The sequence below is a fragment of the Streptomyces sp. H39-S7 genome (genome assembly GCF_027158205.1).
In the GTDB taxonomy this organism is placed as follows: Bacteria; Actinomycetota; Actinomycetes; order Streptomycetales; family Streptomycetaceae; genus Actinacidiphila.
In genome coordinates this window covers 1-54,080 of sequence record NZ_JAPVLU010000048.1, presented here as the reverse complement: position 1 = coordinate 54,080, position 54,080 = coordinate 1, and the positions used below count along the sequence as shown (strand labels likewise).

Here is a 54,080-nt window from a genome sequence, read left to right as displayed (position 1 = left end):
GCCCTCCGCGCCCAAGACACCCACGCCGCCCACCGCCCCGGCCGTCTGAGGGCCGGGGCGGTCAGGCGGGCGCGCCGAACCAGTCCAGGCACACGACCAGCGCGTCGTCGTCGCCCTGGGAGGAGCCGCGGTGTGCGGTGAGCGCTTCCAGGATGGCCCGCGGCACATCGGCCGCGGGCAGGAGGCGGGTGGCCAGCAGCGCACGGGCCAGCGCACGCTTGCCGTACATCTCGCCGCCGGCGTCGGGGACCTCGTGCACCCCGTCGCTGACGAACAGCAGCCGGTCGCCCGGCAGCACGTGGGCCGACTCGGGAACGTACTCCGTGCCGTCGAACATGCCCAGCGGGAGCTGTGCGTCGAAGGGCAGCAGTCGTACCGCGCCGTCCCGCAGCAGGAACGCCGTCGGCGATCCCGCTTCGATGATCTCCACTCGGCCGGTGGCCAGCTCGAACCGCAGCAGCAGGCACTCCAGGTGCCGGCTGCCGCGGTACTGGCCGTAGACCGCCTGGTCGGCGAGTGCGGCCTGGTCGGCCAGGGACAGTCCGGCCCGCCGGGCGTTGCGCAGCGCGCCCACGCCCAGGCTGGTGAGCAGTGCCGCGTCGATGCCGTCACCCATCCCGTTGGTGATCGACAGGGTGAGCTCGCCGGGCGAGGCGGACCAGTCGAAGTTGTCCCCGAAGGTGTCGTACGCCGGTTCCAGCTGTGCACCGAGGGCGAACTCGGGCCGGGCGCAGGAGCGGGCGGGCAGCAGCTGCCACTGCATCTCCGCCGCGAGGGTGAGGCGGTTCAGCCGGCGCGCCTGGACGTACAGGTCGGTGTCGCGCTCGGCGACCACCACCTCGTGGGCGAGCAGCCCGGCGATCTCCAGCAGCTCCGCGGTGGCGTCCCGGCCCGGCGGCTGCGCGAAGGTGACGCTCAGCACGCCGAGCCGGTCACCGCGTGCGGTGACCGGCAGGTGCAGGACGGTGCCGCCGTTCCGCCGCTCGGCGTGCGGCTCCTGCGAGCCGAAGGCCCGGCCCGCGCCCGATCCGTGCACCGGCAGCGCGGGGGCGCCGTGCGGCGGGACCGTCATCGGCTGGAGGTATCCCAGGCTGTAGTCGGCCATCAGCAGTTCGGCGCCGAGGGCGTCGTGGCAGCGGGCCAGGATCGGGAGCAGCACGTCGAGCAGGGCCGGAGGGGTCGCGGCGCGCAGGGCGCGCTCGGAGTCCTGGAGAACGTTCATGGCTGGCCGGGCACGCCTTCGATCGGTGGGGCGGTACTCACCGGCGGGGGCCGGAAAGCTGACAGTCGGGGTCGGACAATGCGAAGGTGAAGGCTATGCACTCCTCCCGATCCGCATCCTCCCTCGAAGAGGCGGCCGGCGCCGCCTCGGAGATCACTGAACTGCTCGAGGTGTTGTGGGGCCGCGGACGGGACGATTCCGCGGCTCCGGTCTCCGCCTCGCAGCTGCGGGTGCTGTTCATACTCGCCGACAACGAGGGCATCAATCTCCGCAACCTGTCGGAAGCGCTGGGCTCGGCCCCGCCGTCCGTCAGCAGGCTCTGCGACCGGCTGCAGGCCGTCGGCTTCCTGGAACGCGATCCCAATCCGCACAGCCGGCGCGAGGTCCGGCTGCGGCTGAGCGGGCGCGGGGTGAAGTTCCTGGAGGAGCTGCGGGCCCGGCGCCGCGAGCAGCTGTCGCAGGTGCTGGCCACCATGCAGCCGGCCGCGCGGACGGCGCTGCTCAGCGGGTTGCGCGCCTTCGGGAACGCCGCCGCCTCGGAAGCGTCCCCGCTCTCCGCGCACCCGAGCGCCGCGCACATCGCGTAAGCGCCGGCCGCGGCGCGCGGGAGGGTCACCGCGGTCGGAAACCGATGACGCAGGTGTCGTCGTCGGTGTCGGAGTTGCTGTGGGTGAGCAGCCGGTCGAGGTCCTCCTCCAGATCGCCGGTGGGCGGCCCGGCGTCGCGCAGCAACTGCTCCAGGGACTGCTTGACGGTCCGGTCGCGGCGCTCCAGCAGCCCGTCGGTGTACAGCAGCAGGGTGTCGCCCGGCTCCAGGACGACCGTCTCCTCCGCGTACCGCGCCTCGGCGACGGCACCGAGCAGGATGCCGGAGGGCAGCGGCAGCACCGTGGACCGCGTGCCGCGGACCAGTACCGGCGGCGGGTGCCCGGCACGGGCCCAGCGGACCACCCGGGTCGCCGGGTCGTACAGCCCGCAGATCACGGTGGCGGTGACGTGTTCGGTGAGCCGGTGGGCGACGGTGTTGAGCCAGCCCAGCATCTGGCCGGGGCCCGCGCCGGTCACGGCCAGGCCGCGCAGGGCGTTGCGCAGCACGACCATGCCGGTGGCGGCGTCGATGCCGTGCCCCGCGATGTCACCGACCACCAGCAGGACATTCTTGTCGGGCAGCACGACGGCGTCGTACCAGTCGCCCCCGACCAGGTGCCCCTTCTCCGCCGGCCGGTAGCGGACCGCGACCTGCAGCCCCGACGCGTCGATGGGGGCGGGGGCCGCCGGCATGATGGCGCGCTGCAACTGCAGGGCGAGCAGGTCGCGTTCGTCGGCGCGCTGCTCGGAATCGGCGAGCCGGTCACGGGTGGCGGCCAGCGCGACCTCCGTCCAGTGCTGCGAGGACACGTCCTGGTAGGCGCCGTGCACGGTCATCGGGCCGCCCTCCGGGCCGGCCGCCGGCTCCGCGACCGCCCGGATGTACCGGACGACTCCGTCGGGCCGCAACAGGCGGAAGGCGGTCGAGGCGGCCCTGCGCCGGTGCAGCACCTCCCGCAGGAACCTTCCGATGACGTCGGCGTCGTCGGGGTGGGCATGGTGCCGCAGCCGTTCCAGCGGGATCGGCGCCGAGTCCGGCGGCAGCCCGTAGAGGTCGAACAGCTGGCTGTTCCAGATGACCTCGCCGATGGCCGGGGTCTCCTCGAAGCCGCCGATCAGGCCCAGGCGCTGGGTGTGCTCGACGAGGGCCGCCAGTCGCGTCACGTCGTTGTGGGTGCGCCAGCTCACCAGCAGGGCGTCGCCGCACCGGCCGATGCCCAGCGCGGCGGTCACCAGCGGCACCGTGCTCTCCTCGGCGGCCGGCAGGACCATCCGCTCGGTACGGAACGGCTCGCCCGTCGTGTGGACCCGCAGCGCCTGCTCATACAGGCCGCCCTCCGCGGCCGCGAGCGGAAAGGCCTCCAACAGCGACCGTCCGGCGATGTGGGCGCGCGGGCGGCCGGCCGAGTCCGCGCAGTGCTCGTTGGTGTACGTGATCCGGAAGTCGCAGACCCGGTCCTGGTCGTCCAGCAGGGGTCGCAGGATCAGGGCGCAGTCCAGAAGGCCTTCGGCGAGCCCGCCGAGCGGGCCGGCGCCGTCCGCGGGGGCCGGTTCGGGGCCTGCGGGTTCGGCGGAGCCGACCCCGTACAACGTGTGGGCGCACAGTTCGGCGAGGGCGGTGAGCTGACGGTGGACGGCGCGCGACAGCGGTGCGCCGTGTGCCGGCCAGCACACCTCCAGGACGCCGACCGTGCGGCCCGTCCGCCGGGCGGGGATCAGCGCCCGGGCGCCGTCATCGACCCCGGACAGGCCGATGGACACGGCCGACGGGGGCGGCGCGCCGTGCCACAGCGTCCGCCCCGACAGCAGCGCCTGCTGGGCCAGCGTTCCGACCCGTGGGGGCACGTACCGCCAGCGGACGGCCTCCGCGGCGGGGAATCCGGCGCTGCCTGCGAGGGTGAGCGACCCGTCCTGGTCTGCCTGCCACACCGCGACGGAGGTGGCGCCCAGCGGTTTCAGCGCGTGGACCAGCAGTGACTGCGCGACTGCCTGCGCGTCGGTGGCGCCGAGCGCTCCGGCCTCCGCCATCCGCAGCCGGACGGCCGCCGGAGGTGTGGTGCGATCGAAGCCCTCGCCCGGAGCCGGCACGGCTCGCGCCAACGAGTCGTGCGCCGCCTCGTTGACGATGTCGGCGGCCAGCTCGGCGGCCGGAACCCCGGCGCGGGCGGCCAGTTCCTCCAGGTGCCGGGCGGCCTCTGCCGGTCCGTCCACACCGCGGGCGACCAGGATGCCCTTCGCCACATCGAGCAGCCCCCGCGTGGCGGCGGCGCTCTCCCCCGCGTCCAGCTCGTGGCGCAGCCGCTCCACGACCGCCGCCAGCCGCTCCACACCGGGTCCGCCCGCGCCGGTGTCCGCGCGGGGTCCGCGGAGCGCCGGCCAGTCCGTGTCCGGGACCGGATCGGGAGCGGGATCGGGGGCGGGATCGTTCACAGGCGGCATCCTTCAGGTCGGAAGTACGGTCTGGGCCGGGCGGCTGTCGCCGGCTGTGGCGTCGTCGACCCGGTGGCGCGGGTGACGATCGGTGGGTGGCGGGGCGGCCTACCGCGGCCCGCGCCGGATACAGGAGACCAGGGGGTCGCGGTCCACCCGCGCACCCGCGTCCACCATGTCGCCCATGCCCGTCCTCATCCCGCCATCACGCCGTCGCCGCAGGCGAGCGGGTGCCCGGGGCACTTCCTTCTTCATTGCCACATGACAAATGTTGCCGTGCCTTCCGCAGGCTAGCCCAGCATCCCGCCTTCCCGCGCCTCACGCCAGGACTTCGGCGGCCGCCCGGAGAAGGCAGGGGTCGGCGGGGTGCAATCCTTTGGTGCGGCGCGGGCAGACTCCTCATCAAGCACAATGGGACGTTGGGGGCGGAAGCCGCGGTGTGGTCGCGGACGGGGCCGCTGTCGATGGAGGCGTAGTGAAGACGAACCTGATACCGCAGGAGAGGACGCGCAGCGGCGGCTTCGCCCATCCCGCGCTCCTCTACCGCGGCAGCGACGCCTACCTCGCCGGGACCGTGCCGTTCATCACCCAAGGCCTCGACCGGGGCGAGCCGGTCGCCGTCGCCGTCCCCGGCCCGAATCTGGCTCTGCTGGAGAAGGCGCTCGGCGACCGCGCCGGCGAGGTGCGGCTGCTCGACATGACGCTGGCCGGCCGCAATCCGGGCCGGATCATCCCTGGCGTGCTGCGGGCCTTCGCCGACGCGCACCCCGACCGACGGGCGCGGATCATCGGCGAGCCGATCTGGCACGGGCGCTCGGCCACCGAGTACCCGGCCTGCGTCCAGCACGAGGCACTGATCAACCTGGCCTTCGCGGGCCGCGACGCCACGATCCTGTGCCCCTACGACGTCGACCGGCTCAGCCCGGACGTCCTGGCCGATGCCGCTGCCACCCACCCCGTCCTCATCGACGAGACGGGCAGCCTCCCCAGCCCCGGCTACGACCCCGCGCACACCGTGGAGAAGTGGAACCTCCCGCTGCCCGAGGCCCCGGACGGCGCGCTGACACTGGCCTTCGACGACGCGACCCTGACCGAGCCCCGGCTCGCCGCGTCCCGCTACGCCGTCGGCGCCGGCCTGGAGCCGGGGCGGATCCCGGACGTGGAGCTGGCCGTCAACGAACTCGCGACCAACACCATCCTGCACGGCGGCGGCTCAGGCACCCTGCGGCTGTGGACCGAGGACGGTCACTTCGTGTGCGAGCTGCGCGACCGCGGACACCTCACGGATCCGCTCGTCGGCCGCGTTCCCGTCGTGCGCGCCACCCCCGGCGGTCGCGGGATGCTGCTCGTCAACCACCTCGCCGACCTGGTGCGTATGCACACGACGCCGGCGGGCACGACGCTGCGCGTGTACTTCGCCCTCACCGCGTAGAGCCGTACGGGCCCGTGGGCTGCCGTTGAGCCGGAAAACACCGGTGGGGCCGCTCCGTGAACGGCCCCACCGGTGATCTGCTCGCACTCCGCGCTTCCGGGCGCTGGGATCACTCCTGGATCAGCAACTGCCCGCGCAGCCGGGTCAGGGTCCGGTTGAGCAGTCGCGAGACGTGCATCTGCGAGATTCCCAGCTCCGCGCCGATCTCCGCCTGCGTCATCTCCGCGCCGAACCGCATGTTCAGGATGTGGCGGTCACGGGGAGCGAGCTGGGCCAGCAGTGGCTTGAGGGTCTGGAGGTTCTCCACGGATTCCAGCGCGGGGTCGAGGTCCCCGAGGCGGTCCGCCAGCACGCCCTCGCCACTGCCCTCGTCCTCGCCCGCGGGAATGTCGATGGACCCGGCGACGTAGCCGTTGCTGGCCAGCTGGCCCTCGATGACCTCGGCGGGGGTCAGGTCGAGCAGCGCCGCCAGCTCGTCGGTGGTGGGCGCGCGGTCCAGCCGGGTGGCCAGTTCCTCGGTGGCCTTGGCGAGCTCCAGGCGCAGTTCCTGCAGTCGGCGCGGTACGTGAACGGCCCAGCTGGTGTCCCGGAAGAAGCGCTTGATCTCGCCGGTGATGTACGGAATGGCGAACGTGGTGAACTCCACCTCGCGCGACAGGTCGAACCGGTCGATCGCCTTGATCAGGCCGATCGTCCCGACCTGCACGATGTCCTCGCGCGGCTCGGACCGGTTGCGGAACCGTCCGGCGGCGAAGTTCACCAGCGATATGTTCAGTTCGATGAGGGTGTTGCGGGCGTACTGGTACTCGCGCGTGCCCTCGTCAAGGGTCCGGAGCCGGTCGAAGAAGAGCTTCGACAGCTCCCGGGCGTCCTTGGGCGCGAGCTTTCCCGGGGACTCCACGCGCGGCAGTTCCGCGGGGTCCGCGTCAGTCTCCGGGAACCGCACCGCGGTCGGGGAAGTCATCGTCGCTACCGAGCCCGCCATGTCGCCCTCCTCAGGATGTCCACCTCGTCGAGGCGACGTATACCCGTGCTTCCGGGGCACACACGTGGCAGTTTCCGTGGATCCTCAGGCGCTCAGGACACCCGTGCCGAGCAGCGAGAACAGCAGGATTCCGATGATGACGCGGTAGATCACGAAGACCATGAAGGAGTGCTTGGCGACGAACTTCAGCAGCCAGGCGATCGAGGCGTAGGCGACCACGAACGACACCAGAGTGCCGACGACGAGGGAGATCACGTCGACGCCGCCGCCCGTGGCGTCCTTGAGCTCGTAGAGTCCGGCGCCGGTCAGGGCCGGGATGGACAGGAAGAACGAGAGCCGGGTCGCGGCCAGCCGGTCCAGGTCGCGGATCAGGCCGGTGGAGATCGTGGCCCCGGAGCGTGAGAAGCCGGGGAAGAGCAGCGCGAGGATCTGGGAGGAACCGACGATCATGGCGTCCTTGAGGGTGATCTCGTCCTCGCCGCGCTTGAACCTGGCCATCTGTTCGGCCACCCACATCACGACGCTGCCGCCGATGAGCGAGCCGGCCACCACCCACAGGGAGGCCAGCGGGCCGTCGATGAGCGGCTTGGCGAGGAGGCCGACGACGACGATCGGGATGGTGGCGTAGATGACCCACCAGGCGAACTTGTAGTCGTGGCTGTCGCGTTCGGCCTTGTTGGCGATGCCGCGTCCCCAGGCGCTCGCGAACCGCACGATGTCGCGGAAGAAGTAGACCAGGACCGCGGCGATGGCCCCGACCTGGATGACCGCCGTGAAGCCGACGACCGCCTTGTCGTCCACCGGGATGTTCATCAGCCCCTCGGTGATCTTGAGGTGGCCGGTGGAGGACACCGGGAGGAATTCGGTGACCCCTTCCACCACTCCGAGAATGGCGGCTTGGCCGACGCCGATGGCGCTCATTGGTCCCGTCCCTGAAATCGCGTCGAATGACCGGCTTGGCGGCGCCGTTGCCAGCGGGGGCCCGCACGGGCGCACCCAACGTCTACAAGATTGTAGACGCTGGGTGAGACTGTAGTGGACGGCCCGCCCAGCGGGCAGGCCGGGGCCAGCGTAACGAGACCGACGCGCCCGTGGGACGGGCATGCCCCCTACCCGGCGGCCCGTTCGGGGAGCAGCATCGACAGTGTGGCGGGATCAGCGGATCTGGCAGCCTGTGACGAATGCGGCCGTACCGATCGGACGGTCCGCGACCTCGGGCTGCGCGCGCCCCTGGCCCTGTGTGACGCCTGCTTCCACGCGTTGCTGGAAGTGCGGGTGAACCGTCAGCCGCTGCCGCTGTCGCGGATTCTGGACGATGTACGACGTCGCGCCACGGACACCGGGTAGCCGGCCACGGTGGGGCCGTCACAATGATGGCGTGACACAGAACAGCGCACGCCCATCAGTGACGGCCCGGCCGACGGCGCCCTGCCCCTGCGGACTGGACGCGTCCTACCGCGACTGCTGCGGCAGGCTCCACAGGGGCGAGGCCGCCGCGCCCACCGCGGAGCGGCTGATGCGCTCGCGCTTCAGCGCGTTCGCCGTCCGCGATGCCGCGTACCTGCTCAGGACGTGGCACTCCACCACCCGGCCGCCCGGCATCGCGTTCGAGCCGGGCCAGCGGTGGACCCGACTGGAGATCATCGGGACGGCGGACGGCAGCGCCTTCCACACCGAGGGCACGGTGGAGTTCCGCGCCCACTACTCCCTGCGCGGCCACACGGACTCGCAGCACGAGCTGAGCCGCTTCGTCCGCGAGGACGCCCTCTGGGTCTACCTGGGCGAAGCCGGGGGGTAGCCCACGGGGCAGCGCGGGACGCTCACGGCAGGAGGTCGCCGAGCAGCTCGGCGAACTCGTCCGGGGCGATCACCCGGATCCCGAGTTCCTCCGCCTTGGCCCGCTTGGAACCCGCCTTCTCCCCCGCGACCAGCAGGCTGGTCTTCTTCGACACGCTCGACGACGCCCTGCCGCCCGCGCTCTCGATCAGCTCGTTCATCGCCGTACGGGACAGCTCCGCCAGCGCACCGGTCATGCTGCCGGTGACCACGACCGTCAGATCCGCCAGCGGGCCCGCCGGAACGGCCGGCCGCGCTTCCGCCGTGCCCCCGTCGTCGCCGGGCATCCGCGCGGGCACACCGGGCTCGGCCATGTTCACCCCGGCAGCTGTCAACTTGTCGATAAGTGGAGCCAGTTCGGCGATCTGGGCGACGACGACCCTCGCCTTCTCGGCGCCGATACCGGCGACGCCCTCCAGGGCGGCGGCGTCCGCCGCGCGGATGGCCTCCATGGTGCCGAAGTGCCGGGCGATCCGCCGGGAGATGCTCCGGCCGGTGCCGAGCACGCCCAGCGCGCAGAACACCCGGTTCAGCGGCCGGTCCTTGGCGGCGGCGATCGTCGCCAGCAGCTTGTCAGCGCTCACCTCGCCCATCCGCTCCAGCGCCAGCAACTGCCCGCGGTCGAGGGTGAACACGTCGGCGAAGTCGGAGACCTGGCCGGACGCCACCAGCTGGGCGACGAGCTGCTGCCCCATCCCGTCGATGTCCAGGCAGTCACGTGCCACCGCGTAGCGGATCGAGGCGAGCTGCCCGCACTCCCGGCCGCGCACACAGCGCCAGCGCTCCTGCCCGGTGTCGATCTCGGAGGCGCAGCGGGGGCATTCCGTGGGGAAGTCGATCGCGGTCTCCTCCCCGGTGCGGAGTTGGACCACCGGCGCCTCGATGCGCGGGATGATGTCGCCGGCTTTGTAGACGGTGACCTGGTCACCGATGCGCAGGTCCCGGCGGGTGATGTCGGCCGGGTTGTGCAGCGTCGCGTAGGTCACGGTGCTGCCGTCGATCTCGACGGGTTCGAGCACGGCGCGGGGCGCGATCACGCCGGTCCTGCCGACGTTCCATTCCACGGCGAGCAGCCGCGTGACGCGCTCCACTGCGGGGAGCTTGTAGGCGATCGCCCACCGCGGGGCCCGGGAGCTGAAACCGGCCTTCTCCTGGTCCGCCGGGTCGTCCGCCTTGATCACCACTCCGTCGATGCCGAAGGGCAGCGCGGCGCGCAGCACGGCGATCTCCTCGACGCGGCTGCGGACCTCGTCGATCGAGGCACAGGTGCGCAGCCCCACCGGGGTGGCCGCGGTGGTCCGCACGCCCGCCGCGGCGACGATCTCCATGACCTGGCTGTGGGGCAGTGCCGCCAGTTCGGCCGAGCCGTCCTCCAGCGGCAGTCCCGAGTAGGCCCAGAACGTCATCTCGATGACGTACGGCCGCTCCTTCGCCCGCAGGGTGCCGGCCGCCCCGTTGCGGGGGTTGGCGAACGGGGTGGCACCGAACTCGGCGCGGGTGAGGTTGGCCTGCTCGAACTGCTCGGTGGTGAGCAGCACTTCCCCGCGGACCTCGAACGTCACCGGGGTGTCGAGTTCCTCCGGCAGCCCGGCGATCGTCCCGATGGCGTGGGACACGTCCTCGCCGTGGCTGCCGTCGCCACGGGTGACCAACTGCTCCAGCCGGCCCTTCCGGTAGCGCGCGGCCACGGCGACCCCGTCCAGCTTCGGTTCGACCGCGTAGCCGCTCGTCACCGGTCCGCCGAGCCGCTTGGCCAGCGACTCCGCCCAGGCCGAGAGCTCGGCGCCGTCGAAGACGTTGTCCAGCGACATCATCCGCGCCGAGTGCTCCACCTCGCCGGCCGGCACCGCGCCGCCCGCGACCTTTCCGGTCGGCGAGGCCGGTGCGATCTCGGTGGGGTGCTCGGCCTCGTAGGCCGCGATCGCCCGTGCCAACCGGTCGTACGTGGCATCGTCGAGGCGGGAGTCCCCACCGCTGTAGTAGGCGGCGGACGCCGCGGTGGCCTCGGTGACGGCCCGCGCGTACGACTCGGCGTCGGCCGGCTCGGCCGTGATGATCTCGGTCATGGGTACATCGTGCCGCTCACCACTGACAATGCGCCGGGCCGGCGTGGAAGGGTGGTCGCCATGAGCTCCGCGCACCCCGCCGAAGGGACGGAACCGGCCGACCGGGACGGCTCCGCCGCCCCGTCCGGCACCGTCGCCGGCCCTGAGGGCGGCGAGTCCGCCTGCTGGCTGGACCGCGTCTGCCCGCGGTGCGACGCGGTGGCCGACGGCCCTCCGCCCGCCCGCTGCCCGCGCTGCGGCGCCGAGCTGCGCGGCTGATCCCTACTGCGCGTCGCCCGCCGGGCTGACGGTGATGACGGCCGCCCTGCCCACGGACCGCAGGGTCGCGGCGTCGGTGTCCGTCCCCGACACGAGCACCGCGTCGAAGCGGGAGAGCCGGCTGTCCCCGGGACCGGCGACGACGGTGCGGCCGGGATCAGGATCGGGATCGGGATCGGGACCGGGATCGGGACCGACGGAGAACTCGACGTCGTCGGCCAGGGCGACGAGGAGTACGGACCTGTTCTCGGGGACCTTGGCCGTGTGCGTGCCGTCCACGACCCCGACCATGGCCGCCGCCCGACCGCGCCGGGTCATCACGTTGAGATTGACGACGGGCCCGCCCGTCAGCCGGCAGCCGGTGGCGACGTCCCCGGGGAACGCGAACGGGCGCAGTGGGCGGATCGGCGGGTGGGCGTCACCGTCGATCGTCAGCACCATGCCCGCGCCGTCGACCACGGTGATGATCCTGTCGACCCCCGGGAGGGCGGAGTACGGTCCGTCCCCCGCGACATCGGCGAGACTCACCCGCCAGCCGAAGTCGGCCAGGCCCGCGCCCGGTGGGTCCGCGGTGAGCTCACGCGTCACGCCGCCGCCGTTGCTCCATGACGTCGGCACCCGGTCATCGGCCCGAAGAATCCGCGCTTCCATACTGTCGATGGTCCGGCGCGGCGCCGGTCGCGTCAAATGGTCCGCCCCTCCGCATTCGGTCCATCCCGCGCATCCGACGCAACTACGGACAACCACCCCTACCTGCGATTTCCCTGAATGCAAACGGTGTTGGCGGGTAGGGGCGGCCCTCATGTGGCGTCACGCACCAGGTGGCGCACGTGATCGAAGGGACCATCCATGTCGCAGCGCAGCGCCTTCTCCCGCAGAGGCTTTCTGCTCGGTACCACCACCTTGACGGGCCTGGCGGTGGTACCGGGGCTGCTCACGGCGTGCAGCCGCACCGAGACCGGCACAGGAGCGCCGAAGGGCGAGGGCGACCTGCTGGCGAAGCTCAGGAAGCAGGGGTACGTACGGGTCGGGTTCGCCGGTGAGGCACCGTACGGGTTCAAGGACGGCACCGCGCTGGCCGGTGAGGCCCCGACGCTCCACCAGGAGATCTTCGCCGCGCTCGGGATCGCGGAGCTCCGCCCCACCCTCACGGACTTCGGCGCCCTCATCCCTGGCCTGGCGGCGGACCGCTTCGACGTGGTCAGCGCCGGGATGGCGATCACGCCGGAGCGGTGCGACAAGGTTGTCTTCTCGGAACCGGAGTTCGTCTCCCCCACCGCGCTGATGGTGCGCAAGGGCAATCCCAAGGGTCTGAGCGACCTGGCCTCGTGCGCCGCGAAGGATGCCACCGTCGGAGTGCTGACGGCGGCGGTCGAGGCCGGGTACGCCGCCGGAGCCGGTGTCGGGGACTCCAAGGTGAAGTCGCTGGCCAAGCAGCAGGACGGGCTCGACGCGCTGGTCGCCGGACGGATCGACGCCTTCGCCCTGACGGGGATCTCCCTGCGCTGGCTCGCGAAGACGAACAAGGGCGCGGACGTCGAGGTGCTCGAACCGTTCGTACCGGAGGTGAAGGGCAAGAAGCAGTACAGCCCCGGCGGAGCGGTCTTCCGTAAGAACGCCACCTCGCTGCGGGACGCCTTCAACGGCCAGTTGAAGAAGATCACCGGCGACCCCGATCACTACGTCGCGCTGCTCGGGAAGTACGGCTTCACGAAGCAGGAGGTACCGCCGGCCACCCTGCGGACAGCCGATCTGTGCAAGGCGTGATGGGCGAGCCCTATGAGCGATTTCCTCACGCAGTTCTCCCGGTCCCTGCCGAGCCTGTGGCAGGGTGTCCTCGTCACCCTCCAGGCCACCGTGCTCAGCGCGTCGCTGGCCCTCGTGCTCGCCTTCGTCCTCGGCTTCATGTCCCGTTCGCGGCACCTGCTCGTGCGCGGGCTGTCGCGGGTGGTCGTCGAATTCCTCCGCGGGACCTCGCTGTACGTCCAGCTGTTCTGGCTGTTCTTCGCGCTGCCGATCCTCGGCTTCAAACTTGAGCCGCTGGCCTGCGCCGTCCTGGCCTTCGGGTTCAACTACGGCGCGTACGGCTCCGAAGTGGTGCGCGGGGCGCTGAACGCCGTGCCCCGGGCGCAGTGGGAGGCGGCCGTAGCGCTCAACCTCAGCCCTCGGCAGCGGATGCGCCGGGTGATCCTGCCCCAGGCCTGGGTGCAGATGATCCCGCCGTTCAACAACCTGCTCATCCAACTGCTCAAGTGCACGCCGCTGCTGTCGTTGATCACCATCTCCGATCTGACGTTCCAGATGGACCAGTTGCGTTCGTCGACGGGGAACACCGCGGCCGCGTACGTGACGCTGCTGGTCATCTACTTCGTGCTCGCCTACGCGCTGACGCTGATGATGAACGCCCTGGAGGCGGTGGCCAAGGCCCGGCTGGGCCAGGGCGGCGGACTGCGGCACGTCCTCAAACCGCCGTCCACGGGGGTCACCACTCGTGACGGCAGCGCCGCAAGGGCGGGTGGTGTGTGATGTGGGACTGGCACACCGCCCGTGAGGGGCTGCCCGTGGTCCTGCACGGCTTCGGGATCACCCTGCTCGCCACGGTGCTCGGATCCGTCGTCGCGATGGTGCTCGGGCTGCTGATCGCCGTGCTCCGCCGCGCCCCGACCCGCTGGGTCACCGTTCCCGTCCGCGTCGTCGTGGAGTTCGTCCGCTCGACCCCGGTGATGATCCAGCTGTTCGCCGTCTGGGTGCTCGTTCCCGGCCTGGACCCGCTGACCCTCGGCATCGCCGTCCTCGGCGTCCACTACGCGATGTACACCTCCGAGGTGTACCGCGCCGGCATCGATGCCGTGCCCCCGGGGCAGTGGGAGGCGGCGGTCGCGCTGTCGCTGCCGCGCGGCCGGGTGTGGCGCGCGGTGATCCTGCCGCAGGCGGTCCGCAAGGTCGTTCCGGCCCTGGGCAACTACGTGCTCTCCATGTTCAAGGAGACGCCGTTCCTGTCGGTGATCACCGTGCAGGAGATGGTCCATGAGGCGAACGAGTACGGCAGCGTCCACTTCGCCTACCTGGAGGCGTTCACCCTCGCCGCCGCGATCTTCCTCGTCGCGAGCTACCCGACCTCGATGCTGATGAGAAGACTGGAGAAGCGCCTTGCTCAGTGACACCGGCCCCAAGGAAGACATCAACACCGGAACCGGCTCCGCGGTCGCGGACATGGTCCGCTTCGAGGGGGTGGTGAAGCGGTTCGGCGACCACACCGTCCTGGACCAGCTCGACTTCGGGCTGCGGCGGGGCGAGCGGGTGACGCTGATCGGGCCGAGCGGCTCCGGCAAGACCACCATCCTGCGGCTGCTCATGACCCTCGAACGCGTCACCGAAGGCACCATCCACGTCAACGGCGAGCCCTTCTCCCACATGCCGGGAGGCCGCGACAGACTGGTGCCGGCGAACGAGAGGTACCTGCGAGAACGCCGGCGCCGGATCGGCATGGTCTTCCAGCAGTTCAACCTCTTCCCCAACATGAAGGTGCTGGAGAACGTCACGGAGGCGCCGGTGCACGTCCTCGGTCTCAGCCGCGACGAGGCCGCGGAACGCGGCCGCGAGCTGCTGGACCTGGTGGGCCTCGCCGACAAGTGCGACGCCCATCCGACGCAGCTCTCCGGCGGGCAGCAGCAACGCGTCGCCATCGCCCGCGCGCTCGCCATGCGGCCCGACATCCTCCTGCTCGACGAGGTGACGTCCGCGCTCGACCCGGAGCTCGTGGCCGGTGTGCTCGACGTCCTGCGGGACATCGCCCTGAGCACCGACATCACCATGCTGTGCGTCACGCACGAGATGGGCTTCGCCCGCGACGTCTCCGACCGAGTGATGATGTTCGACCACGGCCACGTCCTCGAAGCCGGCCCGCCGGACCAGCTGTTCGAGTCCCCGGAGCACAGCCGCACCCGCGAGTTCCTCAGCGCGGTCCTCTGAGCAGCGCGGTCCTCCGAGCGGGCGTCCCCCGGGCGCCCGCCCGGAGGACCGGGTGCGCGCACGCCACCCCGCCCCGCCTCGGTTTCGGGGCGGGGTGGGACGTCGTGACGGCATCACGGCGTCTGACGGCGCCTGGGAGGCGAATGGCGCGAACGCCCGCTGAAGCGCCGCTTCTCGAGTCCGCGCAACGCCGGGCCGGGCATGCACGGACAGTGCCTTCACCGTGCTCCTTTCGCCTGCTCCACGGGAGGATCGGGACTGCCTCAGCTTCCCGCTTCCCGCCCCGCGCGTCACCGTGCGAACACCGTGCGCCGGAGCGCGGCGTTCGCACGGGGCGTGAAGCCGACGCCCACCGGCCGGGGCCTGCAGCACAATGGGCCGACGCATCACCGACGAGAGGACTCCCGTGACCCGTCCTTCGGCCGCCGACACCGACCGCACGCTCGCACCCGCGCTGGATTCGATGACCCTGCTCGCGGCCGCCGTGGTCGTCCACGATCCCGGGAAGCGGCGGGTTGTGCTGCTGCGGCGCGGTCCCGGGGCGAAGTACTGCCAGGGCAAGTGGGACCTTCCCATCGGCAAGAGCGAGCCGGGCGAGCCCGTCACGGACACGGCCGCGCGCGAACTGCGTGAGGAGACGGGCCTCGTGGTCGACCCGTCGGCGCTCCGCCTCGCCCATGTCATCCACGGTGCCTGGGGCGTCGAATCCCCCAACGGCTTCCTGACCGTCGTCTTCGCGGCTCACGACTGGTCGGGAGAGCCCGTCAACAACGAGCCGGAGAAGCACTCCGCCGTCCGCTGGTTCGACACCGGCGACCTCCCCGGGATGGTGCCCAGTACGGGCCACGCCCTGCGCTGCGTCCTCGACGACGGCCCGCGGATCTCGCTGCACGGCTGGCAGGAACGCACCCCCGTCCGATAGCCGTCCCGCTGCCACCCACACCCCGTGCGACCTGGTCCGTCACGAACGCCCGGGTGGACACGGGACCTGCGGACGGCAACCCGCGGATGGCCGGTTCACGATCTGCGCGGGTGAATTCGTTGCACCACGCGCAACACGCGTTGCGACAGACGACGGACTCTGCTCCCCTGGAGCACCGCACAGCAGCGGACCGGCAACGCAGTATCGGGAGGTGTGTCGCGTGGAGGACAACGCAGGCATGGGCAGGCGGGGCCTGCTCGGCGCCGCGGCGGCGGCAGCGGCCGCCACGGTGGGCCTGGGGTGCGCCCCCGAGGCGACCGCGCGGGCGGACCTGCCGGCGGGGACCGCGCGGAAGCCGTCCGCCGCCGGACCCAAGCCGCTCTATCTCGGCACGTACACCTCCGTGAGCGGGGGCGCCAAGGGCGTCGCGCTGGCGACGTACGAGCCCACGACCGGCGCGATCACGTCCACCGGAGTGGTGACCGGTGTCGGGGATCCGTCCTTCGTGGCCCTCGGCCTGTCCGCCGACACGCTGTACACGGTCAACGAGCGCTCGCCGGGCGCCGTGACCGCCATCGCCCTGCACGGCGGCAGCGGTGGCGCGCCGAAGGTCCTGGGGTCGCGGCCCACCGGTGGCGACGGACCCTGTCACCTGTCCGTGCACCCCGGCGGCCGCCACCTGCTCAGCGCGAACTACGACTCGGGCAGCGTCGCCGTGCACCCGATCGGCCAGGACGGGAAGCTGGGCGCGCGCACCGCTCTCGTACGGCACAGCAGCCCGCCGCCCGGACCCGGGCAGGACGGAGCGCACGCCCACGAGATCCTCACGAGCCCGGACGGCCGGTTCGTCCTCGCCGTCGACCTCGGCAACGACACCGTGTACACGTACAAGCTCAACGAGACGGCGGGCACCCTGCAGCAGGTCTCCTTCGCGACCCTGCGGCCCGGAGCGGGTCCGCGCTCGCTCACGTTCCACCCCGGCGGCACGTTCGCCTACGTGGCCAACGAGTTGGACAACACCGTCGTGGTCTGCGGCTACAACGCCACCACGGGGAAGCTGACCCCCGGCGCACCCCAGCCCACCGGGACCGGGAGTACCAAGAGCTATCCGGCGCAACTGCTGGTCTCCGCCGACGGAGCGTTCGCGTACCTCGCCAACCGCGGCCACAACAGCATCACCCGCTACGCCGTCGAGTCCGCCGGCGCGACACTGCGGCTGCTGGACACGGTGCCGGTGGGCGGCGACTTCCCCCGGCACATCGCCTTCGATCCGACGGGCCTGCTGCTCTTCGCCGCCAACCAGAAGTCGAACACCGTCACCGTCCTGAATGTCGACACCACCACCGGGAAACTGACGTCGGCCGGGCGGCCGTTCGCCGCGCCCGGCGTGGTGTGCGTACTGCCGTCGCCGTAGCGAAACCGGTCCTGTGGACCAGGCCCTCGACCCGGAAGCGCAGGACGCTTCCGGGTCGAACTTCTTGACATGTCCAGTCAGTACCGCTGTGATGTGGTTGCTTTCGTTCGACCCCGTTGAATTGTGCGCCATTTACCCCCATGGAGCCGCACATGCAGCCCGAACGTCACACCATCAGACAGCGTTTGGCGGCCCTGGCCGCCTCGTTGGCACTCGTCACCGGAGGTGGCGCACTCGCCGCCACGGCCGCCGTGACCGTGCAACTGGCCACGGCGGCACCCGCAGCGGCCGTCGACAACGGCCTTGCCCTGACCCCGCAGATGGGGTTCAACAACTGGAACTCGACCCACTGCCGGGCGGAGTTCAACGAGGCGATGGTCAAGGGGATCGCCGACATCTTCGTCTCGCAGGGCCTCAAGAGCGCCGGCTACAACTACGTCAACATCGACGACTGCTGGGCGCTGCCCAACCGTGACGCCTCGGGCAACCTCGTCCCCGACCCGGCGCGCTTCCCCAACGGGATCAAGTCCGTCGCCGACTACGTGCACTCCAAGGGTCTCAAGTTCGGCCTGTACTCCAGCGCCGGCACCAAGACCTGCGACACCCTCGGCTTCCCCGGCGGCCTCGGCCATGAGCAGCAGGACGCCAATCTGTGGGCGTCCTGGGGTGTCGACTACCTCAAGTACGACAACTGCAACAACACCGGGGCGGACGCCCAGACCCGGTACAAGGCGATGGGCAACGCCCTGAAGGCCACCGGCCGCCCGATCCTCTACAGCATCTGCGAATGGGGCTCCAACCAGCCCTGGAACTGGGCAGCGAACGTCGGCAACTCCTGGCGCACCACCGGAGACATCAGCGACAACTGGTCCAGCATGATCGGTATAGCCCACCAGAACCAGCCGCTCGCCCCGTATGCCAGGACCGGCGCGTGGAACGACCCGGACATGCTCGAGGTCGGCAACGGCGGGATGACGGACACCGAGTACCGCACCCACTTCAGCCTCTGGTCGCAGATGGCCGCGCCCCTGCTGATCGGCAGCGATCTCCGCAGCGCGAGCGCGGCGACGCTCGCCATCCTCAAGAACACCGACGTCATCGCCGTCGACCAGGACAGCCTCGGCAAGCAGGGCACCGTGGTGTCCAACTCCGGCGGAAAGGTCGTGATGACCAAGGCGCTGGCCGGCGGCGACCGGTCGGTGACCCTGACCAACGAGAGCGGCTCCGCGCAGACGATCTCGACGACCGCGGAGGCGGCCGGTATCGGCGGCGCGTCCTCGTACGCACTCAAGGACCTGTGGTCCAAGCAGACCAGCTCCACCACCGGCACGATCAGCGCCTCGGTCCCCGCGCACGGCACGGTGATGTTCCGGGTGACGCCCGGCAGCCCCGTCCCGCCACCGACCGGCATCAACCAGCTCAGCGATCTGCCCATGACATCGGCGACCAACGGCTGGGGCCCGGTCGAGCGCGACCGCAGCAACGGCGAACAGGCCGCCGGTGACGGACGCACCCTCACCATCAACGGCACCACCTACGCCAAGGGCCTGGGCACCCACGCCCCCAGCGAGATCAGCTACTACCTGGGCGGCAAGTGCCGTTCGGTCAACGTCGACGTGGGTGTGGACGACGAGGTGTCCAGTCCGGGCACGGTGATCTTCCAGCTCTACCGGGACGGCACCAAGGTCGCGGACAGCGGGGTGCGGACGGCCAACGACGGTCCCCAGCATCTGACCGCCGACCTGACCGGCGGAAACCAGTTGAAGCTGGTCGTCACCGACGGCGGCGACGGCATCAACTACGACCATGCCGACTGGGCCGACGCCAAGCTGGCCTGCGGCAGCGGCCCGGCGGCCGGCACCAGCGCGCTCAGCGACCTCAACTGGACCTCGGCGGTGAACGGCTGGGGCCCGGTCGAGCGCGACCGCAGCAACGGCGAACAGGCCGCCGGTGACGGACGCACCCTCACCGTCAACGGCACCACCTACGCCAAGGGCCTGGGCACCCACGCCGCCAGCACCGCCATCTACTACCTGGGCGGCACCTGCACGTCCCTGACGACGGATGCCGGCGTGGACGACGAGTCGGCGACCAACGGCTCGGTGGTCTTCCAGATCTACCGGGACGGCACCAAGGTCGCCGACAGCGGCCTGGTCACCGTCAGCGATGCGGCAAAGCATCTGACGGCCGACCTCACCGGCGGTCTGGAGCTGAAGCTCGTCGTCACCGACGGCGGGAACGGCAACACCTCCGACCACGCCGACTGGGCACTGCCCCGCCTCACCTGCGGCTGATCCCGGCACACCGTAGGGCCTGCCCGGCCGTCGGCGTGCGACCGGGCAGGCCCTACGATCTGCGCAACACGGTGATCGCGTCCCGCCGCCGGGCGGCGCCGGCGCCGAGGACAAGGGAGCGCACATGTCCAAGCAGCCCGCAGTGGGTACGCCGGCCCCCGACTTCACCCTGCCGGGGCTCGTCCTCGGCCAGGACAGCCAGGACAGCGCGGTCGCGGCGGCACGGGGCGACTACGCGCTCGCGAAGCAGCGCGGCAACCCGTTGCTCCTGGTCTTCTACCCCGGCGACGACACCACCGTGTGCACCAAGCAGCTGTGCTCCTACACCTCGGACCTGGACCGTTTCACCGGCCTGGGCGCCACCGTGTGGGGGATCAGCCCGCAGGACCTGGACAGCCACGAGTCCTTCGCCCGCAAGCACCGGCTCGGCTTCCCGCTGCTGGCCGACACCGAGCGCACCGTGGCCAAGGCCTACGGCATCGCCGTCCCCGGCCTCGGCCTGCGCCGCTCGGTCTTCCTGCTCGACGGTGAGGGCACCGTGCGCTGGAAGCACGTCGCGCTGGCCGGCCTCTCCTTCGTGTCCACCGACGTTCTGACGGAGCAGCTCGCCGCGGTGCAGGCCGGCTGAGCGCCGACCGGCTCGTCCCCCGAACGCCGGACAGGGCGCCGGACCGTACTCCATAATCGAACACGCTCCCGTGCAACCACCGGCTGCGTACAGGCGTCCACCCATCAACCGGTAGTTCGGCGGAATTCCCGCGCCGGAGCCCGTCCGATCCGACGAGGTGCGCCCGACGATGACCGACCCACGCGATGTCAGACGGTCAGAGCCCGAGTGGTCCCTTCCCGGCTATCGCGCGCTGCGCGTGCTGGGAGCGGGTGGCAGCGGCAAGGTGGTCCTGGCCGTCGACGAGCGCAGCGGCGCCGAGGTCGCGGTCAAGTACCTCAACGAGGAGAGCCGGGCCCGGCCCGGCCTCCTCAGCAGCTTCCGCTACGAGGCCCAGCTCCTGCAGCAACTGGACTCCCCGCACGTGGTGCGCGTCTACGACTACGTGGAGGCGCCCGAAGGCGCGGCGATCGTCATGGAGCTCATCGAGGGCGTGTCGCTGGGGGCGATGCTGCGGGCGAACGGCGCCGCCGTCCCCGAAGCGGCGCTCCTCGTCCTGAAGGGGTCGCTGCTCGGCCTGGCCGCCGCCCACGCGGCCGGGGTGGTGCACCGCGACTACAAACCCGGCAACGTGATGGTCTCCACCAGCGGCGTCTCCACCCTGGTGGACTTCGGCATCGCCGTCCGGCAGGGCGCCGACGCCCCGAGCGCCGGCACGCCTCCCTACATGGCACCCGAGCAGTGGCGCGGTGAGCCGGCGTCCCCCGCCACCGACGTCTACGCGGCGACCGCGACGTTCTTCGAGTGCCTCACCGGCGAGCGCCCGTACACCGGGGCGACCATGGCCGAGCTGGCGGTCCAGCACATCACGGCGCCGATCCCGGACCACCGCGCCCCCGAGGAACTGCGGGCGCTGATCGGGCACGGGCTCGCCAAGAACGCCGACGAACGTCCCGTGAGCGCCGCCGCCTTCCTCGTCGAACTCGAAGCGGCGGCCGGCATCGCGTACGGCCCGGACTGGGAGCGCCGCGGCCGCCGGGCGCTCATCGCCCTGGTCGCGCCGAGCGCGCCCGGCGACGCCGCGCCCCCGCCACCCGCCCCGCCCGCCCAGGGCGTCGGCGCGGGCCTGCCGCTGAGCCACGGCAGACGGCGGCTGCCGCGCGGGCGCGGAGCGGCCCTGGTGGCCGGCTCGGTCGCCCTGCTGGGCCTCGCCGCAGCCGGCACGGTCGTCGCCCTCGGCGGCCACGGCACCGCGCCGCACCGAACCGGCGGCCTGTCGGCCCCGCCCTCGGCCTCGTCGCCGTCCATCGACACCAGCGGGCCGGCCGGCACCACCACGCCACCGGGCGGCGCGACGGTCGGCCCGAGCCTCACCGCGAGCACGTCGGCGTCGACGTCCACGACGCCGACCCCGGCGGACAGCACGACCACCACCCTGACGACCCCGCCGACGACGCCGGTGACGACGACTCCGACTACGCCGCCGACGACGGTTCCGACGACGAAACCCACTACGTCGAAGCCGCCGCCAGCAGTGGTCACATCCGCCTCGGTCGACAAGTTCGGGGCATCCGGTGGGGCGGGCGCGTCGGCCTCCTTCACCATCGGCAAGGGCAGCACCGGCCCCTTCACCATCACGATCACCTGGTACGACGCGAACAGTGACGGCACGCCCATAGCGACGGACGGGCCCTCCGAGACGTTCACGTTCAGCGGGGAGTACACCTTCGACGGGCTCAACTGCGACCAGAAATGGGGTGTCCGGATCTCGACGAAGCCGGCTGCGAGCGGTCAGAGCACCGCCTACCTGTCCACCGCGGCCCGCGCCTGCGGTACGCAGGGCCGCTGAGCGCCCAGCTCAACCGTCACGCCACCGGATCCCGCGCGTCGTAGCGAGCGAAGCGCGGCTGCAGAGCCGCCAGAACGCCGACGACCGCGATGCACGCCAGGCCGCCGCCCACGATGGCGGTGGTCGGGGAGAAGAGGTCGGCGGCCGAGCCGGCGAGGAAGTCGCCCAGGCGGGGGCCGCCCGCGACGACGACGATGAAGACGCCCTGGAGGCGCCCGCGCATGTCGTCAGGGGCGGCCGCCTGGAGCATGGTGTTGCGGAAGACCATGGAGACGGTGTCGGCGCAGCCGGCCAGGGCGAGGAAGAACAGGCCGAGCCACAGGTTGCGGGTGAGGCCGAAGACCGCGACGGCCGCGCCCCAGCAGGCCACCGAGATCAGGACGGCGAGCCCCTGGCGGTGGATGCGGCCGAGCCAGCCGGAGAAGAGGCCGCCGAGCAGGGAGCCGACGGCGGGGGCGGCGATGAGGAGGCCGACGGTCTTGGCGTCGCCCGCGAACCAGATGACGGCGATGGCGGGGAAGAGCACCCGTGGTTGGGCGAGCACCATCGCGGCCATGTCGGTGAAGAAGGTCATCCGCAGATTGGGCCGGCCGGCCAGGAAGCGCAGTCCGTCCAGGACGGAGGCCCATCCGCGACGGGTGTCCGCCGTCTTCGAGGCGTCGCGTTCCGGGCTCATCGCGGGCAGTCGCCACATCGCGTAGAGAGAGGCGGAGAAGGTGACCACGTCGATCAGGTAGGCGGCCTGGTAGCCCCACAGGCCGACGAAGACGCCGCCGAGCATCGGGCCCGCCATGGTGCCCAGGCCGCCGGCGAGCGAGGCCAGGGCGTTGGCGGCCGGCAGTTGCTCGGGCGGGAGCAGGCGCGGGATCATCGACGAGCGGGCCGGGGAGTTCAGGGCGAAGCAGACGGACTGCAGGGCGACGATCGCGTACAGCAGCCAGACCTGCCGCAGGTCGAGCAGGGCGGCCGTGGCCAGCACGCCGGACAGGACGGTCGCGCCGCAGGCGCTCGCCAGGCCGAGTTGCCGGCGGTCCACGGCGTCGGCGATGGCGCCGCCGTAGAGCCCGAATATGACGAGCGGGATCAGGGAGCAGAGACCCACGACTCCGACCGAGAAGCTGGAACCGGTGATCGCGTAGACCTGCAGGGAGACCGCCATGGCGGTCATCTGCTGGCCGATCCAGGAGACCAGGTTCCCGAACCAGAGCCGGCGGAAGTGCGGGAACTGGCGCAGGGGGGTCAGGTCCGCGAGCACGCGACCGGTACGGCGGGGGGTCCGGGCGGGCGGCGGGGTGGCGGCCGTGCCGGATGCGGTCTCCTGGGATTCCAGGGGTTCCGCCGGTTCTTCGGATCGCTTGCTTCGGAGCACCCGGCACGGTAGCAACCGCTCCCCCGGCCCCCGCGCGGCGGGGTCGAATCCCCTCTGCGTGCGCCCGGGGCCCGCACAACCCTTGAGGTGCCCTTGAGTGGCGCGCATGTGTACTGGGGTTCTCTTAGGGGTGACCCAGGGAGGAAATCGGCTGGTGACAACCGGTCGGCGGGCTTACTCTGAGCGGAACGAACAGGATCACCGGGCACCTACCAGAGCCCGCAGAACCTGTCCGGAAAAGCGTCCACCCACCATGGCCGCTCTTTCGGCTCCGCACCAGGCGCCACCGCGTCCGCACTTGCTCGATACACATGCCCCACCGGGTGTCCGACGCCCGGTCGTAGGCCGCGTCGGCGCATCCGGTTCACTCGAAGGAAATGGAGTGCGCGGTGACACCCGAGAAGACCAAGCAGCGTAACCAGGCCACACCCGGACTGGGTGAGTGGCCTCCGCCGCTGAAGGAAGTGCGCAACCTCGATGTCTGGGCCCGGTCCGCGCCGATCAAGCTGGCGGGGTACGAGGACGACACAGCCGAGTCGCACATCCTGCGGAGCATCGACTAGATCGGCAGCGGCAGTCCGAAGGTGGCGTGGGAGCGGATCCCGCGCCACCTTCGCGTTGTGGCGTGAAGATGGCGCAAAGTGCACGGCCCGCCCGCCCGCGGCGGCCGCCCGGAAACAAAAGGAGCCCCGGCCAGGACGGGGGGACCGGGCCGGGGCAACTCAGGGGAAAGGTGTGGTTTCCCGCCACCCTTCCTACATAGTTTAACACTCAAGGAGTGATGTTCGACCGCATCGGGTTCCCCGATTCCGCGATGTGCGGTTCCTAGGCTCCGACGCCCGGCCAGAACGCTCGGGCGGTCGGGGCGTAGTCGAAGGGCTCGGAAGCGGGCGGGGCCGACTCGGGCGGGCGCACGGCCTCCAGCGCGCGCGGCCTGACCTGCAGGCCGCCGAGCGCCTCGCTCAGTTTGCGGGCGTCGACCGGCAGATCCCGCCGCCAGGCCATGGCCACGACCGGCGAGAACAGCGCCATACCGGCCGCCAGCGAGCTGTGCACGGAGAGCCGGACCAGCGTGCCGCCCCCGTGGGGTATCAAGTCGAAGCCGTACTCGGGGATCTGCGTGCCCAGCGGGTTCCACATGCGCTGGCCCCGGAACACGATGTGCCGGCAGGGCTCGTAGCCCGCGCACACCAGCCGGTGCTCGCGGTGCCGTCCCGGATAGCGGTAGCGGTACTCGGCGTCGACCCCCGGCGGTACGGCTTCCCCGTCGACTCCGGCGACGCCGGAACTCCACAGCGAGAGGTTGCGGGCGTCGGCAAGGAAGTCGAAGACCTCGGCGGCCGGCATCGACACGATCACGCTGGTGGTCACCCTGGGCATCGCAAACCTCCCCGTTGCCGGCCGTCAGGTCGGCTTGGCTGCTGGCTCTAAGATGCGGGCGGCACGTCGGCGGCCCCGGGGAGCCGCAGGACCGCAGGTCCTGTCCGGACTCCTCACCGAAATCCTGCCTCGCAAAAGCCCGCGTGTCGTGGCAATGCGGCCATTCGGGTGATCAAGGAAGCGGGGGGCGCCCCGGCGGGAAGGGGAGGCGGGGGCTAGCCTCGAGGAGTGGTGGACAAGGAGCCCGCGCCCTTCGAGCGCGGAACGGACGGGCCCAAGGTCATCGTCGTCGGAGCGGACGGCTCCGAATCCTCGTGGCGGGCGGTGTCCTACGCCGCCGGCCTGGCGCGGCGGCAGAACGCGCTGCTCGCCGTCGTCTACGTACAGCCCCTCATCGTCACGGGCGCGCTCCTCGGCGCCCCGGTGGGCGAGGTGACCACCGAGGTCGCCGACGAGCTGGAGGCCGAGATCCGCCGGTCGGCGGAGCGGCTCCAGGGGACATACGCCATGCGCTGGGAGTTCCACACCTTCCGCGGCGACCCCTACAACGGGCTGGTCACCGCGGCCGATTCGCTCACGGCCGACGCCGTGGTGGTCGGCGCCTCCGAGCAGGCTGGGCACCGCATCGTCGGCTCGGTCGCCATCCGGCTGGTCAAGGCCGGACGGTGGCCGGTCACCGTAGTGCCGTAGCCGCCACCGGCGCGTACTTGTAGCCCACCCGGCGCACGGTCACGATGCTGCCGCGGTGCTCGGCGCCGAGCTTGCGGCGCAGCCGCGCCACGTGCACGTCGACGGTCCGGCCGTCGCCCACGTGGCCGTAGCCCCAGACCGTGGTGACGAGCTGGTCGCGGGAGTGCACGCGGTGCGGATGGGCGACGAGGTGGGCGAGGAGTTCGAACTCCAGGTAGGTCAGGTCGAGCGGACGGCCGTCGACCGCCGCCGTGCGCCGCTCGGTGTCGATCCGTACCCGGGCGCCGAGATCGGGCGCGGGTTCCGGTTCGGGTACCGCCTCGACCGGGACCGGTCCCACCTCCGCGGGAACGAGCACCAGGTAGCCGACCATCCGCTGCTGGCCGGGGACGGACGGCAGCACATGGCCGGGCGCCGGCAGCCACGTGGCGCCGGGCGGCAGGAAGTCGGGGGCGGGCGGGACCTCGTCGGGCCGCACGGCACGCAGCCGCGACCGGAGCGGGGTGGTGGTGCCCGCGGCGGACTGCTGGGAGAGGCTGACGGCAGAGTGGTTCAGGGACTGGGTGTTCGACATGGGTTCGGCTCTTTCGCGCGAAGGGTCGTTGGACGACGTATTGCGCGGTACCGGAATCCGTACTGCTGACGGCGACGGCCGGAGGCCGTTGTCCGCAGGTCAGCGAGGAGTGCGGGTCCGCGCGGCGATCGCGCGGCAACACTCTCGGTCGAAGTGGTGTCCCTGCCGGGACGGCCAGAAGGGCTCAAGGTCGGTACGACCTGTCGCGATGTCACTGGGGCTGGCCATGGGCCCTATTGAACCAGAAGCCACGCCCCGCGCGGCAGGGGGATGCCGGCGGAACGTGTATTCCGGTCAGTTCGAGTGCCGGTTCGAACGTCTCACATGGGGAGCGGGGCCGGATCGGGCACCGGCTCGGGACCCGGCGCCGGCCCGGGACCCGGCAGCGGCGGGCCGGGCGGCATGGGCCCCGGGCCGGGTTGCGGCACCGGGCGCGGGACGGGGTCCGGCTGCACGGGATCCGGCCCCGGCGGCGTCGGTTGGGGGTCGGGTACCGGGGGAACGCTCGCTCGGATGACTGTCAGGTCGGGATGGGCCATGCACTTCTCCTTCGCCTCGTGTCGCTGTGTCGTTCTGTCGGTTTGTCGTCGCTACCGACGCTGCTGTTGCCCGCGCCTACCCATCGGCCTGGAGGCTACGCACACGAGCGCAGGCCTTTGGCATGAAAAGCCTCTTTTCTAGCATTTCCCCCTATCCTCTGGATCATGACCTGGTTGCGCGCGCTGAAGGAGACGGGCCGCTCCGGGTTGCGGGTCGAGCGGACCCGGCTCGAGCCTCTGATCGCGGTACGGGGTGCGGCCGGGGTCGCGATCGTCATCGGACTGGCCCTGTGGCTGTCCACTCCCACCGTGGCCGCGTCGTCGGCGTTCGGCGCCCTGGCCTCGGGCACCGCGACCTTCCAGCGCAGCTGGCGCTCCCGACCGGCGCTCGCCCTCGCCGCGGGCGCCGGCCTCGCCGTCAGCACCTTCCTCGGGTACCTGGCCGGCGCCCACCTGCTGCTGTTCGTCACGCTGCTGGCCGCGTGGGCCTTCCTGGCCGGGATGACGTGGTCGCTCGGCCCGACGTCCGGCATCGTCGCGGCCCAGACCGTCGGCGTCATGCTCGTCGTCGTCACGCTGCCGACCTCCGTCCTGGGGGCCCTGGGAAACGCCGCGGTGATCGCCTTCGGCGGTGTGGTGCAGGCGGCGCTCATCGTGATCTTCCCCATCCGTCGCTGGGGGCCCCAACGGGACGCCCTCGCCGAGGCGTTCGCCGCCGAGGCGGCCTACGCCCGGCGGCTGCGGCAGGATCCGCACGCCCCGTTCGATCCCGAGCCGCTGATGACGGCCCGCAGCGCGGCCAAGGTGACGCCGTGGGAGGCTCGGCGCCGTCCGGAGCAGCTGCACGGCAAGCGGGCCATCGCCGAGCGGATCCGGCCGGTGCTGGCATCGCTCGCCGACCCCACGGTCGGCGCCGCGGCGGAAGGCCCGGAACGCGACCGGGCCCGCGAGCTGCTGGCGGCGGCCGCCACGACGCTGGACGCGGTGGCCCGAGCGATCCGGCACGCGAAGCCGGTGAAGCTGCCGAAGCAGGTCGACGCCTTTCTGGAGGTCCCGGAACCGGAGGCGGAACTGACCGGTGCGGCCCGGCGGGCCGCCGCCCGGCTGATCAGCCTGCTCGGTGCCGCCGTGGAGAGCGCCAACGGCTCGGGCCCCGCGGACGCCACCGAGTCCGCGCATCTGCTGCGCCCCACGCTGCCCCGGCTGGTACCGCTGGCGGCGCGGGCCCTGCACCGGGAGATGCGCTGGGAGTCGCCGGTGTTCCGGCACGCGGTGCGGATGTCGGCGGTCGCCTCGGTCGGCTACCTCTTCGGAACGGCGCTGCCCCTGGGCCACGGGTACTGGGCGCCGATGGCCTCGGTCATGGTGATGCGCCCGGACTTCTCCCAGACCTACGCGCGCGGTACGGCGCGCTTCGCCGGGACGCTGGTGGGAGTGACCGTCGCCACCGCGATCATGCAGACGGCGTCACCGGGCGTCTATCTGTGTGCCGGGCTCGCCGTGCTCTGCGTCAGCCTGATGTACCTGCTGATGCGCACCAGCTACGCCGTCGCGCAGGCCTGCGTCTCCGCGTACGCGGTGCTGCTGCTGGGAATGGGCGGCAGCCTGTGGACCCAGACGGTTCCCGAACGCGTCCTGCTGACACTGGTCGGCGGGCTGCTGGCGATGGCCGCGTACGCCGTGTTCCCCGCCTGGGAGACACCGCGGCTGCGGGACCGGCTCGCGGAGCGGTTGGAGACCACGGCCTGGTACGCGGCCGCCGTGCTGGAGGGGTTCGCCGATCCGGCCGGCCGACGCGCGTCGACGGTGCGGGAGGCGCTGCTGGAATCACGCGCGGCCGGCGCCACGTGGGACCAGGCCGTCGAGCGGGCCGACTTCGAGCCGATCCGGCACCGCGGGCTGTCCCGCCGGGCCGCGCAGGACGCCGACGCGGCGCTCGCGGCCATGGGGCGCGTGGGCATGCTGATGGAAGCCCATCTGCCGGGACGTACCGCCGACCCCGTGGTGGGCGCGGCGGAGTTCGCCGGCGTGCTCCGGGCCGCCGTCGCCGAATCGGCGCAGGCGGTACGCGACGGGGCGGTGCCGCGGTGGGACGCGGTCCGAGCCGCCCTCGACGGGCCGGCGGGCAACTCCCACCAGGAACGCACGGTGTACCGCGGCGCGGAACTGCTGGCGGAGACCCTCGAGGAGTTCACGGAAGCGGTGCGTTCGCGCTCCGGCGCCCGGACCCCGCCCTTGTGACGGGATCCGGCTCCCCGCGGCGGGTTCGTCCGTAGGGTGGGCGGATGGCCGTCCAGAGCTGGAAATCCGTCCTCGCGGCGGCGTCCGCGCTGCTCTCGCTGCTCGCCGTCGTGCTCGTCCTGGCGGCGCTGTCGGGCGCCGTCGGCTGGACTTCCGTGATCGGCGCGGGCGCCCTGGCCGCGGTGACGGGAGCGGTGGCGCTCCTGTCCGACCTCGGCGAACGCGGCCACTGACCGCCCGCCGAGGGCTGGTTGCGCTTGATCGTCCGGCCGGTATGTGATGGGGCCATGGACTCTCGCACCCTGTACCTGTTCGGCTCGGCCGCGCCGCCCGTCTTCGATATCGCCCGGGTGATCGACGAGGCACAGGCCGACGGCTGGGACGTGTGCCTGGGCCTGACCCCCACCGCGGCGCACTGGCTCGGCCACCACCTCGACGGCCTCGCGGCGCTGACCGGCCACCCCGTGCGCTCGCAGTACAAGCTGCCGGGCGAACCGGACGTCTGGCCTCCGGCCGACGTGATCCTCTTCGCCCCGGCCACGTTCAACACCCTCAACCAGTGGGCCCTCGGGATAACCAACCACTTCGTGGTGGGCGTCGCCGCCGAGGCCATCGGCAAGGGCATCCCGACGGTGGCCATGCCGTGCCTGAACTCCGCCTTCGTCCAGCACCCGCAGTTCGACCGCTCCCTGGCCGACCTGCGACTGGCCGGTGTGACGGTCCTGCACGGCGAGGGCGGCTTCGTCCCGAACCGCCCGGACGAGGACCAGCCGTCCGAATACCCCTGGCACCTGGCCCTGGCGGCCACCAGGAACGCGGCCACCGCCGTCAGATGACCGGACGGCCGCGTCCCCTTCGCCGCGTGCGGGCGGAGGGGACGCGGCCGTGCGGACGAAGGGTGCTCAGCGGATCGGCATGCCCGACAGGGTGCGGGCGATGACCAGGCGCTGGATCTCGCTCGTGCCCTCGAAAATCGTGTAGATCGCGGCGTCGCGGTGCATGCGCTCGACCGGGTATTCGCGGGTGTAGCCGTTGCCGCCGAGGATCTGCATGGCCTGGGCGGTGACGGTCTTGGCGGTCTCACCGGCGTAGAGCTTGGACATGGAGCCCTCGGCCGAGGTGAAGGGCCGGCCGGCCGCGGCCATCCACGAGGCGCGCCAGACCAGCAGCCGGGCGGCGTCGATCTGGGTGCGCATGTCGGCGAGCTGGAAGGCGATGCCCTGGTTGTCGATGATCGGGCGGCCGAACTGGACGCGGGTCTTCGCGTAGTCGAGGGCGACCTCGTAGGCGGCGCGGGCGATACCCACCGCCTGGGCGCCGACGGCCGGGCGGGAGGCCTCGAAGGTGGCCATCGCGGCGTTCTTCACGCTCCCCCGACCTTCGGCCGGGGGGACCCCCAGGCCGGTCTTGGCGCGCTCGCGGGCGCGGGCCAGGCGGTCGTCGAGCTTCTCCTTGCCGCCCAGGAGGCACTCACCGGGGACGCGGCAGTCCTCCAGCACGACCTCGGCGGTGTGCGAGGCGCGGATGCCGTGCTTCTTGAACTTCTGGCCCTGGGACAGGCCGGGGGTGTTCGGCGGGACGATGAACGAGGCGTGGCCCCTGGAGCCGAGCTCGGGGTCGACGACCGCGACGACGACGTGGACGGCCGCGATACCGCCGTTGGTCGCCCAGGTCTTGGTGCCGTTGAGCACCCATTCGTCCTTGGCCTCGTCGTACACCGCGCGGGTGCGCATGGCGGAGACGTCGGATCCGGCGTCCGGCTCCGAGGAGCAGAAGGCGGCGACCTTGACGTCGTTGACGTCGCCGTACATCTGCGGGACCCAGGTGCCGATCTGCTCCTCGGTGCCGTTGGCCAGCACGCCGACGGCGGCCAGCCCGGTGCCGACGATGGACAGGCCGATGCCCGCGTCACCCCAGAACAGCTCCTCCATGGCCATGGGGATGCCGAGGCCGGTGGGGTCGAAGAACTGCTGGGCGTAGAAGTCCAGGGAGTAGAGGCCGATCTTGGCGGCCTCCTGGATGACCGGCCAGGGCGTCTCTTCGCGCTCGTCCCACTCCGCGGCCGCCGGGCGCATCACGTCGGCCGCGAAGCCGTGGATCCAGTCGCGCACGGACTTCTGGTCGTCGTTGAGCTCGAGCGTGAAGTCGCCCATGTCCCCTCCACCTGGTTGTTACTTGCGGTAACATCAGTCTGTTACCCACGAGTAGGGGATGTCAACTCCCTGCCACGAACCCGGCTGCCATGACCGGGGTGTTACGTTGCGCAGAGTGCACGAAATCGAACAGACAGGGAGTACGGGTGGACACCGGCCAGCGGCAGGACCAGCGGACGGCGACCGAGCGACGGCGTAAAGAGCTGCTCGAGGCCGCCGACCGCGTCGTACTGCGGGACGGACCCGAAGCCTCCATGAACGCGATCGCCGCCGAGGCCGGAATCACCAAGCCGATTCTCTATCGTCACTTCGGCGACAAGAGCGGCCTCTACCGGGCGCTGGCCCAGCGGCACACGGACGCCCTGCTCGGCGCGCTGCGCGCCGCCCTCGACTCCGGCAACGACCGCCGCGACCGGGTGGAGGCCACGCTGCACGCCTACCTCGCCGCGATCGAGAGCCGCCCCCAGGTCTACCGCTTCCTGATGCACCCGGCCGAGGCGCCGGGCGACGGCGACAAGGGCTTCGACGGAGGCAGGCACTCCTCCTCCCTGCTGCGGCGGATGGGCGAGGACCTGGCCGAGGTGATCGCCGAGCGGCTCGACCTGGGCCCGCAGAGCCAGGAACTGGCGCGGGTGTGGGGCCACGGCATCGTCGGCATGATGCACGCGGCGGGCGACTGGTGGCTCAGCGAACGCCCCGTCTCCCGCGACCAGTTGGTCAGCCACCTCGCCGACCTGCTGTGGGGGCGGCTGGCCGCGGCCGGCGACCGGGCGGGCAGCCCGGGGTTGTGAGCGGGGCCTCAGCGCTGCCGCGCCCAGGGCGCCCGGCGGGCGGCCCGTAGGGCGCGGCGGCGGCGCAGGCCGCCGAGGCGGTCGGTGAACAGGCCGCCGTCGAGGTGGTCGCACTCGTGCTGCAGGCAGCGGGCGAAGAAGCCGGTGCCGGCGATCCGCACCGGCTCGCCGCGCACGTCGACGCCCTCGACCACCGCGTGGTCGTGGCGGGTGGTGCCCGCGTTGATGCCCGGCAGCGACAGGCACCCCTCGGAACCGGTCACGGTGACGCCGTCCACCTCCACCAGCCGCGGATTGACGACGTGCCCCAGATGCCGCACGTCCTCGTCGTCGGGGCAGTCGTAGACGAACACCCGCAGGGCCGTGCCGATCTGGTTGGCGGCCAGCCCGACGCCGTCGGCGGCGTACATGGTGGCGAACATGTCCTCGACGAGACCGGCCAGTTCACCGTCGAACGCGGTGACCTCGGCGCACGCCGCGTGGAGCACCGGGTCGCCGATGAGACGCATCGGACGGATGGTGCCGGTGCTGCCGGGGATAGTGCCGTGTCGCATGCCGGCAAGCGTAGAGCCTGTACGTGGCGGGCCTACGGTGCGGGGGCCGCGCGGGAATGTGGATAGGCTGACCGAGACCGAAGCCTCCCGGGTGTTGGATCGGCGTGGAGGGGCGGAGAGTCGGCCACCGCGAGGCTTGTGCAGGTGTGGGGCCGGACGCGAGGAGGATGTTAGACGATGGCAGGCAACTCGGAGCCGCTGACTCCGCGGGCCAAGCTGGCCGTGACGGCGGGCAAGGCGGCTGCGGCGGTGTCCCGTGCGGCGGGCCGCGGCAGCGGATCGGTGATCGGCGGACGGGTGGCCCTGCGGGTCGACCCCGATCTGCTGGCCCGGCTGGCAGGGCACCTCGATGTCGTGCTGGTGTCCGCCACCAACGGCAAGACGACGACGACCCGGCTGCTCGCGGAGGCGCTGCGGGCCAACGGCCCCGTCGTCTCCAACGCCCTGGGCGCGAACATGCCGGCCGGCATCACCTCGGCGCTCGCCGGCGGCGCGGACGCCCGCTACGGCGTGATCGAGGTCGACGAGAAGTACCTGGCAGGCGTCGCCCGCGACGTCGCCCCCAAGGCCATCGCCCTCCTCAACCTCTCCCGCGACCAGCTCGACCGCGCGGCCGAGACCCGCATGCTCGCCGAGCACTGGCGCGAGGGCCTGTCCGGCACGGACGCCATCGTCATCGCCAACGCCGACGACCCGCTGATCACCTGGGCCGCCTCCTCCTGCCCCACCGTGGTGTGGGTCGCCGCGGGCCAGGAGTGGAAGGACGACGCCTGGTCGTGCCCCTCGTGCGGCGGCGTCCTCCAGCGCCCCTCCGAGGACTGGTTCTGCGGTGACTGCGGCTTCCGCCGTCCCGCGCCGACCTGGGCGCTCTCCGGCGACAACGTCATCGACCCGTACGGCGTCGCCTGGCCCATCCGCCTGCAACTGCCGGGACGGGCCAACAAGTCCAACGCGGCCGTCTCCGCCGCCGCGGCGGCCGCCTTCGGGGTGGAGCCGAAGGTCGCGCTGGAGCGGATGTACGCGGTGCAGGCGGTGGCCGGACGCTACGACGTCGTCACCTACCTGGAGCGCGAGCTGCGGCTGCTGCTGGCGAAGAACCCGGCCGGCTGGCTGGAGACGTTCTCCCTCATCGACGGCCCGCCCACCCCGGTGATCCTGTCCGTCAACGCCCGCGGCGCCGACGGCACCGACACCTCGTGGCTGTGGGACGTGGACTACACCCGGCTCGCCGGGCACCCGATCTACGTCATCGGCGACCGCAAGCTGGACCTCGCGGTCCGCCTGGAGGTCGCGGGACTGGACTTCCGCGTCTGCGCGGACGTCGACGAGGCGGTGCGCTCCGCGCCCCCCGGCCGGATCGAGACCATCGCCAACTACACGGCCTTCCAGGACCTGCGCCGCCGCGTCGGCAACTGACCCGGACCCGGGACGAGGAGAAGCAAGCATGAGCGATTCCAGCCTTCGCCTGGTGTGGGTCTACCCGGACCTGCTCAGCACCTACGGCGATCAGGGCAACGCCCTGGTCGTGGAGCGGCGCGCCCGCCAGCGGCGCCTGAACGTCAGCCGGATCGACGTCCGGTCCGACCAGCCGATCCCCACCTCCGGGGACATCTACCTGATCGGCGGCGGTGAGGACCGCCCGCAGCGGCTGGCCGCGGAGCGGCTGCGCCGCGACGGCGGGCTGAACCGCGCGGTCGCCAACGGCGCGATCGTCTTCTCGGTCTGCGCCGGCTACCAGATCCTCGGCCACGAGTTCGTGAACGACCTGGGCCGCCCCGAGGCCGGCCTCGGCCTGCTCGACGTCGTCAGCGTGCGCGGCGAGGGCGAGCGCTGCGTCGGCGACGTCCTGGCCGACATCGACCCGCGGCTCGGCCTGCCGCCGCTGACCGGGTTCGAGAACCACCAGGGCGTCACCCACATCGGGCCGAGCGCGCGCCCGCTGGCGACGCTGCGGATCGGCAAGGGCAACGGGACCGGCGACGGCACCGAGGGCGCGTACAACGACACCGTCTTCGGCACGTACATGCACGGCCCGGTCATGGCCCGCAACCCGCAGATCGCGGACCTGCTGCTGAAGCTGGCACTGGACGTGAACGCGCTGCCGCCGGTCGACGACCAGTGGTACGAGGCGCTGCGCACCGAGCGGATCACGGCGGCGGGCCAGCCCGCCTGAGACGGCGGGCGGTGTCCGCAGTGCGGGCGGCTGTGCGCCGTCCGCACGCGGCTGGCTAAGGTAACGGGGGTTCCACCCGGACGACGGGGTCCGGCCGTCCGTTTGAATCGCGGGAGTGCGAGAGCAATGCGTATTGGTGTGCTGACGAGCGGCGGAGACTGCCCCGGACTCAATGCCGTCATCAGGTCGGTGGTGCACCGCGCCGTCGTCGACCACGGTGATGAGGTCATCGGGTTCCACGACGGCTGGAAGGGCCTGCTGGAGTGCGACTACCGCAAGCTGGACCTGGACGCCGTCAGCGGCATCCTGGCCCGCGGCGGAACGATTCTGGGCTCGTCCCGGGTACAGCCCGCGCATCTGCGCGGGGGCGTGGAGCAGGCCAAGGGCCACGTACGGGACCTGGGCCTGGACGCGATCATCCCGATCGGCGGTGAGGGCACCCTCAAGGCGGCCAAGCTGCTGTCGGACGCCGGCCTGCCCATCGTGGGCGTGCCCAAGACGATCGACAACGACATCGCCTCGACGGACGTCACCTTCGGGTTCGACACGGCCGTCATGGTCGCCACCGAGGCCCTCGACCGCCTCAAGACCACCGCCGAGTCGCACCAGCGGGTGCTGATCGTCGAGGTCATGGGCCGGCACACCGGCTGGATCGCCCTGCACTCGGGCATGGCGGCCGGCGCGCACGCCATCGTGGTGCCGGAGCGGCCCTTCGACATCGGCGAGCTGGCCGACCTGGTCGGCAAGCGCTTCGCGGCGGGCAAGAAGTTCGCGATCGTCGTGGTGTCGGAAGGCGCCAAGCCGCGCGAGGGCTCGATGGAGTTCTCGTCCGGTGCCAAGGACATCTACGGCCACGAGCGCTTCACCGGGGTCGCCACCCAGCTGTCGGTGGAGCTGGAGCAGCGCCTCGGCAAGGAGGCGCGGCCGGTGATCCTGGGCCATGTGCAGCGCGGCGGCACGCCCACCGCCTACGACCGGGTGCTCGCGACCCGGTTCGGCTGGCACGCGGTGGAGGCCGTCCACAACGGTGACTTCGGCATGATGACGGCGCTGCGCGGCACCGACATCAAGCTGGTGCCGCTGGCCGAGGCCGTGGAGCACCTCAAGACCGTTCCGGCCGAGCGCTACATCGAGGCCGAGTGCGTCCTGTAGCCGGGCCGCCCGCCGCTCGGCGGGCCCTGTGACGGGCTGACGCCCGCTTCCGACGTACGGGGCCGCCCCCGGCCGCATCACCGGCCGGGGGCGGCTCTAGTCTGGTGCGGGCGCACGGGTCGAATCGGCACAATGCCGGACGGCGCGGGCGAGGCAGTCGGCACGGACAGAAGAGAGTGACCCATGGACCACGGCGGACACGGCATGCCCATGGACTTGCCGCCGTTCACCCTTGGGCGGGCGCTGGAGTTCAGCGGGGACCCGGTGTTCCTGTCGGGGTGCCTGCTGGCGCTCGGGCTGTACGGCTGGGGCGTGGTGCGGCTGTGGCGGCGCGGCGACCACTGGCCGGCCGGCCGGATCGCCGCCTTCGTCCTGGGTGTGCTAACCGTCGCCTCGGTGATGTGCACCGCGATGAACGACTACGGCATGGTCATGTTCAGCGTGCACATGGTGCAGCACATGGTCATCAGCATGCTCTCCCCCATTCTGCTGCTGCTGGGCGCTCCGGTGACGCTGGCCCTGCGGGCACTTCCCGCCACGGCGCGCGGGCGCGGGCGCAAGGGGCCGCGTGAGCTGCTGGTGGTCTTCCTGCACAGCCGCTACATGCGGGTCGTCACCCATCCCGCGTTCACCATTCCGCTCTTCATCGCCAGCCTGTACGCCGTGTACTTCTCGCCGCTCTTCGACTTCCTGATGGGCAGCAGGCTGGGCCACATCGCGATGATGACCCACTTCCTCGCCGTCGGCCTGGTCTTCTTCTGGCCGATCATGGGCGTGGACCCGGGGCCGCACCGCCCCAGCCACATCATGCGGATGCTGGAGCTGTTCGCGGGGATGCCGTTCCACGCGTTCTTCGGGATCGCCCTGATGATGGGCACCGAGCCGATGGTGACCACGTTCCTGCACCCGCCCGCGTCGCTCGGGGTCGATCCGCTGCAGGACCAGAGCGCGGCGGGCGGCATCGCGTGGGCGTTCAGCGAGATCCCCTCGGTCATCGTGCTGGTGGCGCTGCTGTTCCAGTGGTACACCTCCGATCAGCGGCAGGCACGGCGGTCGGATCGGGCGGCGGACCGTGACGGGGACGCGGATCTGGTGGCCTACAACGCCTATTTGGCATCCTTGGACACCCGCGGTCGCGGCTGACAGCCGGCACAGCCGATGAAGGGGAGGCGCGAGATGGGGGATCAGGTGCGGATTTCGGGCGGAGCGCTGGAACTGCCGGGCGGGGTGACGGTGCGCTTCATGCGCACGCTGCGCCTGCCGGAGACGGGGACGCATCCGCTGCCGCCGGGCATCGGCACGTTCCCGCTGCGCAGGGTGGCGGACTATCCGGACCGGGCGCCCGCCGAGTGGCTGACCCGCGGCGGCGTGGTGCTGCCGGTCTACCAGCGCGAAGCGATGTGGCTGAGCTTCTCCTCGCCGGTGCCGGCCGCGCTCCAGGTGGGCGTGGGCAAGGTGTGCGCGATCTCGGGGCGGCCGTGGAGCGACAGGATGTCGCAGGATCCGCAGAACTATGTCGTTTTGCCCCGGCAACCCTGGCTGGACGGGATCAACTCCGGATCCGGCACGATCCGGCAGTTCGTCGCGGTGCCGCTGGGCCTGGGAGCGACCGTGGAGGGCCAGGTCTCCGGCGAGGAGGTCTGGGGCGGGGTGCAGTTGCAGGTCTTCGAGCTGCGGGACGAGCCGCTCGCGGTATGGCGCGCCGAGCAGGAGCGGCGCGCGGTCGCCACCCGGGGCCCCTGGGGCGTCGCGGCCGAGGACGGCATGGCTCCCCCGGCGGGGTACGGGGCGGCGATGCCGATGGCGGCCAGGGCCGCGCCCGCCGCGCCGTCCGCGCCGTCGATGGGACTGGGTGCCGGCGGCCGGATGCGGCAGGAGGTCTACCGCGACGAGCGGCTGCCGGGCGACTGGCGCACGACGGCGTCCGGACGGGTCTTCGTCCATCTGGCGACCGCCCCGCAGTGGCGGCAGATCACCGGTGAGGCCCCTCCGCCGTCGCCGGTGGACCGGGCCGCCTACAACGCGGCGGGCCTGCCCTGGTTCGACTACTACGACGCGGACGCCGCCGACCTCGACGCCGCGGGACCGCTGGCCGATGTGAAGCCGGTGGGCGACTGGCTGGGCGACGATCAGCAGCCCTGGGCGCCGGTCCAGCCGGGCCAGGTCAAGAAACTCAAGGACGACGGCCAGGTGGCGGACGGCGACTGGTAGCGCAGGAGGCGGCGACCGGTCACCATGGAGGCGGGGCCGTCGACAGGCGTGCCGTCCTGGGATTCTCGGGAGGAGGGCGCCATGCCGACACCCGCGAAGACGATGGCGGTGTGCACCGTGGCATCTCTGGTGGCGGTGTCCGCCTATACGGTGGCGCTGGGCGCGAACGGCTGGCTGTGGTTCGCCTGGGTGCTGCTGGGGCTGTGCACCGTCGGCGTGCTCGCCATCCGGGCGCCCCGCTGACGGCGGACCCGCACCCGGCGCGACAGCGGACACCGTCCTCTCGCGCCCCGCCCGCATCGGCACTACTGTGCCTGGTCACCGGGGTGCGGGCGCTCCCCGGCGTGGAGGGGGGAAACGGGCGACGTGTTCTACCACGTGCTCAAATTCGTGATCCTGGGGCCGCTGCTGCGGCTGCTGTTCCGGCCGCGGGTCGAGGGCCTCGAACACATTCCGGACGAGGGTGCGGCGATCGTAGCCGGCAACCATCTGTCGTTCTCCGACCACTTCCTGATGCCGGCGATCCTGCCGCGCCGGATCACCTTCCTGGCCAAGGCCGAGTATTTCACCGGCGCCGGGATCAAGGGCCGGCTGACGGCCGCGTTCTTCCGCGGGGTAGGCCAGATCCCGGTGGACCGGTCGGGCGGCAAGGCCTCCCAGGCGGCGCTGAAGTCCGGGCTGGGAGTGCTGGGCCACGGCCACCTGCTGGGCATCTACCCGGAGGGCACCAGGTCGCACGACGGCCGGCTGTACAAGGGGCGTACCGGGGTCGCGGCGATGGCGATCACGGCCCAGGTGCCGGTCATCCCGTGCGCGATGGTCGGCACCTTCGAACTGCAGCCGCCGGGCCGCAGACTCCCCCGGCTGGGACGGGTCACGATCCGTTTCGGAACCCCCATGGAGTTCAGCCGCTTCGAGGGCATGGAAGGGGAGCGCTATGTGGTGCGGTCGGCGACCGACGAGATCATGTACGCGATCCTGGCGATGTCCGGGCAGGAGTACGTCGACCGGTACGCCAACGAGGTCAAGGCCGAGCAGGCACGGGGCGTCACGGCCCGGCTGCGGCGCCCGTCGTGACGGGTTGACCGGGTGACCGAGGGCGTCGACGCGGTCCGCGGGCGGGCCGGCGGGACGTAAACCGCTGGCTCGGCCCCGGACGGGCGCCATAGGGTCGGGAGTTGTGAGCAGGAACAGAACACGGTGCGGGACATGAGCGCCCGCTTGCGCGACATCGCGCGGCACACCCAGGGGATCGTCGGGGCGGGCTGGTACCAGGCGCCCAGCGGGCGGGAGGTACCGATCGCCGCCGCCGTCGCGCGCGCGGTCGGCGGGACCCGGTTGTTCGGGCCGGAACCGGTGGTCGTGCCCGCCATGTCCGGGCCGCCCGCGGACACCGCCTTCGGTGTCACCGCCGAGAGCAGCCTCCAGGCCGCGCGCCGGCTCAAGAACGCCTCGGACGAGCCCGTCGCCGTCCTCAACTTCTCCTCGGCCCGCAATCCGGGCGGCGGCTACCTCAACGGCGCCCAGGCGCAGGAGGAATCACTGTGCCGCGCGTCGGCCCTGTACGCCTGCGTCGTGAGCGCACCGGAGTTCTACGCCGCCCACCGAGCCGACCGTGACCCCTTCTACACGGACCGGGTCATCCATTCCCCCGGCGTACCGGTCTTCCGCGACGACCGGGGCGCGCTGCTGGAGCAGCCGTACGAGGCGGGTTTCCTGACCTCTCCCGCGCCGAACGCGGGCGTGATCACACGCACCCTCCCCGAGCGGGTGGACCGCATCCCGTCGGCGTTGCTGAGCCGTGCCGAACGCGTGCTGGAGGTCGCCGCCGCCCAGGGGTACCGGCGGCTGGTACTGGGCGCCTGGGGCTGCGGGGTCTTCCAGTGCGATCCCGCGCAGGTCGCGGACGCCTTCCACCGCCTGCTGACCGGGACCGGGCGCTTCGCGGGCCGGTTCGGCGAGGTCGTCTTCGCGGTGCTGGACCGGCATCCGGACTCCCCCACCCGGGCCGCGTTCGCCGCGCGGTTCAATGAGTCATGACCGACACCGCGGACGCGACGCAGACGAACGGGCACGAGATGCACACCGTCCTGCCCTGACCGTCCGCCGTCACCGGCTGCCCGCTGCGGCCTCGCCCCTGCCGTGCAGGGACAGGGCGCGGCTCAGGCAGCCCACGGCCACCGTGCAGGCCGTCGTGCGCACGATGTTGAGCGCGATCCAGGTGTTCTCGAACGTGTCGCGCACCGCGGCCGGATCGGCGATGCGCGCGGGGTCGCCGGCCTTCGCGAGCTCGTCGTTGAGCGGGATGTTCCCGCCCATCGTGACGAGGAGCGCCACGACGTAGAGGGCGAACGACGCCAGTACCCAGCCGGAGACGGCGCGCCGCCCCAGCCGGCGCTGCTGGAAGGCCGCGACGCCCGTCAGCACGAGGGCGCCGAAGAACGCGAGGAAGAACACCGGGTTCTCGATGGCCACGTTGATGTTCTGCATCGCGCCGATGAACGTCCGGTCGTCACCGCGGCGCAGGCCCGGGATCACCGCGACGTCGAAGCTGAAGAAGACACCCGCCATGAGCGCGGTGGCGACGGTGGCGGCGCCCAGGACGGGGCCGGCGGCGCGCCTGCGGGCGGGGGCCGTGTTCGGGGCGCCGTGGGAGAGGGCAGTACTCATCGCTTCGCTTCTTCCCGCTGGGTGTCGGACGGTCACGTTCGGCTGGTTGCTCATGGCCCCAGTCAAGTCCCCGGCGGGGCCGTGGACCATCGCTCAGACGCGCGCCCGCATAAGCAGCCGTCCACGCGCGGACGCGTGAACGGCTGCCGTCACCTCGGGTCGGTCAGGAACCCGTCGTTCCGTACACCTGCATCTCGAAGAGGGAGTAGCCGTACGCGGTGCCCCGCGCGGTGCCGTTCACCCGGACGTAGCGGCCGGTGCCGGTGAGGCCCGTCAGATCGTCGGTGGCACCGTTGCCGGTGGTGGTCGAGTAGATCGTCGTCCAGGTGGTGCCGTCCGGGGAGGTCTGGATCGTGTACGCCTTGCCGTACGCGGCCTCCCAGAGGAGCTTGACGCGGCTGACGTTCGCGGAGACACCCAGATCGACGCGCAGCCACTGCGGGTCGGCGCCCTCCTTGCTGGCCCACCGGGTGGTGGTGAGGTTGCCGTCGAAGGCTGCCGCCGCCGCGAAGGAGGACGACTCGACCGAGGAGGCTGTCGCCGTCCGGCCCTGGGACAGCAGCACCGGGCCGCCGCCGGGGGCGGTGACGGTCAGGGCGTAGGCCGTCGCGTGGGTGGCCGAGGCGGACGTTCCGGTGACCGTGACGGCCGCGGAGCCCGCGGTGGCCGCGCTGGTGGCGGACACCGTCATCACCGAGGTGCCACCCGGGGTCACGGTCGCCGGTGCGAAGCCCACGCTGACACCCGACGGTGCGCCGGCGGCGGAGAGCGTCACCGGCTCCGCCGTGCCGGAGGCCGGCGCCACGGTGACCGTCGAGGTCGTGGACGCCCCGGCGTTCACCGAGCCCGCGGCCGGGTTCAGCGACAGGGAGAAGTCGTTGGTGGCCGAGGCGGGCGTGAACGCCCACTGGCTCGCGCTGCCGGAGCAGCTCCCGGCGACCACGTTGGCGCCCGAGGTCCGGAAGCACTTCTGGCCGGTCTGCATGTCGGAGATGGTGCCGTTGGGATTGACCGACCACTGCTGGGTGGGGCCGCCGGTGCAGGAGTTGAGGACGATGCTGCTGCCGGATGTCGCCGCGCAGAGGTTGTTGATCACCATGAAGGCGCCGTGGAAGGTGAAGCGCTGGGCCGCCGAGCCGTTGCAGGCGGCGGTCTTGAGGGCGGTGCCGGGCGTGGAGCTGTTGCCGGGATCCTCCATGCACTGTGCCGTCGAGCCGTTCTTGTACTGGCCGACCGTGGTGTTGGGCTGGGCACCGCCGTAGCACTTGCCGGTGCTGGTGTTGAAGATCGGCGTGGCGTCGTAGGCCTCGTTGGCGCCGGGGTTGACGACGACCGGCTCCATCGTCGGTGTGCTGTCCGCGTTGTAGTGCGTCAACGCGTCCTCGCAGTCGATCGCGTTCATCGCGTTGCCGCCCTTGCCGCCCAGCCACAGGTCGATATGGCGCAGACCGGGACCGCCGTTGGGCCCCGCCTCGCTCCAGTCCGACTCGCACTCCTGGCAGCTGTCCTCCATGATGAAGTACTTCCTGACCCGCTCGACCCACACCTTCGTGCCGGCCGGGAGTTCCGCCTTGGAGGTCGCGAAGGTGATGGGATCCGCGAACGTGCCGGTGCCGCCGGCCGTGTCGTGGATCTGCGGGTAGGAGATGTCGCCGCCGGGCGGCGTGTTGTCGTACCAGCCGTAGAACGTCAGGAACGTCTGCTGCGTCGTGGCCGCGGGTGCCGCGGAACTCGGCGCCGCGTTCACCAGTCCGGCGAGCGCCGAGATGAGGACGAGACAGGCGGTCGCGAGGAACGCGACGAGAGCGCGCCGACTCATGGTGCGGCTCATGGTGCCTCCGTTGCCAGGGGGATCCAGCGGGGTCACCGCAGGGTCGATCCGCGCGAGGGTGCGCGTCAAGAGTCTGTTAGGAAACTTTTCTAACAATCTCTCGTCGGCCACCGGGTGGACTTCGGGGAAGGGCACGGGGAAACAACTGGCCCGGCCCTGCCGCGCAATGACATCCTGGCCGCGTGAACGGACCGAAGATCGACATCACTTTCGCCCCTGAGCTGCACCTCTTCGTCCCCGCGGAGCGGCGCCAGGGCCCGAGCACGGTCGTCACCGACGGCACCTCGACGCTCGGTCACGTCGTCGAATCGCTCGGCGTCCCGCTCACCGAGGCGGGCGTGCTGCTCGTCGACGGCCGCGCCGCGCCGGTCGCCCACATCCCCGCCGCGGGCGAGACCGTCCACGTCCAGGCCGTCGCACGGCCCCAGCCCGTACCGGGAGCCCCCCTGCGGTTCCTGCTCGACGTCCACCTCGGCACCCTCGCGCGGCGACTGCGCCTGCTGGGCGTCGACGCCGCCTACGAGAACGAGGACATCGGCGACCCCGCACTGGCCGCACTGTCGGCGAAGGAGCGGCGCGTCATGCTCTCCCGCGACCGCGGCCTGCTCCGGCGACGCGAGATCTGGGCCGGGGCGTACATCTACAGCGACCGCCCCGAGGACCAACTCCGCGACGTGCTCCAGCGCTTCGCGCCCGCGCTGACCCCGTGGTCCCGGTGCGTGGCGTGCAACGGTCCGCTCGCGGACGCCGACAAGGAGTCGGTGCAGGACCAGTTGCGGCACGGCACGCAACGCTCGTACGACGTCTTCGCGCAGTGCGCGGCCTGCGAGCGCGTGTACTGGCGCGGCGCGCACCACGCCCGGCTGGAGGCGATCGTCGAAGAGGCCCTGCGCGAGTTCGGCGGCGCCACCGTCTGACCCTGCGCGGGGCGCGCACGGTGCCGAGAGGTGCGCCTTCGGCGCCCGGCCGCCGCGCCGGCCTAGTCGGCCAGATCCTTGACCGCGATCACCTTGTCGATGTGCACGCGGACCAGGAGTTCACCCGGCACGCCGTTGCGGGCGCCGTACGCGTCGGCCCGGTCGGCGCCCATGTAGCGGTGGGCGATCCGGGTCGCCCAGTCGCGCACCTGGGGCAGGTCCTCGCTGATCCGGGCCTTGCCCTCGATGACCACGAACGAGAACGGCGGACGGTCGTCGTCCACGCAGAGGCTCACCCGGCCGTCCCGGGCGAGATTGCGGCCCTTGACGGTCTCCTTGCCGGTATTGAAGACCAGATCGTCCCCGTCGAGGAGGAACCAGACCGGGGCGAGGTGCGGGCGTCCGTCGGCACGGACGGTGGCGAGCTTGCCGGTACGGGTTCCGGCGCTGATGAATGCACGCCATTCGGCGTCGATCATGGTCGTCATGCCCCCCATGGTGCCCGAAGGGCCCGGCACCCGGGGGCCGACACCCGGCACGGGACGCCCAGGGCATCGGAGAGCGCTCTCCAGCTTCGGGCGAGCCCGGAGTCGGGGCCCGGGGCCCTACGCCGAGTGTCGGATGACCAGGGTGGGCTCGAAGATCGTGGAGGTGATGCGCTGCTGGGGTGTGGTGATGCGGTCGAGGAGGAGTCGGGCCATTTCCGCGGCCATGTCCTCGACGGGCTGGCGGACGGTGGTCAGGGCGGGTCGGGACGCGGTCGCCGCGCTGCTGTCGTCGAAGCCGATGACCTTGACGTCGTCGGGCACGTGCCGGCCGTGGTCACGCAGGACGAGCAGGGCACCCTGGGCCATCAGGTCGTTGGCAGCGAAGACCCCGTCGAGGCCGGGGTGTTCGGCCAGCAGGCGTTCCATCGCCGTCTCGCCGCTGCGCTGGGTGAAGTTGCCCTCCGCGCACGGCACGTACGGCACGCCGTGGCGGGCCATCGCCTCCCGGAACCCGGCCAACCGGTCCTGACTGGCCGGCACGTCCAGCGGTCCCGAGATCGTGACGACCTCGCGGCAGCCGCGCTCCACCAGCCGGTCGGCCGCCAGCCGGGCCCCGTCCTGGTGCGCGACGTCGACATAGCTGATCGGGATCGGCCGGGCCGGGCGGGCGAACAGCACCGCCGGCACCCCCGCCTCGGTGATCTGCCCCGGCAGCGGATCACCCGCGTGCGTGGAGACCACCATCGCCCCGTCCGCGTTGCCCTGCCGCAGATACGACACCACCTGATCGCGCGCTTCGCCGGTCTCGGCCAGCATCAGCACCGGGTGCATCCCCAGCGGTCGCAGGAACCCCACCACGCCGCTGACCACGCGTCCGAAGAACGGGTCCACAAAGACCTCGCTGCGCACGGCGTCGGCCGGTCCGGCGCCACCCGCGCCCGACACCACCAGCGCGATCGCCCCGGTCCGCCGGGTCACCAGGGACCGGGCCGCCGTGTTGGGCACATAGCCGGTGGCCGCGATGGCCCGGCGCACCGTCTCCTGGATGACCGGGTCGACATTGCGGGTCCCGTTGATGACCCGGGAGACCGTCGCACGCGAGACGCCCGCCACGCGGGCCACATCCTCCAGCGTGGGAGGTCCCGAAGGTGCCGGTCGGAGGACTTCGCTCATGTCGGTCTTTATAGCACGTCCTGGAGAGCGCTCTCCAGGACTCACTTCCCAGGGTGGACAGCCTAGCGAACCCGGTCGGGAATGCGGAGGCGATGGGTCGTGTTGAGACGAGCAGAACCGAACGACAATGACAATCATTCCGTTCGGTGTATCGGAGACCACCCCGCTTGGAGGGAATCCCATGGCACGTAACGACGCCCGCCCGGTCATCACCCTGCGTTCGACGGCCGGTACCGGACAGAGCTACGTCACGCGCAAGAGCCGGCGCAACAACCCCGACCGCCTGGTGCTGCGCAAGTACGACTCCGCCGCCGGGCAGCACGTCCTCTTCCGCGAGGAGCGCTGACCGCACGGATCACGACCACGCCGGCACCGACGACCGGCCGCCCCACGTTCTGATCGACGGAAGGTATCTCCCATGAAGTTCGGCATTCACCCCGTCTCCCGCCCGGTCGTCTTCCGCGACCGTTCGGCGGACGTCGCGTTCCTGACGCGTTCGACCGCGGACACCGCCAAGACCGTGGAGTGGGAGGACGGCAACACCTACCCCGTCGTCGACGTGGAGACGTCCTCGGCGAGCCACCCGTTCTACACGGGCACGTCCCGCGTGCTGGACACCGCCGGCCGCGTCGAGCGCTTCGAGCGCCGGTACGGCTCGCCGGCGTCCGCCGCGGGCAACTGAGCTCACCGCCCCCTCCCCCGTATGCGGCGGCTCCTAGGAGCGCGGCTCGCCGCGGTACGTGCCGAAGAACCAGCGGTTCCCTTCGGGGTCCCGGGCCGCGAAGTCGCGCGAGCCGTAGTGGGTGTCGTTCGGTTCCTTGATGATCTCCGCGCCCGCTGCCCTGGCCCGGACGCACAGGGCGTCGGGGTCGTCGGTGACGACATAGGCGCCGAAGGTGCCCGGCGGCAGCGCGAAGTCGTCCTCCGCGCCGTCCTGGGGAGCGCTGCCGAGCATGATGCCGCCGCCGGGCGGCCAGCAGAGCTCGGCGTGGTCGACACGGTCGCCCTCGCCGTAGACGACGGTCTCCTCGAAGCCGAACGCCTCGACCAGGAACCGGATCAGCGAGCGCGCGTCGCGGGCGCGCAGACTGGGCCACACCTGGGGCGCGGGCGCATTGCCGGCCTTGGTGTCGGTCGTGTCGGTCGTGTCGGTGCTGTCGGTGACGTCCATGCGGGCCGGACCTCCTCGGGTCGGTGCTGCGGCGGAGCTCTTTCAGTGCCGGACGGCTCCGCTGTCCTCGTCCGATGCCCACACTGCCGCCGGGGAGGTGGCGCAGGCTTGGACGTTTCGGAACTCCTCGGCCAGCCACCGGCTCGGCGCGCACCCGGCCAGCGCGCGGAACTCGCGCGCGAGGTGCGCCTGGTCGAAGTAGCCGCAGTCGGCCGCGAGCTCCGCCAGACCGTTCGCACTGTTCGGCCCGTACGAAACCGGCGGCCGGGCCGTCCCGTCCGAACCGGTCGGCCCGCCGTCGCCCCGGTCGCAGGCCCGGACGGCCAGCAGCCGCCGTGCCCGGTCGAAGCGGATGACCCGGGCCGCCGCCTTCGGGCTCAGGCCGATCTCCGTGTGGAATCGGCCGGCCAGATGCCTGCCGCTCCAGCCCACGTCCTTCGCGAGCTCGGCCGCGGATACCGTGCCCCGGGAGCGCAGCAGCAGCTCCCAGGCGCGCGCCACTTGGGGCGGGACCCCGGCTTCGGGGCGCGCGTACCGCCACAGGACGCGGTCGAGGACGGCGAACCGCTGGTGCCAGTCGGAGGCCTCGAGCAGGCGGGCCCGTACCTCGTCGGCGAGTCGTCCCAGGACGGCGTCGGCCGGGAGGTCGGCGTTGGCCAGTTCGCCGGCGGGCAGCCGCAGCAGGGCGCGCGCGCCGAGCGGACTGAGCGCCACCTGGACACCGGACTGCCGGCCTTCGTGGGCGATCAGCGCCGACGTGGTGTGCAGGCCGCCGAGCAGTGCGTCGTAGCGACCCGGCGCCTGCCGCGGGTCGGGGTGCGTCTCCACCGTCAGCGGGTCGTCGAGGGTGAAGATCAACGTCAGGAAGGGCGAGGGCATGCCGCGGTGCCGCGTGGGCGGGACGCCGTCCTGCCGGTAACCGCAGTACCCGGCGATGTAGGGACGCAGGGCCGGCGCGGGCAGGCCCTGGACCGCCTCGTCGATCACGCCGGGGTACGCGGTTGCCGTACGAGCACTGTCCACCCGACCAGTATCGGCCGGACGGGGCGCGCACGCCCTGCGGAGGGCGAGGACGGTTCAGGCGCTGCGGGTGCTCTTGCCTGCGGCGGTCTTCTTCGCCGTCTTCTTGGCTGTTCTCTTGGCGGCTGTTTTCTTGGCGGTGGTCTTCGTCGTGGTGCTCTTCGTCGCGGCGGTCTTCTTGGCCGGGGTCTTCTTGGCCGGAGTCTTCTTCGCGGCGGTCTTCTTCGCGGCGGTCTTGGGCGCCGAGGTCCGCGCCGACTTCTTGATGGGCGTCACGGTCGCGTCGGTGGCGTTGTCGGAGCGGTCGCCCCTGGCCTGGGCGACGCTCGCCTCCAGCGCGGCCATGAGGTCGACGACCTTGCCGCCGCCCCCGGATCCGTCCGGCGCCGACGGCGCGTCGACACCCTCGACCTTCGCGCTGACGAGAGCCTGGACGGCCTCGGCGTAGTTGTCGGTGTACTCGCCCAGATCCGCTTCGCCCAGCGCGTTGATGAGGGTGTCGGCGAGGGTGAGCTCGGCATCCGTGATGTTCACCTTGGCGCTCGGGGCGGCCTCGGACGTCGGCTTCACCTCGTCCGGCCAGCGCAGCGTCTGCAGGATCAGCACGTCGTCCTGGGCGCGCACCAGCGCGAGGTGCTCGCTGTTGTGCATGGCGAGCTTGCCGACGGCCGCCTTGCCCGACCGCTGCAGCGCCTCGCGCATCAGGACGTACGCCTTGTTGGCGGTGGCATCCGCCGGGGCGAGGAAGTAGGGGGTGTCGAGTTTCAGGAAGTCGACTTTGTCGACGTCGAGGAACCCGCTCACCTCGATGGTCTTGGCCGTGGGCAGCGGCAGGGCCTTCAATTCGCCGTCCGAGATCTCGACCAGCTGTTCGTCGGCCGTCTCGTACGCCCTCGCGATCTCGGCCTGGGTGAGGACCTGCTCGTCGAGCGCGCAGACCTTCTGGAGACGCACCCGCCCGTGGTCAGCTGTATGGATCTGCCGGAAGCCGAGCTTGTGGCTGCTGACGGCCGAGCCGAGTTTGACGGGTACGGCGACGAGGCCGAATGACAGGGTGCCGGTCCAGATCGATCTCATCATTTCGTCCCTAAATGTGAGAGATTTCATCCTATGCCGATCACGGAAATCGAGGGCCGCAAGCTGACCCTCTCCCACTTGGAGCGGGTCCTGTTTCCGCGGACCGGCACGACCAAGGGCGAGCTGGTGCACTACTACGCCACCATCGCCCCCGCCCTGCTGCCCCATCTGCTCGGCCGGCCCCTCTCGTTCCTGCGCGCTCCCGGCGGGGTGGAGGAGAAGTCGTTCTTCGCCAAAAGACCGCCGTCCGGTACCCCCAGCTGGGTGACGACGTCGGTCACCGAGCGCAGCAGCGGCGAGGAGATGGAGCAGGTGCAGATCAACGACCTCGCGACCCTCGTCTGGGCCGCGAACCTGTCGTGCGTCGAGCTGCACGTCCCGCAGTGGCGGGCCGCCACCCCCGAAACGGCGGACCGGCTCGTACTCGACCTGGATCCCGGCGAGGACCGCACCGTGGTCGACTGCTGCGCCGTCGCCCTCCTGCTGCGTGAGCGGATGCGCGCCGACGGCATCGAGTCGTGGGCGAAGACGTCGGGCTCCAAGGGCCTGCACCTGTACGCACCGCTGCGGGGCGCCTCCCCCGACCAGGCCGCGGCCTACGCGAAAGCGCTCGCGAAGGAGCTGGAGACGGACCATCCGGACCAGGTGGTGTCCCGGATGACCAAGAACCTGCGGACCGAGAAGATCTTCATCGACTGGTCGCAGAACTCGGCGAAGAAGACCACCGCCGCCCCATACACCGTCCGCGCCCGCGCCACTCCCTCCGTGTCGACGCCCGTCTCGTGGGACGAGATCGAGCAGTGCGACGACCCCGGGCAGCTCTCGTTCACCATCGCCGACGTCCCCGGCCGCGTGGCCGGACACGGGGACCTGCTCGCCCCGCTCCTGGAGCGCAAATCAGCCGGAAAGCTGCCCTCCTGACGGCGACACGCCGCAAGAGATGCGCCGGGCCGCTCGAACACGCAGCCTAGGGATATGGATCCAGAAGCGCAGCAGGTCGTCGTCCACCCGCTGGAGAACGGCACACGGCGGGTGACGATCGGCGGCACTCCGGTCGGCCGCGCGTACTCGCTCGCGGACATCGTGGAGTTCCTGCGCCGGGCCGGCCTGGACGATGTGGAGCTCGAGGACCACCCGCTCATCGACTGGCGCGGCGGTGGGCCGGAGGTGCAGGGCCGGCCCGAGTGACCGACCCCGTGCTCGGCCCGGAGGGTTCTCCGGGCCCGGCGAACCCCGTGGTCAGAACGACAGTTTGGCCAGCGCGTCGGCGCCTCGGTAGCCCTCGGGCACCCCGTCGACCAGGACGATGTCCATCTCGATGTGCCGAGTCCTGAGCGGCAGGATCGCCTGGTAGTCCGCCGAGTCGTACCAGGTGTGCGCCGTGGCCCGGTCGGGGAACTCGATGATGATCAGGCCACCGGGCCAGTTGCCCTCCATGACCTCCAGTTCGGCGTTGTGCACGAGGAAACGGCCGCCGAAGGGGTCCATGGTGTCGGAGACGCGGCGCAGGTACTCCGCGATGTCGGGGCTCTGGTTGATGGTCCTCCGGATGTATGCGACGGCGTACGCGGACATGGATCCTCCAGGGATGCGGTTGCGGGGCTTCGCAGGTCCCGGTGCCGGTCCCTGCTGCTGAGTACGACACTACGAACGCCGCCGCCCGGCGGAATCAGTCATCCATCAGTAATCCGCGGCCGCCGCTCGGCCCGCGCGCCCCGGCCCCACGGGGTGGCTCTACCCTGACCTGGTGCGCCACTTGATCGATTCCCCCGCCCCCACCCCCGACCGCAGAACGGCCCGTACGAGGTCGCAGTCCGCGGCGCGCCGGGTGTCCGACGTCCTGCAGCCCCGCAACGTCCTGCTCGCCGGCCTGGTCGGGGTCGGGGCCGCCGCGTCGGGCGGTGTGAGCGGTGCGGCGTGGGGGCTGTTCGCGGCGCTGTGCGCCGGGATCGTCCCGGCCGCGTACATCGAGTGGGAGCGCAGGCGCGGCACCTGGGGCGACCGGCATGTCGTGGACCGTACGCAGCGGGCACCGATCTTCGCCGTCATCCTCGGCTCCATCGGGATCGGCGCGGCGGTGATGCTCCTGGCCCACGCGCCGACCGACATCCTCATCGCGATGGTCTCGCTGTGGGCGGTCACCGTCGTCCTGCTGGCCGTGAACACGGTCTGGAAGATCAGCGTGGACTCGGCCGTGGCCTCCGGCGTCGTCGCCCTGCTCTCCGCGGTCGCGTCGCCGTGGTGGCTCCTCGCCTACGCCCTGGTCGCCGCCGTGTGCTGGTCGCGCGTCGCGCTGGCCTACCACTCCGTCGCGCAGACCGTGGCCGGAACCGCGGTCGGCGCGGCGTCGGCCGCGATGTTCGTGCTGCCCTAGCCCGTGCGGGCTGCCGCGGCCGGATCGGCTCGGGGCGGCCGCGGTTAGAGGACCTTCACGTTCAGCGCGTGCGGGCCCTTGGGGCCGTCGCCGAGCTCGTACTCCACCGCTTTGTCGTCGGCGACGGTGCCTTCGATGTTCTTGCCGTGGACGAACAGGTCATCGCCGCCGTCGGCCGGGGTGATGAAACCGAAGCCCTTGCCCGGGTTGAACCACTTGATCTTGCCGTTGAGCTTCGCCATCGCTGTGCCTTCGCCTCGCCCGGATGATCCAGCCAAGTTACCCGCTCTGCCGGGGTCCCCCAGGACACGCCGGCGGCTCTCCGCTCTCCCGGCCGCCCGATTCGTCGTATTGCTCCCGCGCGGACCGGCACCGTGGAAGGATTCCGGTCCATCGGCGCTCAGGGGGCGACATGGATGCCAACAGCAGGAACGTGCACGTGGATTTCGACGGGGAGCAGGTGACGATCCAACGGCCCGGACTGCTGAGCAGGCGGGTGGAGCGGATTCCGGTCGCCGAGATCGGCGCCGTCCGCTGGAAGGCCCCCGGCTGGACCGGCTACGGGAGCATCCGCTTCGTCCTGCTCGGCACGGGCACCGGGCGCGTGGGCGGCGCCCCTGTCCCGAGGGCCGATCCCTCGGTGACCTTCGGCAAGGAGCAGCGGGTGGACTTCGAGGCCCTGAGCAGAGCCGTCGAGGCCGCGGTCGGCAGGCAGGCCCGGGCCCCCAGGACTTCCGCCGCCCCGCCGCCGATCTCGTTGGCGGACGAGTTGGAGCGGCTGGCGGGGCTGATGAAGCGCGGGCTGCTGACGCGTCCGGAGTTCGAGAGGGCGAAGCGGAAGCTGCTCCGCTGACCCCGGCCCAGTGGTCCTGCCGTCACCGTCGCGCAACGGCTCCCCGAACGACCTCGCCCCGGTCCGCGAAGGACCGGGGCGAGGCATGGTGCGGTGTTCCCGAGGTCAGGAAGCGGCGGGCACCGGTACGGCGTGCGGCGTGCACACGACGTCGTGGCCGTCGAGCTTGCCCCTGATCAGGTAGTCGTCCACCCGCTGGTTGATGCACGGGTTGACCAGGCCGGTGACGCCGTGCGAGCCGGCGCCGTTCTCCGTGATGAGCTGCGAGCCCTTCAGGCGCTTGTGCATCTCGAGCGCCCCGGTGTACGGCGTGGCCGCGTCACGGGTGCTCTGCACGATGAGGACGCTGGGCAGCCCGCGGTGCGACCGGACGTCGACCGGGGTCTGCTGCTTGACGCCCCAAGTGGCGCACGGCAGGTTCATCCAGGCGTTGGACCAGGTCAGGAAGGGGTACTTCTGGTGGAGTGCCGTGTTGTCACGGTCCCACTTCTTCCAGCTGGTCGGCCACTTGGTGTCGGTGCACTCCACCGCGGTGTACACCGCGGTGCCGTTCTCCGACGAGATGTTGCCCGCGATGTCGGACAGGTCCGGCCCCGCGGCATTGACGAGCGCCGCGGTGTCGCCCGAGCGGTACTTGCTCCACACGCCGGCCACGGTCGCCCACGACGAGTCGTAGTACGCCGCGCCCTGGAAGAAGCCGAGCAGTTCGGCCGGGCCGACGACCCCGCCGACCGGGTTCGCCTTGGCGGCGGCACGCAGCGCCTCCCACTGCATCTGGACCTTCGCCGGGGTGTCACCGATGTGGTAGACGGAGTCGTACTTCGCGACCCACGCCTTCCAGTCGTCCCAGCGGCCCTGGAAGGCCACGTCCTGGTCCAGATTGTTCTGGTACCAGACCTGGCCGTCGTCCGGGTTGACCACGCTGTCCACGATCATGCGGCGCACGTGCGTCGGGAAGAGCGTCGCGTACACGCCACCGAGGTAGGTGCCGTAGGAGACGCCGAGGAAGTTCAGCTTCTTCTCGTGAAGGCCGGCGCGCACCACGTCGATGTCGCGGGCCGTGTTGGCCGTCGTCATCTGCGAGAGCATCTGCGCGCCGCTGCGCTCCAGGCAGCCCTTGGCGTAGTCGGCGGCGAGCTTGCGCTGCGCGTCCTTGTCCGCCTTGCTGTCGGGCACCGGGTCGGCCTTGGGGGCCTTCACGTACTCCTGCGGGTCCTGGCAGGAGATCGGCGCCGAGTGGCCGACACCGCGCGGGTCGAAGCCCACGAAGTCGTACGCCTTGGCGGTGTTGACCCACAGCGCGGACTTGTTGACGATCCGGAGCGGGAAGCGCATACCCGAGCCGCCGGGGCCGCCGGGGTTGTAGAGCAGGGCGCCCTGGCGCTCGGCCGGGGTGCCGGTGCTGCCGACCCGGTCGACCGCGATCCTGATGGTCTTGCCGAACGGCTTGGCGTAGTCCACCGGGACGGTGACGTAGCCGCATTGAACAGGGGCCGGGAAGCCCCAGTCGGCCGGACACGCGGCCCAGTCGATGCCCTTTTCGGCCGCATGGGCGGCCGCGATCTGGACGCCGATGGACTCGGCGAGTCCGCTCGGCTGGTGCTGGCCGGTGGGCCGCTTGTCCCCGGCGGTGGCCGCCGGAGCGGCGGCTATGGCGCCGGCGATGAGAGCGCCGGTGGAGACGAGCACGACAGTGCGTCTCATTATTCAGTTCCTCCCCCTACTGACCCGCGACTTGTGGTCACGGTGATCACAGAGATTCGAATGGATCCTTTCTGCTATGAGGTGGCTGTGAACAGGTCACACCGGCAATTCTTTACCAATACGTGACACGGCGTGCGACCTGGCGGCTTCCGCGAGCCCACGGATGTAAAGGTGCGGCACCGAGCCGTCGCCCGCCAGTTCCGGCTGGAAGAGCGTCGCCAGGAAGTAGGGGTGCTCCGGCAGTTCGGCGATCCTCGGCTGCCCCTCGGTGTCGTGGCCGGTGAACCGCAGCCCGTGCTCCCGCAGGAGCGGCAGCAGTTCGGTCACCGGGCCGTAGTCGCAGTGGAACCGCTCCTGGGTCTCCCGGCTGCCGAGCAGCCGTTCGGCGAGCGAGCCGGGCGTGGTGCGGATCGTGCCCTCATGGCCCACCAGGGAGCACGCGAGCGGCGCGATGAGCAGGTCGCCGTCCCCTTCGGGGCTGTTCTCCGCGTGCCGGGCGTCGCCGAGGCCGCACACGGTGCGGGCGAACTCCAGCAGGGCGTGCTGGAAGCCGCCGCAGGTGCCGAGGAACGGGATGCCATTCTCGCGGGCGGCGCGAACGGCCGCCAGCGCGCCCGCCTCGCTGCGGTACGGGCTGCCCGGCAGCAGCCAGACGGCGTCGAAGGCGGACACCGCGCCGGGCCGGGCGGCCTCCTCCGTCGGGATCCAGTACGCGTCGGTCAGCAGCCCGTGGCGCTCCCGCAACGCGTCCAGCAGGACCGGGATCCGCTGGTGGGACCGGACGGACGGGGAGCGGTCGCCGACGAGGGCGATCCGGGGGGCGGGGTGCGGCGCGCGAACGGCGGCAGCGGCGGCCGGGGCCGCGGGTCGGGAGGTCATGGAGTTCATCCTGCGGCCACCTCCTCCATCACGTCCAACGATGAAGAGTTGTCGTGGCATCAGCAATACTGATGCTCATGGATCCGCATCTGCTGCGCACCTTCACGGCGGTCAGCTCCACCCGTAGCGTTCCGTCAGCCGTTCCACCACGCGGTCGAAGCGCGGGCGGTCCAGCGCGCAGGCCTCCCGGCGCATCCCGTCGGGGTGCACGCGCAGCACGC

General features: G+C 71.6%; 58 protein-coding genes and 1 pseudogene (1 of these 59 running past the window's edge). 36 read left to right on the top strand and 23 right to left on the bottom strand.

What is annotated here, in order from left to right:
• Positions 1-49 carry the final stretch of an MFS transporter gene (locus O3X23_RS34645; RefSeq protein WP_269276474.1) on the top strand. The gene continues 1,496 nt to the left of window position 1, outside the view, so only the last 49 of its 1,545 coding nucleotides appear in the window; the start codon falls outside the window, past its left edge; it ends in the stop codon at positions 47-49.
• A gap of 12 nt (positions 50-61) precedes the next feature.
• Here the strand turns inward: O3X23_RS34645 and O3X23_RS34640 are convergent, their stop codons facing one another.
• A complete protein-coding gene (locus O3X23_RS34640) occupies positions 62-1,222 on the bottom strand; it encodes a PP2C family protein-serine/threonine phosphatase (protein ID WP_269276472.1) in 1,161 nt (386 codons plus the stop codon).
• Positions 1,223-1,317: 95 nt separating this feature from the next.
• Between O3X23_RS34640 and O3X23_RS34635 the strand changes: the two genes are divergently transcribed.
• Positions 1,318-1,809, top strand: coding sequence for a MarR family transcriptional regulator (locus O3X23_RS34635; RefSeq protein WP_269276469.1), 492 nt, complete (start codon positions 1,318-1,320; stop codon positions 1,807-1,809).
• A gap of 25 nt (positions 1,810-1,834) precedes the next feature.
• On the opposite strand, the gene O3X23_RS34630 is transcribed toward O3X23_RS34635, so the two are convergent.
• The gene (locus O3X23_RS34630; RefSeq protein ID WP_443048065.1) at positions 1,835-4,249 is read right to left on the bottom strand and encodes a SpoIIE family protein phosphatase; all 2,415 of its coding nucleotides are present in this window, start codon (positions 4,247-4,249) and stop codon (positions 1,835-1,837) included.
• 466 nt (positions 4,250-4,715) lie between these two features.
• Here O3X23_RS34630 and O3X23_RS34625 point away from each other — a divergent pair, with 466 nt between their 5' ends.
• Positions 4,716-5,672 carry an anti-sigma factor RsbA family regulatory protein gene (locus O3X23_RS34625; RefSeq protein WP_269276467.1) on the top strand — a complete coding sequence of 319 codons (957 nt, stop codon included), beginning with the start codon at positions 4,716-4,718 and terminating at the stop codon, positions 5,670-5,672.
• Between the two features lie 109 nt (positions 5,673-5,781).
• On the opposite strand, the gene O3X23_RS34620 is transcribed toward O3X23_RS34625, so the two are convergent.
• Both O3X23_RS34620 and O3X23_RS34615 read right to left on the bottom strand, forming a co-directional pair.
• The gene (locus tag O3X23_RS34620; protein WP_269276502.1) at positions 5,782-6,636 is read right to left on the bottom strand and encodes an RNA polymerase sigma factor SigF; all 855 of its coding nucleotides are present in this window, start codon (positions 6,634-6,636) and stop codon (positions 5,782-5,784) included.
• A 105-nt stretch (positions 6,637-6,741) separates the two neighbouring features.
• The gene (locus tag O3X23_RS34615; protein WP_269276466.1) at positions 6,742-7,578 is read right to left on the bottom strand and encodes an undecaprenyl-diphosphate phosphatase; all 837 of its coding nucleotides are present in this window, start codon (positions 7,576-7,578) and stop codon (positions 6,742-6,744) included.
• Between the two features lie 225 nt (positions 7,579-7,803).
• Here O3X23_RS34615 and O3X23_RS34610 point away from each other — a divergent pair, with 225 nt between their 5' ends.
• A complete protein-coding gene (locus tag O3X23_RS34610) occupies positions 7,804-8,004 on the top strand; it encodes a hypothetical protein (protein WP_269276465.1) in 201 nt (66 codons plus the stop codon).
• A gap of 31 nt (positions 8,005-8,035) precedes the next feature.
• Entirely contained in the window at positions 8,036-8,455 is a 420-nt protein-coding gene (locus O3X23_RS34605) for a YchJ family protein (RefSeq protein WP_269276464.1), read from the top strand.
• A gap of 22 nt (positions 8,456-8,477) precedes the next feature.
• Here the strand turns inward: O3X23_RS34605 and ligA are convergent, their stop codons facing one another.
• Positions 8,478-10,559 (bottom strand): NAD-dependent DNA ligase LigA, encoded by a 2,082-nt coding sequence (ligA, locus tag O3X23_RS34600; RefSeq protein ID WP_269276463.1) that lies wholly within the window; start codon positions 10,557-10,559, stop codon positions 8,478-8,480.
• Positions 10,560-10,619: 60 nt separating this feature from the next.
• Between ligA and O3X23_RS34595 the strand changes: the two genes are divergently transcribed.
• Positions 10,620-10,817 (top strand): hypothetical protein, encoded by a 198-nt coding sequence (locus tag O3X23_RS34595; RefSeq protein ID WP_269276462.1) that lies wholly within the window; start codon positions 10,620-10,622, stop codon positions 10,815-10,817.
• A 3-nt stretch (positions 10,818-10,820) separates the two neighbouring features.
• On the opposite strand, the gene O3X23_RS34590 is transcribed toward O3X23_RS34595, so the two are convergent.
• The gene (locus O3X23_RS34590; RefSeq protein WP_269276461.1) at positions 10,821-11,468 is read right to left on the bottom strand and encodes a HutD/Ves family protein; all 648 of its coding nucleotides are present in this window, start codon (positions 11,466-11,468) and stop codon (positions 10,821-10,823) included.
• A 198-nt stretch (positions 11,469-11,666) separates the two neighbouring features.
• Here O3X23_RS34590 and ehuB point away from each other — a divergent pair, with 198 nt between their 5' ends.
• From ehuB to O3X23_RS34540, 9 genes are all read left to right on the top strand, one after another.
• Entirely contained in the window at positions 11,667-12,584 is a 918-nt protein-coding gene (gene ehuB / locus O3X23_RS34585) for an ectoine/hydroxyectoine ABC transporter substrate-binding protein EhuB (protein ID WP_269276460.1), read from the top strand.
• Positions 12,585-12,596: 12 nt separating this feature from the next.
• Positions 12,597-13,343, top strand: a complete 747-nt coding sequence (gene ehuC / locus O3X23_RS34580) for an ectoine/hydroxyectoine ABC transporter permease subunit EhuC (RefSeq protein ID WP_269276459.1) — start codon at positions 12,597-12,599, stop codon at positions 13,341-13,343.
• On the top strand, positions 13,343-13,978 hold the full coding sequence (gene ehuD, locus O3X23_RS34575) for an ectoine/hydroxyectoine ABC transporter permease subunit EhuD (RefSeq protein ID WP_269276458.1): 636 nt from the start codon (positions 13,343-13,345) through the stop codon (positions 13,976-13,978). The genes ehuC and ehuD overlap by 1 nt, the downstream gene beginning before the upstream one ends.
• Before the next feature lie 52 nt (positions 13,979-14,030).
• Complete coding sequence (gene ehuA / locus O3X23_RS34570) at positions 14,031-14,789, top strand: ectoine/hydroxyectoine ABC transporter ATP-binding protein EhuA (RefSeq protein WP_269276500.1); 759 nt, start codon at positions 14,031-14,033, stop codon at positions 14,787-14,789.
• 373 nt (positions 14,790-15,162) lie between these two features.
• The gene (locus O3X23_RS34565) at positions 15,163-15,711 is read left to right on the top strand and encodes an NUDIX domain-containing protein (RefSeq protein ID WP_443048064.1); all 549 of its coding nucleotides are present in this window, start codon (positions 15,163-15,165) and stop codon (positions 15,709-15,711) included.
• Between the two features lie 238 nt (positions 15,712-15,949).
• A complete protein-coding gene (locus O3X23_RS34560) occupies positions 15,950-17,125 on the top strand; it encodes a lactonase family protein (protein WP_269276495.1) in 1,176 nt (391 codons plus the stop codon).
• Between the two features lie 152 nt (positions 17,126-17,277).
• Positions 17,278-19,419, top strand: coding sequence for an NPCBM/NEW2 domain-containing protein (locus O3X23_RS34555; protein WP_443048063.1), 2,142 nt, complete (start codon positions 17,278-17,280; stop codon positions 19,417-19,419).
• Positions 19,420-19,543: 124 nt separating this feature from the next.
• Complete coding sequence (locus O3X23_RS34545; RefSeq protein WP_269276457.1) at positions 19,544-20,047, top strand: peroxiredoxin; 504 nt, start codon at positions 19,544-19,546, stop codon at positions 20,045-20,047.
• Between the two features lie 169 nt (positions 20,048-20,216).
• Positions 20,217-21,875 (top strand): serine/threonine-protein kinase, encoded by a 1,659-nt coding sequence (locus tag O3X23_RS34540; RefSeq protein WP_269276456.1) that lies wholly within the window; start codon positions 20,217-20,219, stop codon positions 21,873-21,875.
• A 16-nt stretch (positions 21,876-21,891) separates the two neighbouring features.
• Here the strand turns inward: O3X23_RS34540 and O3X23_RS34535 are convergent, their stop codons facing one another.
• Positions 21,892-23,352: an MFS transporter gene (locus tag O3X23_RS34535; RefSeq protein ID WP_443048062.1), complete on the bottom strand. Its 1,461-nt coding sequence runs from the start codon at positions 23,350-23,352 to the stop codon at positions 21,892-21,894.
• 281 nt (positions 23,353-23,633) lie between these two features.
• Between O3X23_RS34535 and O3X23_RS34530 the strand changes: the two genes are divergently transcribed.
• The gene (locus O3X23_RS34530; protein ID WP_269276506.1) at positions 23,634-23,807 is read left to right on the top strand and encodes a hypothetical protein; all 174 of its coding nucleotides are present in this window, start codon (positions 23,634-23,636) and stop codon (positions 23,805-23,807) included.
• 262 nt (positions 23,808-24,069) lie between these two features.
• Here O3X23_RS34530 and O3X23_RS34525 read toward each other — a convergent pair whose 3' ends face one another.
• The gene (locus O3X23_RS34525) at positions 24,070-24,624 is read right to left on the bottom strand and encodes an SRPBCC family protein (RefSeq protein WP_269276455.1); all 555 of its coding nucleotides are present in this window, start codon (positions 24,622-24,624) and stop codon (positions 24,070-24,072) included.
• A gap of 228 nt (positions 24,625-24,852) precedes the next feature.
• Here O3X23_RS34525 and O3X23_RS34520 point away from each other — a divergent pair, with 228 nt between their 5' ends.
• The gene (locus O3X23_RS34520) at positions 24,853-25,314 is read left to right on the top strand and encodes a universal stress protein (RefSeq protein WP_269276454.1); all 462 of its coding nucleotides are present in this window, start codon (positions 24,853-24,855) and stop codon (positions 25,312-25,314) included.
• Here O3X23_RS34520 and O3X23_RS34515 read toward each other — a convergent pair.
• The gene (locus O3X23_RS34515) at positions 25,298-25,888 is read right to left on the bottom strand and encodes a winged helix-turn-helix domain-containing protein (RefSeq protein WP_269276453.1); all 591 of its coding nucleotides are present in this window, start codon (positions 25,886-25,888) and stop codon (positions 25,298-25,300) included. The genes O3X23_RS34520 and O3X23_RS34515 overlap by 17 nt on opposite strands.
• A 704-nt stretch (positions 25,889-26,592) precedes the next feature.
• On the opposite strand from O3X23_RS34515, the gene O3X23_RS34510 reads away from it, so the two are divergent.
• From O3X23_RS34510 to O3X23_RS34500, 3 genes are read left to right on the top strand one after another with little or no spacing between them, the layout of a single operon-like run.
• On the top strand, positions 26,593-28,668 hold the full coding sequence (locus tag O3X23_RS34510) for an FUSC family protein (RefSeq protein WP_269276452.1): 2,076 nt from the start codon (positions 26,593-26,595) through the stop codon (positions 28,666-28,668).
• A gap of 44 nt (positions 28,669-28,712) precedes the next feature.
• The gene (locus tag O3X23_RS34505) at positions 28,713-28,901 is read left to right on the top strand and encodes a hypothetical protein (RefSeq protein WP_269276451.1); all 189 of its coding nucleotides are present in this window, start codon (positions 28,713-28,715) and stop codon (positions 28,899-28,901) included.
• Between the two features lie 54 nt (positions 28,902-28,955).
• Positions 28,956-29,504 carry a flavoprotein gene (locus tag O3X23_RS34500; RefSeq protein ID WP_269276450.1) on the top strand — a complete coding sequence of 183 codons (549 nt, stop codon included), beginning with the start codon at positions 28,956-28,958 and terminating at the stop codon, positions 29,502-29,504.
• A 66-nt stretch (positions 29,505-29,570) separates the two neighbouring features.
• Here O3X23_RS34500 and O3X23_RS34495 read toward each other — a convergent pair whose 3' ends face one another.
• The gene (locus O3X23_RS34495) at positions 29,571-30,821 is read right to left on the bottom strand and encodes an acyl-CoA dehydrogenase family protein (RefSeq protein WP_269276449.1); all 1,251 of its coding nucleotides are present in this window, start codon (positions 30,819-30,821) and stop codon (positions 29,571-29,573) included.
• Between the two features lie 146 nt (positions 30,822-30,967).
• Between O3X23_RS34495 and O3X23_RS34490 the strand changes: the two genes are divergently transcribed.
• A complete protein-coding gene (locus O3X23_RS34490) occupies positions 30,968-31,612 on the top strand; it encodes a TetR family transcriptional regulator (RefSeq protein ID WP_269276448.1) in 645 nt (214 codons plus the stop codon).
• A gap of 8 nt (positions 31,613-31,620) precedes the next feature.
• Here the strand turns inward: O3X23_RS34490 and def are convergent, their stop codons facing one another.
• A complete protein-coding gene (gene def / locus O3X23_RS34485) occupies positions 31,621-32,166 on the bottom strand; it encodes a peptide deformylase (protein ID WP_269276447.1) in 546 nt (181 codons plus the stop codon).
• A gap of 177 nt (positions 32,167-32,343) precedes the next feature.
• Between def and O3X23_RS34480 the strand changes: the two genes are divergently transcribed.
• From O3X23_RS34480 to O3X23_RS34445, 8 genes are all read left to right on the top strand, one after another.
• Positions 32,344-33,582 carry a MurT ligase domain-containing protein gene (locus O3X23_RS34480; protein WP_269276446.1) on the top strand — a complete coding sequence of 413 codons (1,239 nt, stop codon included), beginning with the start codon at positions 32,344-32,346 and terminating at the stop codon, positions 33,580-33,582.
• Positions 33,583-33,610: 28 nt separating this feature from the next.
• Entirely contained in the window at positions 33,611-34,339 is a 729-nt protein-coding gene (locus tag O3X23_RS34475; protein ID WP_269276445.1) for a type 1 glutamine amidotransferase, read from the top strand.
• Between the two features lie 126 nt (positions 34,340-34,465).
• The gene (locus O3X23_RS34470) at positions 34,466-35,491 is read left to right on the top strand and encodes a 6-phosphofructokinase (RefSeq protein WP_269276444.1); all 1,026 of its coding nucleotides are present in this window, start codon (positions 34,466-34,468) and stop codon (positions 35,489-35,491) included.
• Between the two features lie 183 nt (positions 35,492-35,674).
• A complete protein-coding gene (locus tag O3X23_RS34465) occupies positions 35,675-36,634 on the top strand; it encodes a cytochrome c oxidase assembly protein (protein WP_269276443.1) in 960 nt (319 codons plus the stop codon).
• A 33-nt stretch (positions 36,635-36,667) separates the two neighbouring features.
• Positions 36,668-37,702, top strand: a complete 1,035-nt coding sequence (locus tag O3X23_RS34460) for a hypothetical protein (protein ID WP_269276442.1) — start codon at positions 36,668-36,670, stop codon at positions 37,700-37,702.
• An 81-nt stretch (positions 37,703-37,783) separates the two neighbouring features.
• The gene (locus tag O3X23_RS34455) at positions 37,784-37,945 is read left to right on the top strand and encodes a hypothetical protein (protein ID WP_269276441.1); all 162 of its coding nucleotides are present in this window, start codon (positions 37,784-37,786) and stop codon (positions 37,943-37,945) included.
• Between the two features lie 123 nt (positions 37,946-38,068).
• Entirely contained in the window at positions 38,069-38,779 is a 711-nt protein-coding gene (locus tag O3X23_RS34450; protein WP_269276440.1) for a lysophospholipid acyltransferase family protein, read from the top strand.
• Between the two features lie 132 nt (positions 38,780-38,911).
• Positions 38,912-39,742 (top strand): TIGR02452 family protein, encoded by an 831-nt coding sequence (locus tag O3X23_RS34445; protein ID WP_269276439.1) that lies wholly within the window; start codon positions 38,912-38,914, stop codon positions 39,740-39,742.
• A 69-nt stretch (positions 39,743-39,811) separates the two neighbouring features.
• Here the strand turns inward: O3X23_RS34445 and O3X23_RS34440 are convergent, their stop codons facing one another.
• Together O3X23_RS34440 and O3X23_RS44355 are read right to left on the bottom strand one after the other, a co-directional pair.
• Entirely contained in the window at positions 39,812-40,372 is a 561-nt protein-coding gene (locus tag O3X23_RS34440) for an anthrone oxygenase family protein (protein WP_269276438.1), read from the bottom strand.
• A 163-nt stretch (positions 40,373-40,535) separates the two neighbouring features.
• Complete coding sequence (locus O3X23_RS44355; protein ID WP_443048061.1) at positions 40,536-42,203, bottom strand: discoidin domain-containing protein; 1,668 nt, start codon at positions 42,201-42,203, stop codon at positions 40,536-40,538.
• A gap of 182 nt (positions 42,204-42,385) precedes the next feature.
• Between O3X23_RS44355 and O3X23_RS34425 the strand changes: the two genes are divergently transcribed.
• Positions 42,386-43,120: a Mut7-C RNAse domain-containing protein gene (locus O3X23_RS34425; protein ID WP_269276437.1), complete on the top strand. Its 735-nt coding sequence runs from the start codon at positions 42,386-42,388 to the stop codon at positions 43,118-43,120.
• A gap of 62 nt (positions 43,121-43,182) precedes the next feature.
• On the opposite strand, the gene O3X23_RS34420 is transcribed toward O3X23_RS34425, so the two are convergent.
• On the bottom strand, positions 43,183-43,599 hold the full coding sequence (locus tag O3X23_RS34420; RefSeq protein WP_269276489.1) for a PPOX class F420-dependent oxidoreductase: 417 nt from the start codon (positions 43,597-43,599) through the stop codon (positions 43,183-43,185).
• A 126-nt stretch (positions 43,600-43,725) separates the two neighbouring features.
• A complete protein-coding gene (locus tag O3X23_RS34415) occupies positions 43,726-44,781 on the bottom strand; it encodes a LacI family DNA-binding transcriptional regulator (RefSeq protein WP_269276435.1) in 1,056 nt (351 codons plus the stop codon).
• A gap of 181 nt (positions 44,782-44,962) precedes the next feature.
• Here O3X23_RS34415 and rpmG point away from each other — a divergent pair, with 181 nt between their 5' ends.
• Together rpmG and O3X23_RS34405 are read left to right on the top strand one after the other, a co-directional pair.
• Positions 44,963-45,127, top strand: a complete 165-nt coding sequence (rpmG, locus tag O3X23_RS34410) for a 50S ribosomal protein L33 (RefSeq protein WP_269276434.1) — start codon at positions 44,963-44,965, stop codon at positions 45,125-45,127.
• 72 nt (positions 45,128-45,199) lie between these two features.
• Positions 45,200-45,463, top strand: a complete 264-nt coding sequence (locus tag O3X23_RS34405; RefSeq protein WP_269276433.1) for a type B 50S ribosomal protein L31 — start codon at positions 45,200-45,202, stop codon at positions 45,461-45,463.
• Positions 45,464-45,496: 33 nt separating this feature from the next.
• Here O3X23_RS34405 and O3X23_RS34400 read toward each other — a convergent pair whose 3' ends face one another.
• The 3 genes from O3X23_RS34400 to ku are packed head-to-tail and all read right to left on the bottom strand — an operon-like array spanning position 45,497 to position 48,052.
• Positions 45,497-45,952 carry a VOC family protein gene (locus tag O3X23_RS34400; protein ID WP_269276432.1) on the bottom strand — a complete coding sequence of 152 codons (456 nt, stop codon included), beginning with the start codon at positions 45,950-45,952 and terminating at the stop codon, positions 45,497-45,499.
• Between the two features lie 42 nt (positions 45,953-45,994).
• Positions 45,995-46,975 carry a helix-turn-helix domain-containing protein gene (locus O3X23_RS34395; protein WP_269276431.1) on the bottom strand — a complete coding sequence of 327 codons (981 nt, stop codon included), beginning with the start codon at positions 46,973-46,975 and terminating at the stop codon, positions 45,995-45,997.
• Positions 46,976-47,029: 54 nt separating this feature from the next.
• A complete protein-coding gene (gene ku / locus O3X23_RS34390) occupies positions 47,030-48,052 on the bottom strand; it encodes a non-homologous end joining protein Ku (RefSeq protein ID WP_269276430.1) in 1,023 nt (340 codons plus the stop codon).
• A 30-nt stretch (positions 48,053-48,082) separates the two neighbouring features.
• Between ku and ligD the strand changes: the two genes are divergently transcribed.
• Positions 48,083-48,970 carry a non-homologous end-joining DNA ligase gene (gene ligD / locus O3X23_RS34385; RefSeq protein WP_269276429.1) on the top strand — a complete coding sequence of 296 codons (888 nt, stop codon included), beginning with the start codon at positions 48,083-48,085 and terminating at the stop codon, positions 48,968-48,970.
• A gap of 54 nt (positions 48,971-49,024) precedes the next feature.
• Complete coding sequence (locus tag O3X23_RS34380; RefSeq protein WP_269276428.1) at positions 49,025-49,237, top strand: hypothetical protein; 213 nt, start codon at positions 49,025-49,027, stop codon at positions 49,235-49,237.
• Positions 49,238-49,288: 51 nt separating this feature from the next.
• On the opposite strand, the gene O3X23_RS34375 is transcribed toward O3X23_RS34380, so the two are convergent.
• Complete coding sequence (locus tag O3X23_RS34375) at positions 49,289-49,624, bottom strand: DUF1330 domain-containing protein (protein ID WP_269276427.1); 336 nt, start codon at positions 49,622-49,624, stop codon at positions 49,289-49,291.
• Between the two features lie 181 nt (positions 49,625-49,805).
• Between O3X23_RS34375 and O3X23_RS34370 the strand changes: the two genes are divergently transcribed.
• Positions 49,806-50,423, top strand: coding sequence for a hypothetical protein (locus O3X23_RS34370; RefSeq protein WP_269276487.1), 618 nt, complete (start codon positions 49,806-49,808; stop codon positions 50,421-50,423).
• A gap of 44 nt (positions 50,424-50,467) precedes the next feature.
• Here the strand turns inward: O3X23_RS34370 and O3X23_RS34365 are convergent, their stop codons facing one another.
• Entirely contained in the window at positions 50,468-50,665 is a 198-nt protein-coding gene (locus O3X23_RS34365) for a cold-shock protein (protein WP_269276426.1), read from the bottom strand.
• Positions 50,666-50,835: 170 nt separating this feature from the next.
• Between O3X23_RS34365 and O3X23_RS34360 the strand changes: the two genes are divergently transcribed.
• A complete protein-coding gene (locus tag O3X23_RS34360) occupies positions 50,836-51,276 on the top strand; it encodes a DUF4429 domain-containing protein (protein ID WP_269276425.1) in 441 nt (146 codons plus the stop codon).
• 105 nt (positions 51,277-51,381) lie between these two features.
• Here O3X23_RS34360 and O3X23_RS34355 read toward each other — a convergent pair whose 3' ends face one another.
• The 3 genes and pseudogenes from O3X23_RS34355 to O3X23_RS34345 all read right to left on the bottom strand — a co-directional run.
• A complete protein-coding gene (locus tag O3X23_RS34355) occupies positions 51,382-52,980 on the bottom strand; it encodes an alpha/beta hydrolase (protein WP_269276424.1) in 1,599 nt (532 codons plus the stop codon).
• 96 nt (positions 52,981-53,076) lie between these two features.
• On the bottom strand, positions 53,077-53,859 hold the full coding sequence (locus O3X23_RS34350; RefSeq protein ID WP_269276423.1) for a CTP synthase C-terminal region-related (seleno)protein: 783 nt from the start codon (positions 53,857-53,859) through the stop codon (positions 53,077-53,079).
• A 111-nt stretch (positions 53,860-53,970) separates the two neighbouring features.
• Positions 53,971-54,080, bottom strand: a pseudogene (locus tag O3X23_RS34345) (type II toxin-antitoxin system PemK/MazF family toxin); the annotation flags it as partial.

Excerpts from the sequence above, each read along its gene's own strand:
- rpmG (WP_269276434.1), top strand. The coding sequence starts at position 44,963 with ATGGCACGTAACGACGCCCGCCCGGTCATCACCCTGCGTTCGACGGCC.
- ehuC (WP_269276459.1), top strand. The coding sequence starts at position 12,597 with ATGAGCGATTTCCTCACGCAGTTCTCCCGGTCCCTGCCGAGCCTGTGG.
- O3X23_RS34535 (WP_443048062.1), bottom strand. The coding sequence starts at position 23,352 with ATGCGCGCCACTCAAGGGCACCTCAAGGGTTGTGCGGGCCCCGGGCGC.
- ehuB (WP_269276460.1), top strand. The coding sequence starts at position 11,667 with ATGTCGCAGCGCAGCGCCTTCTCCCGCAGAGGCTTTCTGCTCGGTACC.
- O3X23_RS34555 (WP_443048063.1), top strand. The coding sequence starts at position 17,278 with ATGCAGCCCGAACGTCACACCATCAGACAGCGTTTGGCGGCCCTGGCC.
- O3X23_RS34525 (WP_269276455.1), bottom strand. The coding sequence starts at position 24,624 with ATGCCCAGGGTGACCACCAGCGTGATCGTGTCGATGCCGGCCGCCGAG.
- O3X23_RS34460 (WP_269276442.1), top strand. The coding sequence starts at position 36,668 with ATGGGGGATCAGGTGCGGATTTCGGGCGGAGCGCTGGAACTGCCGGGC.
- O3X23_RS34415 (WP_269276435.1), bottom strand. The coding sequence starts at position 44,781 with ATGAGCGAAGTCCTCCGACCGGCACCTTCGGGACCTCCCACGCTGGAG.
- O3X23_RS34500 (WP_269276450.1), top strand. The coding sequence starts at position 28,956 with ATGGACTCTCGCACCCTGTACCTGTTCGGCTCGGCCGCGCCGCCCGTC.
- ehuA (WP_269276500.1), top strand. The coding sequence starts at position 14,031 with ATGGTCCGCTTCGAGGGGGTGGTGAAGCGGTTCGGCGACCACACCGTC.
- O3X23_RS34475 (WP_269276445.1), top strand. The coding sequence starts at position 33,611 with ATGAGCGATTCCAGCCTTCGCCTGGTGTGGGTCTACCCGGACCTGCTC.
- O3X23_RS34635 (WP_269276469.1), top strand. The coding sequence starts at position 1,318 with ATGCACTCCTCCCGATCCGCATCCTCCCTCGAAGAGGCGGCCGGCGCC.
- O3X23_RS34495 (WP_269276449.1), bottom strand. The coding sequence starts at position 30,821 with ATGGGCGACTTCACGCTCGAGCTCAACGACGACCAGAAGTCCGTGCGC.
- ehuD (WP_269276458.1), top strand. The coding sequence starts at position 13,343 with ATGTGGGACTGGCACACCGCCCGTGAGGGGCTGCCCGTGGTCCTGCAC.
- O3X23_RS34540 (WP_269276456.1), top strand. The coding sequence starts at position 20,217 with ATGACCGACCCACGCGATGTCAGACGGTCAGAGCCCGAGTGGTCCCTT.
- O3X23_RS34565 (WP_443048064.1), top strand. The coding sequence starts at position 15,163 with ATGGGCCGACGCATCACCGACGAGAGGACTCCCGTGACCCGTCCTTCG.
- O3X23_RS34630 (WP_443048065.1), bottom strand. The coding sequence starts at position 4,249 with ATGCCGCCTGTGAACGATCCCGCCCCCGATCCCGCTCCCGATCCGGTC.
- ku (WP_269276430.1), bottom strand. The coding sequence starts at position 48,052 with ATGATGAGATCGATCTGGACCGGCACCCTGTCATTCGGCCTCGTCGCC.
- O3X23_RS34440 (WP_269276438.1), bottom strand. The coding sequence starts at position 40,372 with ATGAGTACTGCCCTCTCCCACGGCGCCCCGAACACGGCCCCCGCCCGC.
- O3X23_RS34515 (WP_269276453.1), bottom strand. The coding sequence starts at position 25,888 with ATGTCGAACACCCAGTCCCTGAACCACTCTGCCGTCAGCCTCTCCCAG.
- def (WP_269276447.1), bottom strand. The coding sequence starts at position 32,166 with ATGCGACACGGCACTATCCCCGGCAGCACCGGCACCATCCGTCCGATG.
- O3X23_RS44355 (WP_443048061.1), bottom strand. The coding sequence starts at position 42,203 with ATGAGCCGCACCATGAGTCGGCGCGCTCTCGTCGCGTTCCTCGCGACC.
- O3X23_RS34445 (WP_269276439.1), top strand. The coding sequence starts at position 38,912 with ATGAGCGCCCGCTTGCGCGACATCGCGCGGCACACCCAGGGGATCGTC.
- O3X23_RS34505 (WP_269276451.1), top strand. The coding sequence starts at position 28,713 with ATGGCCGTCCAGAGCTGGAAATCCGTCCTCGCGGCGGCGTCCGCGCTG.
- O3X23_RS34380 (WP_269276428.1), top strand. The coding sequence starts at position 49,025 with ATGGATCCAGAAGCGCAGCAGGTCGTCGTCCACCCGCTGGAGAACGGC.
- O3X23_RS34360 (WP_269276425.1), top strand. The coding sequence starts at position 50,836 with ATGGATGCCAACAGCAGGAACGTGCACGTGGATTTCGACGGGGAGCAG.
- O3X23_RS34355 (WP_269276424.1), bottom strand. The coding sequence starts at position 52,980 with ATGAGACGCACTGTCGTGCTCGTCTCCACCGGCGCTCTCATCGCCGGC.
- O3X23_RS34590 (WP_269276461.1), bottom strand. The coding sequence starts at position 11,468 with ATGGAAGCGCGGATTCTTCGGGCCGATGACCGGGTGCCGACGTCATGG.
- O3X23_RS34470 (WP_269276444.1), top strand. The coding sequence starts at position 34,466 with ATGCGTATTGGTGTGCTGACGAGCGGCGGAGACTGCCCCGGACTCAAT.
- O3X23_RS34480 (WP_269276446.1), top strand. The coding sequence starts at position 32,344 with ATGGCAGGCAACTCGGAGCCGCTGACTCCGCGGGCCAAGCTGGCCGTG.
- O3X23_RS34365 (WP_269276426.1), bottom strand. The coding sequence starts at position 50,665 with ATGGCGAAGCTCAACGGCAAGATCAAGTGGTTCAACCCGGGCAAGGGC.
- O3X23_RS34640 (WP_269276472.1), bottom strand. The coding sequence starts at position 1,222 with ATGAACGTTCTCCAGGACTCCGAGCGCGCCCTGCGCGCCGCGACCCCT.
- O3X23_RS34545 (WP_269276457.1), top strand. The coding sequence starts at position 19,544 with ATGTCCAAGCAGCCCGCAGTGGGTACGCCGGCCCCCGACTTCACCCTG.
- ligA (WP_269276463.1), bottom strand. The coding sequence starts at position 10,559 with ATGACCGAGATCATCACGGCCGAGCCGGCCGACGCCGAGTCGTACGCG.
- O3X23_RS34400 (WP_269276432.1), bottom strand. The coding sequence starts at position 45,952 with ATGGACGTCACCGACAGCACCGACACGACCGACACGACCGACACCAAG.
- O3X23_RS34465 (WP_269276443.1), top strand. The coding sequence starts at position 35,675 with ATGGACCACGGCGGACACGGCATGCCCATGGACTTGCCGCCGTTCACC.
- O3X23_RS34350 (WP_269276423.1), bottom strand. The coding sequence starts at position 53,859 with ATGACCTCCCGACCCGCGGCCCCGGCCGCCGCTGCCGCCGTTCGCGCG.
- O3X23_RS34615 (WP_269276466.1), bottom strand. The coding sequence starts at position 7,578 with ATGAGCGCCATCGGCGTCGGCCAAGCCGCCATTCTCGGAGTGGTGGAA.
- ligD (WP_269276429.1), top strand. The coding sequence starts at position 48,083 with ATGCCGATCACGGAAATCGAGGGCCGCAAGCTGACCCTCTCCCACTTG.
- O3X23_RS34420 (WP_269276489.1), bottom strand. The coding sequence starts at position 43,599 with ATGATCGACGCCGAATGGCGTGCATTCATCAGCGCCGGAACCCGTACC.
- O3X23_RS34620 (WP_269276502.1), bottom strand. The coding sequence starts at position 6,636 with ATGACTTCCCCGACCGCGGTGCGGTTCCCGGAGACTGACGCGGACCCC.
- O3X23_RS34595 (WP_269276462.1), top strand. The coding sequence starts at position 10,620 with ATGAGCTCCGCGCACCCCGCCGAAGGGACGGAACCGGCCGACCGGGAC.
- O3X23_RS34405 (WP_269276433.1), top strand. The coding sequence starts at position 45,200 with ATGAAGTTCGGCATTCACCCCGTCTCCCGCCCGGTCGTCTTCCGCGAC.
- O3X23_RS34375 (WP_269276427.1), bottom strand. The coding sequence starts at position 49,624 with ATGTCCGCGTACGCCGTCGCATACATCCGGAGGACCATCAACCAGAGC.
- O3X23_RS34510 (WP_269276452.1), top strand. The coding sequence starts at position 26,593 with ATGACCTGGTTGCGCGCGCTGAAGGAGACGGGCCGCTCCGGGTTGCGG.
- O3X23_RS34455 (WP_269276441.1), top strand. The coding sequence starts at position 37,784 with ATGCCGACACCCGCGAAGACGATGGCGGTGTGCACCGTGGCATCTCTG.
- O3X23_RS34560 (WP_269276495.1), top strand. The coding sequence starts at position 15,950 with ATGGGCAGGCGGGGCCTGCTCGGCGCCGCGGCGGCGGCAGCGGCCGCC.